Genomic DNA, 57,671 nt, shown 5'->3' on the forward strand with positions numbered 1-57,671 from the left:
GCCCTTCGACAAGCACGAGGGGCGTTTCTACGTGGCCTGGGCCAGCTTCGACAACTTACAGAAGCAGCTCCGACGGGCGAAGAAGGAGTACGACCTGGTGCTCGTCAGCTACCACGGCGGCGGAGAGTACGTGGAGGTCCCCATGCAGTGGACCCGCGACTTCGTGCGCGCGGTGATGAGCACCGGCGTGGACGGCTTCTTCGGTTCCCATCCCCACGTGCCGCACGGCGTGGGTTGGTCCCAAACTCGCCCAGTCTTCTACAGTCTCGGTAACCTGGTGTTCGCGATGCACAGCGACTACCCGTGGACCGGCACGAGCTTCATGGCGCGTGTGACCTATCACCGCGATGGGCGCATCGAAGCCGAGGCGTGCCCCTATCACATCCTGGGCCACGTCCCGATGCCCTTCGAGGGCAAGGTCAAGGAGGCCCGGGAGACCCAATTCCGCAGTCACCTGAAGCTGTTGTCCGCCGCCACCGGCGGTAGCGAGGTGGGTGCGCCGGGGGAGCTCTCGTGCATGCCGGTTTCTCCCAAGAAGCGTCCGGGAGTGGACGGATGAGCCGCTGGCTTTGGTTCTTCGCGCTGGCCTTGCCGGCCTGCCACCAGGCGACGGACGAGGATCTCGCGGCGCAGGACGAAGCCGCCGCGCCGGCCAGCGCGGCGCCCGCGCCCAGCGCGTCGGCGCCCGAAGCGAGCTGTGATCCGGGCTGCAGCTCCATCGAACGTTGCGATGGCGGCAAGTGCGTGCCGGCGTGCCCCGAAGGCGAGGTGTACGTGCCGGCGACGGGACCCAAGGGCTTCACCATGGGGCGCGGAGCGGCCGGCGCCTTCGACCAAGCGCACACCGTGATCCTGACGCAGCCGTTTTGCATGGACGCGACGGAAGTGACGGTGGCCGCCTATCGCGAGTGCATGGACGCCGGCAAGTGCACCGTGCCGCAGCTCCGCGATCTCAACAGCAACTTCCGCGAGGAGTATCACCGCGACAAGCACCCGCTCAACATGGTGAACTTCGAGCAATCCACCGCGTACTGCGAGTACCGCGGCGAGGCGTTGCCCACGGAGGCGCAGTTCGAGTGGGCGTCGGGTCATGGTGACGGCCGCAAGTATCCGTGGGGCGACACCGAGCCCAGCTGTGAGCTCGCGGACTTCACGCCGGGGGGCTCGCCGCATCTCGATCCCGCCGGCGACGTGGGCTGCCACGGAGGCGGCACCAGCGAGGTGAAGGCGCACCCCAAGGGCAAGACGACCTGGCCGGACGGTGACATCTTCGATCTCGGAGGCAACGTGTGGGAGTGGACGGCGGATTGCTACGTGCCGTACCCCTCGGGCACCGTCACGGATCCGAGCCCGCAGAGTCACCCTTCACTGCATGGCGATTGCTACGTGCGCTCGCTGCGCGGCGGCGGGTGGAACCGCAGTTACTACTCGATGCGAGTGAAGAGCCGTGCCGGGTCGAAGAAGACGTACCGCGTGCCCGGCCTCGGCTTCCGCTGCGTCCGGAACCCGAAGTAACCGCGGCGGACCGACATCCAAACGAACCTTTGGCATTTGGGGGTTGGCCCGCCGCGGAAACGTCCGGACAGCGCACGCTCAAAGTCCGGACAAAGCCGCGGAACCGTCGCGTTTTCTCGGCATTTTTCGGCGGCATGCCCATTGCTGTACGGACGGCATGGCACGTCTGTCCGCTTTGGTTCTGTCTCTCTTCGTGGTCGGCTGCAGCGCGGCAACCGGGGACCCCGGCGCGGGCAACGGCGAGCGCCCCGCGCCTGCGGGGGATGCCCTGAGCGGTTGCAAGGGCAAGGCGTCTTCGTCGATTCCCCCGACGGGGACGTACGTGCTGACGACCTTCGGCGGACCCACGGAGCCGCAGCCGCTCGCGTGCGGCGGGGCGAGCCAATCCGGCACTTGGTACTACGCGGCGTCGAAGCAACGCTACGGCTGCGGCGCGCACGTCAAGATCACGGCGAACGGCAAGTGCGTCGTGGCGCAGACGGACGACTACGGCCCCGACGCCTGCGTCGAGAAAGCGGCGGGCACCGCGGTGATGGACGTCTCACCGCTGGTGGCGAAGGAGCTGTTCGGCGTGAGCTCCCTCGGTTGGTCGGACAAGGTGAAGGTGCAGGTCGAGGAAGTGGACGCGTCCACGCCGCTCGGCCCTTGCAGCGCGAACAGCGAGCCGAGCGGGAGCGGCGAGCCGAGCGGGAGCGGCGAGCCGAGCGGGAGCGGCGAGCCGAGCGGGAGCGGCGAGCCGAGCGGGAGCGGCGAGCCGAGCGGCGCTGGAACGCCGGCACCGAGCGCGAGCTGCGCGGGCGTCTGCGGCGCACAGGCGCCGAGCGGATGTTGGTGCGACGACCAATGCGCGGGCTACGGCGACTGCTGCGCGGACATCGACGCGCAGTGTGGGAGCGCTGCGGCGTGCGCCAGCGACGGCGAGTGCAACCCCGGAAGCGACGGCTCGGGGCTCATCTGCGTCAATGGCCAGTGCGTGCCCGGCTGCAACGCGAACTGGCAGTGCCCCGGCAACACCAGCTGCGTCTCGGGGCAGTGTCTCTAGGCGCGGGCGAGCAGCGTATACACGACGACCATCGCCAGCACCGTGACCATCAACAGCACGCTGGCGACAATCTGAATCAAGAACGCCTTCGACATGTTCTCGAGGGCGTCCATCATCAAGCTGACGTCGCTCCCCTGAGTGGTCACCACCTTGGAGAGCGAGGTGCTGGCGCGGGTGAGCAGGATCCCCAGCACGATGTTGAACACGCCGGCGGGCGCGAGAAACGCTGCTACGTTTCCGTTGCTGAGGCCGACCAGGTTCGCGATGGCCGCGAGCACCTCGAAGGCGCCGCTGATTGCGCACAAGATCCCGAAGATGCGAGCTCGGTTCGCCGTGGAACCGATCACGAGGTTCTCGGCGTGGCCGAACTCGTATTCCGGTACTTCGGACTTGTCTGCCATGCCGCAGACGGTCTAGGGCTCCTGGGTCTCTGTCAACCCCGGTGCCCTCGGTGTGAAGACCCGCGAGAAATATCGGCCTTTGGTCGTGCTGGCGCTCCTTTCGCTGGTGGTGACCGGCGTGTGGATCTCGCTGGTCCGCGTGATCCTGCCGGTGCCTGCGCCGAAGGAGGTCACGCCCGTCCGGCTGCTGAGCGAGCCCCTTACTCAGCACCTGTTGTTCGTGGTGGTGGACGGGCTCCGCTACGACATCGCCACCAATCCGGAGCTGATGCCCCGCTTCTCCCGCGCCATGAAGGAAGACGCCAGCGCGGAGCTGTGGGCCGGCCGCGTGAGCATGACCTCCAGCGCGGTGATGAGCTTCGGTACCGGTCAGCGCGGCCGCTTCGAGCAGATCGTTCGTAACATCAACCCGGATCCGCCGCCCTTCAACTCCTGGCTGATGAACGCCAAGAAGGCCGGGCTCACGGTGGAGGCCGCGGGAGATCCCGCGTGGGGTCAGATGTTCGGTCCCGCTTTCGCGCGCCACCTGGATGACCCGCCGGGGGTGGCCATCGACGTGGACTTCAATCCCCACACCTTTCGCGACGTGCGCACGCTGCTTCGGGATCGCCCAAACGTGATGATCGCGCACTTCGTCACGCCGGATCATCAAGGGCACGCCTACGGCATTCTGTCGCAGCGCTATCGCGATCACGTGAAGCGCTACGACAAGCTGCTCTTCGATCTGCTGGGCGAGCTCGGTCGCGACTGGACGGTGGTGGTCACCAGCGATCACGGCGCCGTGGACAGCGGCACTCATGGATCCGACACGCCGATACAGCGGCGCACTCCCGCATTCGCGTATGGACCGGGCATCAAGAAGGGCGGCCGCCCGCCGGGGCCGTTGCCGCAGGTCGATCTCGCGCCCACCTTGGCGACGCTCGTGGGCGCGCCGCTGCCCGCCCACGGTCAGGGCGTGCTGATCTCCGAGTGGATCGATCTTCCGCCCCCCGAGGTGGCGGCTGCCAGCTGCAAGAATGCCGCCGGAGTGGTCGCCTACGGCGAGGTGGCCACCGGCGCCGTGGCGGCGGCCAGCACGCTGCTCGCGCCCTGCGCCGCGGGAGCACCTCCAGCGGACAAGCTCGCTGCGAGTCGCAAGGCCGCGCGCCGGGTGGACGCCGCCGTGACCGGCGCCCACGGCATCACCTCGCCCAAGGCCTGGCTCACGGCCGCACTGGCGGTGTTGCTGCTCACCCTGATGGCGTTCGTGGCGCTGGGTCGTCGCGTGCTGCCCTGGCTCGCCGGCGCCTTCGGCGTGCTCGCGCTGTCCATCGCCCTCGTGTTCGAGGTGGAGCGGCTGCCCGGTGGGCTGCCGAACGCCGCGCGTGTGGTGTGCTTCGTGGTGGGCCTGCTCCCCGCCCTCGGCTTCTTGGTGTCTCCCGCGCGGTTCGCGCAGTGGGTGAACCGCTACCCACGGCTATCCATCCTGTGGGTCGTGGGCTTCACCGTCAGCAGCTACACGCCCAATACGCAACCCATTGCCTACGTCGCCGTGGGCCTCGGCGTGGTGGTGCTCTCGCTCTCGGGTTGGGTGACCGAAGACGCGCTGCCCATCTATCGCTCTCGTCCGAAGGTCTCTTGGCTGCGCTTCGCGGTGGCGCTGCTGGTGTTCCTGCTCTTGTTCCGCGTGGGCACCAAGTCCGAGGGCATCGTCCCGAGCTGGTACGTGAAGCACCCCGCGTTGATGTACGGCGGCGCCATCGCGTCCGTCGCCGCCTGGAGCGTGGGGCGTCTGTTCCGCTCCCCCCGCGAGCACTGGCTCGTCGTGCTCCTCGGTTTGCCCCTGATCGTGGCGTCGCTGTTCCTGCGCCCGCACCTCACGCCCTGGCTCGGGCGCACGGCGGTGCTCGCCTTCGCGCTGGTGGCCGCGTGGGCCTTTCGGCGCCGCGCCTACGGCTTGGGTCTGCACCTGGGCCTGGTGAGCTACGCCTTCGTCTCTCGCATCTGGGAAGTGCCTGCGGTGGTGGGCCTGGTGTACCTGGCGGAAGCGATGGGCACCGCCCTGGCGGAATCGCGGGAACCCGAGGAGCCACCGCTGGCCACGACGGCGATCTTGGTGCTGGTCGCCTTCTCCCTGCTCACGCTGCTCCGCATCGGCATGCAGGGCACCATCGACTTCGGCGGCATGGACTTCGGCGCCGGCGGCTTCGGCGATCCCCACGTTCCCGCTTGGGTGGTGGGCTTCGCGCTGGTCTACAAGTACGTGGGCCCCGCGCTGCTGGTGCTGGTGGCGCTGCTCGCGCCTCTCTCGCGCAAGGTCGCCGACCGCGTGTTGGCTGGCCTCACCCTCGCGTTCATTGGTCGCGGGGCCGCCCTCACGCTCATGCTGTTCATCTGCGGCGCCAGCTTCTGGACCGGCCTTCGGGTGCTCGGCGATTGGCCCTTCGGCATGTTGGGCGCGGGCGTTGCCGCCATCGCCTGGACGCTCGAGCGTTACTCCTCGGCGTCGCGATCCTCTTCCAGCTGATCCAAGATCTCGTTGGCGCGCTCTTCGGAAATCCCGAACCACTCCGCCAGCTGGTTGATGAGCTCGTTCTCTTCTTCTGCCACCTCGTCGTCCGCCAGCGCCACCGCTGCCGCGAGGGCAAAGGCGCCCTCCGCCTCGCTCTTCTCTTCCGCGATCTCGTCGGCGATCTCCCGGAGGCGCTCGTCCCGACCCTGCTCGTCCAGGCGCTTCTGGTAAGTCTCCATCATCACGTTGATGGTGCCGCTACGCAGCAGGTTGTCGGAGAGCCCGCGAATTGCACCGCGCACCGCGTCGCGCTCCGTTTCCTCGATCTTTCCGTCGGCGCTCATCATCAAGAACATCGTTTCCGCCAGCGGATCCACCCGGGTGAAGGCGGCCATCTCCTCCGGGCTGAGCAGGCCCTCCCGCGTCAACGTCTCGTAAGCCGGCGACATCACCATGCTCGGGCGCCGTCCGCTCTGGAGCAGCGCCTCGGACAAGCGGCGGATGGTGGCGGTCTCGATCTTCATGAGGCGAAGTTACTCCTCCATCCGGGGGTGATCCATGGGGCGCACGACGGCGGCCGATCACGAAATATTCTAACGCATCGTCAGCGGGCCCTGTCCCCCCTTCAGATGGACGATGCGCTGAGCTCGAGAACGCGCCTGTACGTGGGCGTCCTGGCGGGCGTTGCCGGTTTTCTCCATCTGCTCCTGGTGTTCGTCGGGCTGCGTGTGGGGCACCTTTCGCTGGCCGAAGCGCTGTTTGGCCCGGGAGCAGTGCGCCGCGGGGCGCTGGTCGTGGGCAGCACGGCGCTGTTTTTGTGGCTTGGCCGTGGGCGGCGTAGCCGAAGTGCGCTGTTGTGGGTGGACGTCGCTGCCATCGCCCTGGTCGCGGGCAGCGCGGTGCTGGACGCCCTGAATCGAGGACCGGCGCAGCGCCCGGAGCTGGCATCGCTGCTCCTGGTGGCGCTGGCCCTGTGCGCCCGCGCGGCGTTGGTGCCCAGCACCGGGGCCCGCACGTTCGTCGTTGGCCTGGTGGGGCTCTTGCCGCTTCTGCTGATCTCGCGGTCGCTCTACCACGGCTTTGCTCGCACCATGTCCACGGTTGCGGTGGTTGGCTTCGGTCTGGCCTTGCTGGCCGTCACGGCAACCACCAGCCACGTGATCTATCGTCTGCGTCGCCGCGTGCTGGGCGCTCGAGAGCTGGGCGCCTATCGCCTGGGCGCAAAGCTGGGCGAGGGCGGCATGGGCACGGTGTACGAGGCGTATCATGCGCTGCTGAGCCGTCGCACCGCCCTCAAGCTCGTCCGCGCTTCGGAGCACGACGAGCAACAGCTGCGTCGGGAAGCAGAGCTCACCAGCCAACTCTCGCACCCCAACACCGTCGCTCTGTACGACTACGGTCAGACCAGCGACGGCATCTTCTACTACGTGATGGAGCTGGTGGATGGCGTCACGCTGCGAGAGCTCGTGGATCAGCATGGCCCGCTCCCCGCGGGGCGTGTGCTCTCGCTGCTCACGCAGGTCAGCGCATCCCTGGCTCAGGCTCACTCGCGCGGGCTGGTTCACCGCGACATCAAGCCCACCAACGTGATGGTGTGCCGCGTGGAAGGCTATCCGGACTGCGTGAAGGTGCTCGACTTCGGCTTGGCGCTGCAAGTGCATGGCACCGCGGACGCCGCGCGCGCTGCAGGAACTCCGGAGTACATGGCACCCGAGGCGTCCTACCATCCCGAACGCGTGGGTCCTGCTACGGACGTCTACGCCGTCGGCGTGCTCGGCTACTTCTTGCTCACGAGCAACGTGCCGTTCACGGCGAGCACGCTTCAAGAGCTGGCGTGGGCGCATTTTTCTCAGCCGCCGTTGCCTCCATCGCTGACCTCGGCTCACTCGGTCCCCCGCGATCTAGAAGCCGTGTTGCTCCGCTGCCTGGCGAAGGATCCAAAGGACCGCTACGCGAACGGCGGCGAGCTGCACGAAGCGCTCTCGCAGTGCAGCGCCTCGGAGTGGTCTCGGGAAGCTGCCGAGACGTGGTGGAGCAGCCAGCCGCCGGTGCCCGAGAAGTCGTCCACACGCGACGTGGCCGTCACCGTGCCGGAGGGTCTCGTCACTCAGCAGATCCCGAGCTCACGTCTCGCTCGAGCTCACGAGAACCCCTCGCGCGAGCCGGTCATCGCCCGCATCTGACTCATGTTGGTGAGACGCGGAACCTCGCTGTGCATCAACTACTACTTGCAGGGTTTCGCCCTGTCGAACTGACGGCGCTCACGGATCGCAGTACGTGTGCTGCGGAACGGCGCACGTCGTGCAGTTCTGATCGTTCAGGTCACACGCGTCGCACTGCCAGATCGCGTCTGGGGCAAAGTCGTGGGAGATGCTTCCGGCGCACTTGAACTTGCGCCCGAGATCGGTGCTGGTTCCGCTGACTTCGATCTGATTGCCGGGCGACGTGTGCACCGTCACCGCCGCGTTCCACGGCTTGGAGCCGGCGCCCTGGGTGATCTGCGTCTGGTAGTCGCACGCGGTGGGGTCGGCGCCCAGGCAGATCGAAAAAGGCGCGCTGTCGATCTTCTGACACGTGAAGGGATTCATCGTGAGGCTCATGGAGCGCAGCACCAAGGTGCAGTTGACACCGCTCGGTACGCAGCAGCTCGTCTCGAAGTTGCCGCCCGCGCACGTCATGCTGTTCGGGGCGAAGGTGGTTCCGTCGGCGCAGCGCGGCCCGTTGTCCGTGGCGGTGTGACACGTTCCTCCCTGCGACGTGCATTGCGGCGTGTCGGGACAGAATCCGGGAGACGCCGGCGGATCCTTCAGGAACTCGTTCGCGTAGCACTCGTTCCGGGCGTTCATGCCGGACTGGGTGCACACCGGATCCAGAGTGTCGGGGCATTGGGGCGTGTCGTTCACGATCGCGCATTTCGAGTCCACGCACTCGGCGTGCCCGGGCATCGACGGGCACGCGATGATGATCTGGCCGTCCAGGGTGTCCTTGCAGTCCATCGCGGTCCACTGGTCCGCCAGGGACTGGAGCTCGCCCGCAGCACTCGGATCGAACACCGCGGCGGAGTTGCACAGACCATCGGTGTTCAGCGGTACCAGGGGTGGGTCGATCCGCGCGCAGGTGCTGCCGGGCCCGCAGCTCGTCCGGGCGTCGATCCAGCTCTTCATCGCTGCCTTGAGCGCCTCGCAGCTCTGACCCCCAGCCCCTCCGCTGCCGGCCGCGCCCGCCGAGCCGCCGGTTCCCGCCGAGCCGCCGGATCCCGGATCGTCGGCGTTCGTGCTGCCACAGCCTGCGAGCAAGACCCCCAACGCGAACAGCACGGAGCGACTGGTCATGCTCACAGCATGAGTCCCAGCATCGGCTGCCTCAACCCGGTTTTGCACGTTTGTGCCGCCGGATATGCGCAGGCGTGTGCATAATTGGCAGAGTGGATCACGACCTCCTGGCTAGGGAGCTGCTGGGCGCGGTGTGCGGCAGGCGTTCGCGTCGACTGCTGGCCAAGAAGCTCGGTTACCGGACCAACGTTCTCAACCGCTGGGAGAGCGGAGAACGCGCTCCGTCCATCTCGGAGCTCTTCCGCCTGGCCAAGCTCGTGGGCATCGATCTGATCGCCGTGTGCGCGGCTTTCGATACCTCCGCCTTCTCCGCGGGAGAGCAGCGTCTGCGGCAGGGCGACGTGAGCGAGTTCTTGCGAGTCCTGGCAGGAACGCAGTCGATCACGACGCTCGCCGAAGGAGCGGGACTCAGTCGCTTCGTGGTTTCACGCATTCTCGCGGGCATCACCGAGCCGAAGGTGGGCGTCTTCCTGAAGCTCCTGGACGTCGCCACCGGCCGCGCGCTGGACTGGATCGCCGGCTTCGTCGATCCGCCCAAGTTGCCCTCGGCACAGGAGGAGTGGGCGCGACTCACGGCCTATCGCCGCCTCGCCTACGATCACCCTGCGAGCGAAGCCGTCCTGGCACTTTTGGAGCTACGAGAACAAGCGGGGCTGTCCGCACATCGCCCTGGTTGGATCGCCTCGCGCCTGAGCATCACTCTCAACGAAGAAGAGGAGACGCTGCAAGCCTTGTCCACGGCGGGGCTCATCGTGTGGAAGCGCAACCGCTGGCGCGTGAACGACGACCAGCGCTTCGTCGATACGCGATCGGATCCCGCGGCCTTTGCCCGACTCAAGCAGTTCTGGGCACAGAAGGCCGCGGAGCAGCTGGAGGCGCGGGGCGGAAACCTGTGTGCCTACGTGGTGTTCTCCGCCACCCAGGCGGACGTGGAGGCGATCTCGAACATCAACCTGGAAGCGTTCCGAGACGTTCGGCGAGTGGTTCGGGACTCCAAGCCCGCCCAGCGCGCCGTGCTGCTCACCGTGCAGCTCACGGCGCTGGACGGAAAGCCGGTGCTGTGACGAGCAGCGTAGCCTGCTCAGTCCGAAGCCATTTGAAATCTGGCAGTCGATACCAGCGTGTCGCCGAGCTTGATCTCGACACGGTACTTCCCCTCGGGCCAGCCGGCAGTCGGCTTGCTGAGCTGGGTATGCACCACGTAGTTCTTCACGCCGAAATCCGGCAGATCCGCCACCTTCTTCTCCAGGGTGGCGATGACCGTGTTCGGTTTGGCAGCTTTGCCAACGTCTTCTGCGATCCACAGCATCTTGAACACGTCGCCGTTCTTCGGAATGGTCGCCGTCTTGTAAGAGACATGCACCACGGGAGCATCGAGTGGGAACTGCTCCGTGGCGCCGACGCAAGCGTCGTCTTTGATCTCCTTGCAGACGAACGTGCCCAACTTCTCGGCTGCGATGTCCGGCGAGCTGGTTGGCGCGGCTGCCGCAGGCTGCGCGCTCGCCGACGCCGGCGCGCCAGTGGGTTTGTCGCCCCCCTTGCACGCCAGCAGTGCGAGGAGCACGAGGGCCACGGAGAGGGGTGCTGCGTGTGCCGGAGATTTCGCCATGTCGCCCACAGTACCCGTGCAAGCAGCTCCCACCAACGAAATCTCGAGGCGGCTCAGCGTCGCCCGGCGGGCGCGTACACCAAGGTGCCCGCGCCGAGCCGGACCTTGTGCCCGCGCCACACGACGTGGCGCTTGAGCGGCGCGCGGAGCCACACCGTGAGCAAGACCAGCTCGCGCACGGGGGACAGGAGCGCCGCGACCCAGGCGCGACGCCAGCCGCGAAGTGCCACCCAGCCGCCCACGTCCCGCAGGGCGAGCAGCAGCACGCACCAGGTGAGGGCCGCGGGACCCATCACTGCCCAGGCGGCGGGCAGCATCGCCAGCGGGCTGGTGACGATTTCCGATAGCTGCGCCCAGGGACGGAGCCGCGAGCGCAGCATGGCCCAGCGGAGCTGGCGACGGATGAACGCCGCCACGCTCATGTTGCGCGTCACGTTCTCGAGCACCGTGGGTGCGATGCGGACCTCCAGACCCGCGTGCTGGAACATCTTGCCGATCACGAAGTCTTCGGCGAGCACGTTCTTCACCCGCTCGAAGCCGCCCAGGCCCTCGAACTGAGCACGCGACAGCAACATGCTCTTGCCCACTACCAACGCGTCGCCGAGCAGAGTGGGCAGCGACGCGCCGGACGCGCAAAAGCCGTTGAGCTGGACGTTTTCGAGCGCCGAGCCCAGGCCGTCTTCCCCCGTACCCGCGAACAGGTTCGTCACCAGACCGGTGCGCTCGTCTGCGAGGCGGGTGGCGACCATCTCCGAGACGTAGTGAGCGGGCGCGCGTACGTTGCTGTCGCTCACCAGCAGCATATCGTTGGAGGCGTGCGGCAGCATGCCCAAGATGTTGTCCACCTTGGGGTTGATGGCGTCCGCGCCCGTGTGCACCACCAGTCGCGCCGGCACCTCCGGATGCCGGGCGATCAACGCCTCCACCAGCGCCACCGCGGGGTCGTCGGGATTCTGCACTCCAAAGAGAAGCTCGTAGCTCGGGTAGTCCTGATTGAAGAACGTCTCCAGGTTTTCTTCCAGGCCAGGATCGGCGCCACACAGCGGCTTGAGCACGGTCACGGGCGGCAGCTCGCTCGGCTTCGGTGCTCGCGTGGTGCGCGAGGTGGCGCGGATGACGGCAACGATGCCCAACACGATCCAGGCGGAGCACAGGCCCATCAGCACGAACGCGAAACCGGTCATGACGTCGTCTCCTCGAGCTGGGGTTTGAAGATCTTCGACCACAAGGGCAGGCAGACCGCGTAGTAGACGACCGCCGTGGTCACGAGCCGTACCGCCAGGTACGGCAACTGCGTGTGCGAAACGATGAAGTCGAAGAGCATCAAGTTGGCGACGAAGCCCAACGCTTCCACGCCCAGGAACTGAGTGCCTTGTCGGAGCCACGCGTTCGAGCGATCTCCGAACGCGAACAGCTTGTTGCCGAAGAACTGAACGGCGATCCCGAGGCTGAGCGCTGGGATGCTCGCAGCGCGCACGGGAACACCCAGTCCGCTCACCAACAGAGCGAGCACGCCGAGGTCGACGAGGGTGGCGACGATGCCGACCCCCGCGCTGCGCAGCAGCACCAGTAGGCCCTGGAGAAAGGTGGGTTTGACCATCACCCCCTCGCGTAGCCAGCTCCATGCCACGATCTGAGCCCAGTAATTTCAGTCAGTTAGGCCCCGGTGCATCCTGCAGGTGGCGCGAACGCCGCTTCCCAATTGGTTGAACCAGTTCGCAGTCGGGAAATGTGGGGAACAACGCGCAGGCTCCGTAAGGGCGTGGCGTGTCGTGGCTCGGTAACGTGACGAGGCATGTCGGTCGAAACAACCGTGAAGCGTCTCGCTCTTCACCATCGGTACGGACGACAGCTTGCCGTACAAGGGCGCAGATCAGCATCGCGTCGAGAGCTCGAAGCACGTTCGCTTCATGCGCTGCGCCATTCTCGGGGACGTTGCGCGCAGCACGGCTGCCCTCGACGTCGCGCCCAAGTCGGGCGTCTACACCCTCGTGAATCAGGGAGGCGGAACCACCTTCGGCAACGCGAACGAATCGGACGACATCGAATGGCGGCAGTGCGTCTTCATGGGTTCGAGCAAAGCCGTGTTTGGCCACCGAGCGGGGCGATCGGACGACATTCGCATCGATGGCTGCGTGTCTGCCCAGAACTTCGGTGACTTCATCCAGTTCGTCGGGGAGGGACAGACCGACAACTGGACCATCAAGGACACCTACGCGATGGCCAAGGGGCGGGCGTCGGCGGCCGACCACCGTGACTTCATTCAGTTCGAGAAGGTCCTGACCCCCCACTCCCACGCCAACTGGTCGATCGAAGGAAACTGGATTCAATCGCGGGACGCCTGGGGCGACGATCGCTACCTCGCCAAGCAGGGGCTTTGGGGCAACGCCAACCTGGGCGCCATGAAGGACACCGCCGTCGACAACCTGTTCGCCATACCGGGCAAGGCGATGCAAGGTCACTGGAAGGACGTCACCTTCGAGTTCAACACCATCATTCCACCGATCGACAGCTTGGGGGCCGACTCGAACGACCAGAACGGCGTCCGTCCGAACACCTGGGATCCGGCCTTCATCGTTCCGGCGAATGACGACGCCACGCTGGCCGCGGACGAGAACATCATCGTTTCCCACGCCAACGGCTTCGACAACGGCTTTGCGGGGCCGAACGGCCTCGTCATCTGGCAGAACGGCTTCTGGCAGTTCTCCCACGCCAACAAGGGGCCGCCGGACTGGTCACTGTTGGGCAAGTACCTGGAGAACTACGCCGGCGCTCCGACAAAACCCGTGAGCGTGGACTACACCAACAGCGGCACCGCAGCGAACAACGGCAAGTACCAACTTTCGCCCCGCGAGTCCTCGGATGCCGTCGGAGTGCCCGACGTAGGTGTCGAGCAGTTCAAGCCCAAGGCAGGTACACGGATGCATTGGGCCGACCCCGACCCCACCGGCTGTTACAAGCTCTTCGAGCGCGTGTTCGACACCACGAACCACGACAACCCCACGGACTGGGGTTGGCCAACGGCCGTCGCCTTCCACATCTACTACGATCCCAACAACGCCGCGGGCGGGGCATCGGGTAATTACGACAGCTTCGATGCGAACGGCGACTGATCAATCCTCGCGAAACAGTCGTGAGAGCGTCACGTGGAGCTGGCTCTGGATCAACCGCATGACGCTTTCCAAGTCGGAGCGGGGGAGCTGCAATTCTGCCAGCAGAAGTCGTCGTGTCTCCGAGAGCAGCTGCTCTCGCGCTCGACTGACGCGGCGCGCGGCCGTGGCTCGATGTATCCCCCGGCTTGCCGCGATCGCGTCGATGTTGGCGCGCTTGGAGTAGTAGGCCGAAAGCACGTTGCGTTCCTCTGGGCTCAGGCTCGTGGCGGCACGTTCGAAGGCGGCCCGAAACTGCTCCCGGTAGAGCTCCTTCAGGTACGCGAGCTCGGGGCTGTCCACCCGATCCTGGAGCGGCGCCGCCGGCTCCACGTCTGCGGTCAGCTGCTCGCGTCCTCGGGCGCGCTTCAAGTTCAACCACGTGCGCGTCGCCATCACGCTGAGCCAACCCTCGAGCTCTCCGCCGCCCACGTAGCCTGCGAGCTTGGAGTCTTGCGGATCGAACAGCTTGCCTTCCAGGGCGAACGAGAGCTCGTCGGCGTCCGGGCCGTCCCCGCGCGCCACGACTCGCGCAACGATGGGCCGTAAGCGCTCCGAAAGCTCCGTCAACGCGGATGTGTCCCCGCGCAGCGCCAGAAACGCCAGCGCCAGGTCCGGCCACGCCAAGCCGCGCACGTGCGTCAACGGCTCGACGTCCAGGGGCCATCGCGCGGCGACGTGATCCGCAAAGGCGCCTCCGTGCTCGGCGATTCCGGGATGCCGCGCCGAAAGCTCGCTCCACGCCAGCGCCAGGGCGCGTTCGAGCTCCGCGTCGTGCCCTTTCGACAGACGGGTGGACAAGGTCGTCACGAAGCTCACGCGACGTAGTTTCGCCAAATGCCGGCGCGCGTCGACCTCGAAGCACTTCATGGGTATCGTTCGGGCGTCTCGCCGTGAAACCCGCCCTCTCGTGTCCCGACGAAAACGCCTTGGGCGCCTTCGTTCAGGGAGGTGGTAGTCCCGAGGCGCGCGCAGAAATCGAAGCGCACCTGGAGCGCTGCGACGAGTGCGGCAGCGTGGTCGAGCTGTTGGGAGAGGCCTTCGTGAGTCGTGCCCGGCGTGTGCCGGCGGGGCCGGAGAGTAGTCGCAGTGACATGCCCCACACGCTGGGGCGCTACCAGGTCGAGCACGAGATCGGCGCCGGCGGCATGGGCTTGGTGCTGTCCGCTTGGGATCCCGCGCTTCAGCGCCACGTCGCCCTCAAGCTGATGCGTCCGGAGCTCGCCGGGGAAGCGCGCGATCGCTTGCTCGCGGAGGCGCGTGCCGTCGCGTCGATGAAGCACCCGAACGTGATCCCGGTCTTCGACGTGGGCGAGGCTTCCGGTCGCGCGTTCATCGCCATGGAGCTGGTGGAGGGCGTGACCCTCGATCGATGGCGAAAGCTGGCCCGGCCCGGCTTGGAGCGGATCCTCGAGGTGTTCGTGGAAGCGGGTCGCGGCCTCGCAGCAGCCCACGCCCGTGGCCTCGTTCATCGCGACGTGAAGCCGCAGAACATCCTGGTGGCGACGGACGACCGGGTGCTGGTTACCGATTTCGGACTGGCGGTGTCCAGTCACGACGCGGATCAGGAGGCCGCCGGGACCCCGGCGTACATGGCGCCGGAGCAACGTACGGGGTTGGCTACGGCGAGCTCGGATCAGTACGCCTATGCGTTGTGCTTGGCGGAAGCGGTGTACGGAACGCTGCCCCATGGCCATCTGCCGCTCGCCCCGAACGTTCCCGATTGGCTCGTCGCAGTGTTGCGTCGCGCGCTGGACCCGGATCCGGCCGAGCGCTACCCCGATCTGCCCGCGCTGCTCGAGGAGCTCGAAGGTGGCGGAGGCGTCAACGCCAGCGCCCACGTCACCACCAACGCCATCTTGCTTGCGGGCTGGACCTTGTTGCACGCGTTCTGGTTCGTGGTGCTCTTGTGGGCTGCGCTGCTGGTCTATCGAGATCCCACGATCTTCGATTCTCCTGCACAGCCTGACGACAGCGCCTACGACGTGGGCCGAGAAGACACCGAAGACATCGAGTCCGAGCCCCTCACCGTGAGCGACGGAATCGTGGTCGCGCTCGCGCTGTACGGAGCCGCGTGGGTGTGCCTCGGGCTCCTGTGGGCACCGTTGAACGCTTTCGGGCTTTGGCGGCGAAAGGCCTGGGCCCGCGTCTCCACGCTTTCCTACGCGGGGTTCACCGGCGCCACGGTTCTGGGGTTGCCGTACTCCGCCTACGCCATCTACAGCCTCACTCGCCCCAAGGTGGTAGAGCTCCTTGCGCACGGGCGAAAGCGAAAGGCGGTGGGACCGGTCACCCGAGGCCAGGTCCACCTGACCGTCAACGTGCTTGCCCTGCTCGGCATGTTCCTGTTGCACCTCGGCCTCCTGTGGTTGAGCGTGGAGCTGGTGAGCTTTGGCGCCGAGGACCACAGCCCCGACACACCGCTGTTGGTCGTGCTGGGGCTGTGGTGGAACGCCATTGGCGCAGCGTGGGTCTTGTTGACCGCGTGGGGTCTCTTCAAGCGCCGCGGCTGGGCGCGCTGGACCGGCCTTTCGTATGCGGTCTTTGCTCTGCTCGGTGGCGTAGGCATTCCTTATGGGCTGTACGCTCTCGTGAGCTTGAGCTTGCCGGACGTGCGCGCCCGCCTGCGCGCCGCCTGAGCTACTTGCCGACGAACCGCGGGTACAGCTTGCCGACGTCGATGGCCTCGGCCGTCTCCGTCTGGGGCGCGCCGTTGCCCATCCCGGTGGCCAGGCCGCCGTAGAGCAACGTGCCGCGTAGCGCGACGGTGATCGTGCGATCGCCGCCTTTGCGAAGCTCCGCGCTCAACTCCACGGCCGCCTTCCAGGCCAGCTGCAGAAGCTCCTTGCGGACGTCCCCGGAGTACGTGTCCAGATTCGGCACACGGACCAGCAACACGATCTCCTTGGGTGTCTCGCGACAATAGGTGAGGAAGTTCCCCTTGGTGGTCGCAGTGTTTTCGTCCTCGCCGCCTTCGAAGTTCTCGTGGTCGTCCTGCTTGATGCGCGCGGCGTACTTCTTGGCGAGGCCGCTCGCCGCGCTGGTATTGCCAAAGCCCACTTCCCCTTCGAACACGTTGATCTTGGAGTTGGCTTCGTTGAACGCCTCCTGCCCCGGCTTGGGGTCTCCCTTGCATCCGACGAGCGCAAGCACGGCCATGAGGGCCGCCAACATCTTGATTGCGAAACGACGCGTGAACATGTGGTTCCTCCCGTTCTTTCGCGAGCTTTTTCGCCCGCACAGGGAAGACCCGGGCCCGTCGCTCCAGTCGCGACATTTTTTCACCCAGCGCGAAGAAAGGCGTGGGACTGACCTGCGGAACGTGGGGTTCTCCTCCTTCGAACGCGCTTCGCGATACCGGGGAGACCGCGGCGGACCGACATTGGAAGACGAAGCTCGCTACTGATTTTGTTGGCTCGGCGCGAGCACGTCGGGGTCCTTGCCGGCGGGGGGCAGCGTGAACACGCCGCCGGGGGCGGGCAGCTCGACCGTCACGAGGGCGTCGCCATTGCCGTCGAGCAGCAGCGTGTGCGCGGCGTCCAGCGAATGCCGGAAGTCGAAGCGGACGCGAGTCGGGCGCTCGGGCGCGGCGAGCACGGTCACCCGGACGTCGGGGGTCTCGACGCTGCCGCCGGCGCGTCGAAGCGGCGGTGCGACGGGGATCATCTTCGCTACCAGGGCGTCGAACAGGTTGCCCTCCAGCGCGGAGATCTCGAGCGTGCGCTCGTCGAGGCGGCGCACCAGGATCGGCTCACGGGTGGCGCTGAGGGCGCGCCAAGATTTCGGCAAGTGACCGTCGCGCACCGCGAGCATGTAGGGCGCGTAGTACATGGCGACGAGGTCGTTGGTGCGGAGCACGATCACGTGCTCCACGGACGCGAGCTTGCCAGAGAAATCCGTGTCGAACAGGAAGTGCCGGCCGACCGCTTGGGACGCGGCCCAGGCGCGGGCGATTCGGTACGTGGCGTAGGGCGCCCACACGAACTGGACGAGGCCCAGGCCAATGCCGCCGATGGCCGCGGCGAAGCGCAAGAACCCCGGACGGCGAAGGCGGGACCAAGCACCCGAGAGCGCGATGCCGATGGCGAGGGAAGCGCCCGCCATGGGCACCACCAGCAGGCGCACGGAGGGATCCACCGCACAGAACGGTGCGATCGACAGCGCGGTACCGACCACGACGGGCATCGCCAGGGCGCGCTCCGGACCTCCGCGCCCGAGGGCCACCAGCACCGCGGCCACGATGCCGGCGACGATCCACAGCTGCACGATCACGACGGCACCGCCCAGGCGACCCAGGGTGACGGTGCCTTCGCTGGGCACCAGCACGAACGCCTGCACGAACAACGCGGGGAGCTGGATGGCGAGATTCGAAAGGAAATGCAGCGGCTGCAGCAGCGGGTCGATGTACATGCCATTGCCCCGGACGCCGATGCCCGCGACCGCACGCAGGGCGAAGGTCACGGCGACGAGACCGCCGAGCCCGGCGAGGGCTTTGATGCGCCGGGGGCTCGGGACCAACAGCAGTCCTGCGCCGAGGGCGCAGTAGCCGAGGGCGTACTCGCCGGCCAGGAGCGCGAGGCTCATCAGTGACAGAGCGAGAGCAGCGTCCTTGCCGCGTCCGCTCTTCGTGTAGCCCACCAGGGCCCACAGAGCGAAGGCGCCGAACGCGGCGCTGACGTGGGCGGTGCGGTTCGCGATCCAACAGAGTGGAATGGCATGGGCCGGCGCAGCCGCATACACCAACGTGGTGATGCTCGCGGCGACGCGGCCAGTGACACGAAACGCGAGGGCGCCGATCCCGAGCACACCGAGCGCCCACCACAGCCAGCCATGGACGTGCTGGCCCAGCGGCGAGAGTCCCAATGCGTGATCCACCCACAACAGCAGGCTGGAAAATGGCCGCGCGTGCACCGCTACGGTGCTGTCCGCCACCCACCAGGGGAACAGGCCGCGATCGCGAAGTACCGCCACCTCCGCGGGGTTCTCCACGGCGTTGTAGGCGCCCAGCGGGCTCCGCGAGATGGGCAAGCGATGGGTGAGGGTCGCCTGCTGCACGTAGTCGTCGCCGGACAGCCCGGCGCCAAAGGCGGCCCGATCGAGGAGCGTGCCCGCCGCGAGGGCGATGCACAGGATCAGGAGCCGAAAACGCCAGGCAGAGCTCAACGCCTGCGGACTTAGCTCGCGACCGTGCGCCAGGGCAAGAGACGCCGCGCCACGCGGCGGCGGGACTCGTTCAGGAACACGTCGAGCTTGGAGTTTTCCACGCCGGTGAGCCCGTTGCTGGCGGAGGCCAACAGCCGCTCGGGATGGTGGCGCCAGAGGGCACCGTAGAACGACCCGACGATCTTGTACTTGTACAGCGTGAGGGTGCGAGCCGACACGTTCTCGCAATAGTTGTGCTTCTCGCGCATGAGCTTGTCGTGCACGAAGATGGGCGTCATCAAGAAGTCGTCGTCGAAACGAATGCGCCCCGTGCTCATCAGGTAGCTCGCGAGCTCCGTGGATGGGATCGGGAAGAAGTAGGCACACGACACGTCCGACAGGCCGAGGGCCCCCATGGTCTTGGCCAGCGTCACGGTCTGTTCCAGATCTTCCACCGTGTCCTTCGGGAAGCCGATGACGAGGAACAAGCCCAGGTTCAAACCGCCGCGGATGGCGCACTCCGAGGCGCGCATCAACGCTTCCGTCTTGAGGCGCTTCTTGATCAGGTTACGGGTGCGCTCGCTGCCGCTCTCGGGCGCGAAGTACAGCGCCTTGCACCCGGCGCGGTACAAGTGAGACACGACCTCGTCGTCGATCACCTCGCAGCGCGTGCCCGCCGCCAGCTGCCAGCGCACGTCGAGCTTGCGGCGCAGGAGCTCCTTGCAGAAGGCGATGATCCAGTCGCGCTTGATGATCGACGTGAGATCCTGAAACGGAAAGTGGTTGGCGCCATAGCGCTGCACGTAGCTCTCGATCTCGTCCACTACGTCCACCGGGTTTCGCGGAACCCAGCGCGTGGTCCACATCTGCGGGCTGGAGCAGAACGTGCACTGATACGGACAACCGCGGGTCGCGAGCACCGGCACCGTCTTTCCGTAGCGGTTGCCCGTGACGTAGTGGCGCTCGTCGTAGGCTTCGAGGTCGAACAGGTCCCAAGCGGGCCAGGGAATGTCGTCGATGGCCTTGGTCCGCGGCGCGCGCGGGTTCCGCACGCAATTGGCCTCGGCGTCGCGATAGCAGATGCCGGGGATGTCTCGCGGGCTCTCGCCGGCTGCCAGCGCGCCAAACAGCCGCACGGCCGTCTCTTCGCCTTCGCCCACCACCACGAAGTCGATGGGCGCCTCGCGCATGGAGTGCTCCGGCGCGGCGCTGAAGTGCTCGCCGCCGCCGACGATGGGCAGGTCCGGCCGCGCGCGCTTGATGGCCTGCACCAAGCCTCGCACCGTGGGCCAGCCGAAGCTCCACATGTTGCCAATGCCGATGGCCTTGGTGTCCGCCGAGATGCGCGCGACGATCTGCTCGTTACCGAGGCCCAGCCGCGCCAGCGGCCCCTGCCGAACGGTCTGATCCGGCGCCTCGCCGATGGCGTCGATCACGCTCACGTCGTGCCCCGCCTTGCGCAGCGCCGCGGCGACGTAGGCGAGCCCCAGCGGCGGAGCCGGCCGGAGCGCCGTGAGCGCCCCGGGGTTCAGCAGCATGGGAGCGTTGACGAGCTGGATCTTCACGCGAGATGGAGCGTGACACGCCCCACCCCGGCGCGACAACATACCGCGTGCTGCTTCGAGCTCTGCTGGCGGCCGCGAGCGGTGCCGTTTTGGGCGGCCTGTGGGGCTTCGTGGTGTCCGTGTTGGTGCTGTGGATGCGACGCGCGCGGAACGCGCGCCTCGAGCACCCCATCCGCGACTGCGTTCGCCCGCCGTTTCACGTTCCCGGAGCCCTCGGCGGCCTGGTGCTCACGGTGGGCCCCAGCTTGGCGTGGCCTCTGCCGCTTGCCATCGCCCTCGGCGCCGGCTTCACGCCGACGCTGTTGCTGTTGCTCTCTGCCCTCACCATCGTGGGGCAGCTGCGGAGACGGTGATCAATTCGGGCAGGTGTAGCCGCAGATCGAGGTCACCTCGCTCACGCAGGTGCTGTCCCAAGAGGTGCTGCAACAGAAGCTGTCGGCCGCGCACACGCAGCTCTGGATCGTGGCGTTGCTGCAGCCGGTCGTGCTGGCCACGGTGCAGCAGGTGCCCACGCTGGTGGTGCCACCGCTGCCCCCGCTGCCACCAATGCCGCCGGTGCCACCAATGCCGCCGGTGCCACCAATGCCGCCGGTGCCACCGAAACCACCCGTCGCGCCGGTGCCACCGAAACCACCCGTCGCGCCCGTGCCACCGAAACCACCCGTCGCACCGGTGCCACCGAAACCACCCGTCGCGCCCGTGCCACCGAAGCCACCGGAGCCCGAGCTACCCCCGAATCCCCCGGAGCCACCGCTGCCGCCGCTGGCACCGAAGCCCGCCGCGCCGCCGAAGCCGCTCCCGCCCGAAGCTCCACCCAAGCCGCCGTCGAAGCCCGCGCTGTTACCGAAGCCGCCGCTGTTGCCGAAGCCGCCACTGTTACCGAAGCCACCCCCGCCGCCGGTTCCTGATGACACACACACCTGATCCTGATTGCAGACCATGCCCGACGGGCAGGTGCCGCCATCCGCGCAGCTCGCCGCTCCGCCACCTCCGCCACTGCTGCTGCAGCCCGCGGCGAGAGCCAGGGCGCTCGCGGCGCCAGCGATGGTCAGAAGTCGGATCGAAAGACGGATCGAAGACATTGAAGCTCCCCTTCTCGGGTGTTGGCTGCATCGGGCAGCAGGGCGGGCGGACGGATAGCAGGCAAAAACCCCTCGCGCCACAGCTTCACGCCGGGGGGCTGCCCTGGGCACCGGCGTCCTACGCCTCCGGGATGTGAGATCTCCCCCTGGTTTTCCGGCTTCTTTTGTTGGTCCGCCGCGGAAACCGCGCGGTCAGCCGCCGCAGAAGTCCGTACACGTCGTGTTGGGCGGCAGTGAGATGCAGATCGGCTGCCCCGAACAGATGCAGCACGCCGCTGCCGAGCCACACGTCACGCTGCCACACAGCTGTCCGCCGCCGCCCGAGCCGCCGCTGCCGCCCGAGCCGCCGCTACCGCCCGAGCCGCCGCTACCGCCCGTACCGCCCGTGCCGCAGGTCGTGCCGCACTGGCTCACCTCGCCGACACATTGGCTGTCCCACGCGGTGGCGCAGCAGTACGAGTCCAGCGCGCAGACGCAGCTCTGGATGCTCGCGTTGCTGCAACCGGGGGACGCCGAAGCCGTGCAGCAGGTGCCCGCGCCGGCCGAGCCGCCGCTGCCGCCCGTGCCACCCGTGCCACCGGTTGCGCCGGTGCCGCCGAAGCCGCCCGTGGTACCGCCGCCGGTTGCGCCGGTGCCGCCGAAGCCGCCCGTGGTGCCACCCGTGCCGCCGGTCGCGCCGGTGCCGCCAAAGCCGCCGGTGGTACCGCCGCCGGTTGCGCCAGTGCCGCCAAAGCCGCCACCAGGCGGCGCGCCGCCACTTCCGGATGTACCACCGCCGATCCCTGCGGTTGCGCCCGTGCCGGTCGAGCCGCCCGAGGGCGCCCCGCCGAAGTTGCCGAACCCGCCGCTGCTCGTGGACGCGCCACCGCCGCCGGTGCCCGCCGACACGCACATGGAGTTTTGGTCGCAGACGGTGCCTTGCGGACAGGTGCCACCATCGGCGCAGCTGGTGCCGCCACCGCCGCCTCCCGAGCTGCTGCAGCCGAAGAGCAGAGTGGATGCGACGAGAGCGGATGTGCGAAGCAGGCGGATGTAAGTCATGGCCTCACCGGGTGCGGGGTGCAGGCGCCTTCGCAAGTGCCGTGCCGGCGCCGAATCCCCGCAAAATGTGGGTCATGGACTAGCAGCGGCGTGGCTTCCGCGCCACGCCGCGACGAGAGATTGTGGCACGCGCCGGACAGGCCCAGCGAGGTTCCCCGCCGAACGCGCTTCGCGATGCCCCGAGGCCCGCGCGCCGGACCAACAAGCCCTGGCACCAGGCTCAACGCTGTTGGGTCAGGTCACAGCCATAGAAGTGGAACCCCGATCCCTGCGCGTTCCCTTGCCTGAAGCTCAGGCTCGACATCGAAAGCCGCACTGGAGATTCCAGGTCGCTGACATTCAGCCCGAGGAGGCGCGCCTTGGCGGCGACGGTAGTGATGTTCGCCTGGACGTTCGGCGTTGGCGGAATGATGGTCAGCTTCTTGAGCTTTGCTGCAGAGCTGGACGATAGCTTCACGCCCATTGCCGCCTTGCTGATGCCGACTGGCTTTTGCTTGGGCTTGGGCTTGCCCATCGCCGCCACGGCGACCAGGAGCCCTGCAGTCAACGTCACACCGATTCCGACTTTGGCCCGAAGCATGCTGTACCTCCCAAAGCCGGCGGATCCCGCTCGGCCAAAGGCGCCTCCATGGTGAATTCCGTCTGTTTCCCGGCAAACCCGGGATTTGACTGCGGAATTGTGGTCGCAGCATCCAGCCGGTCCGTATCATGGGCGTTTGCGTGGTTAGCACTTCCCGCGAAACGATTCCGCGGCGCGTCGAGGGTATCGACATCGCGTCGTTGCCCCTTTCCCCCACGGACGCGTTCGTGCTGTCGCAGCTCGACGGCACCATGACGCTGGACGAGATCGTGATCGTCACCGGCATGAGCTTGGTCGACGTCCGAGCGACGCTGCGACGATTGAAGGAGCTGGGGGCCGTTCACTCGGCGCGCGACCCGCGGACGGACGACGACATCGCGATACCCAAGGAAGAGCGCGTGTTCGCGGGCTCGGCTCCGCCGCCTGTCGAGGACGTGGATCTCGACGCCGAACAGCGCGAGCGCATCTCGTCGATGTTCGAGCGGCTCGGGGCGTCGTCCCACTATCAGCTGTTGGGCGTGGAGCCGGATGCAGAAAAGAAGGAGATCAAGAACGCGTACTACGCGCTGATCCCCCTCTACCACCCCGACAAGTTCTTCGGCCGCAATCTGGGCAGCTACAAGAAGAAGCTCGAAAGGATCTTCGAGCGCCTCGCAGAAGCGGAGAAGGTGCTGACGCGGAAGTCGTCCCGAGAGGAGTACGACGAGTATCTCGGCGTGCGGCGCGAGACGCGCGCGTTCGATGCCGTGCTCACGTCCATTCCGCCGCCGCGGCCCTCGACCCCGCCCCTCCCGCCGGTCCCGAAGCTCGCCCCGGAAGAGAGCGCGCGCGAGCGGAGCCGCGCCTTGGCGCGCCGCTTGACCGGACCCCGGCGCGTGCCCTCGGAAGTGACGGAGCCGGAAGTGTCACGAGAAGAGCGCCGCGAGCGCGCAGGCCAGTCGATGCGGCAGTTCCTGGCGGCGAAGCGATCGCCCCGCATCGACCGCTTCGTCCGAGCCGGAACCGAAGCGCTGGCATCGGGGAACTGGGTATCCGCGGTGAACGCCCTGCGCATCGCCACGAATCTGGCCCCTGACGACACTGCGATCCGCGAGCTCTACGAGCAAGCGGACGTGAAGGCCACGGAGCACTTGGCCGACGGCTACGAGTCCAGCGCGAAGTACGAAGAGAAGTACGGCCACTGGGACGAGGCCGCGAAGTCGTGGCTGAAGGTCGCAGCGGGTCGACCTGACGACGCGTCGCCGCTGCGACGGGCCGCGGAATGCTACCTGCACACGTCCGACCCGCGGGAGGGCATCAAACCGGCGCGGGAGGCCGTGATGCTCGCCCCCGGCTCCGCGGAGTGTCACACCACCTTGGCGCGCGCCTACGAAGCATCGGAGCTGTTGAAGAGCGCCATTGGCGAGGTCGAGCGCGCGATCGAGCTGAAGCCCGAGTCGACGGAGCTTCGCGACTGGCTGAAACGCCTACAGAAAATGTAGCTGCGCCGGCAGGACGCGAGGTCGCTGCCGGCGCAATGGGTCGCAATCAGGACAGGGCGATCAGCGGGGCGATGACCAGAGCCACGACGCTCATCAGCTTGACCAGAATGTTGAGCGACGGGCCGGCGGTGTCCTTGAACGGGTCGCCCACCGTGTCGCCCACCACGGCGGCCTTGTGCGCCTCGGAGCCCTTGGGGTGGATGCTGCCGTCGCGCATCTTGAAGCCTTCACCCTCGAAGGACTTCTTGGCGTTGTCCCAGGCGCCGCCGGCGTTGCTCATGAACAGCGCGAGCAGCACGCCGCTGACGGTGACGCCGGCGAGCACGCCGCCCAGCGCCTCCGGGCCGAAGGCGAAGCCCACGACCACCGGAGTGACCACCGCCAGCGCTCCCGGCAGCATCATCCGCTTGATGGCCGCGCGGGTGGAGATGTCCACGCAGCGCGCGGTGTCCGGCTTGGCCTTGCCCTCGAGCAGGCCATCGATCTCGCGGAACTGACGGCGGACCTCTTCGATCATGTCCATCGCTGCCTCGCCCACGGCGCTCATGGCCATGCTGGAGAACAGGAACGGCAGCATGCCGCCGATGAACACGCCGCTCATCACCATGGGCTTCGAGAGATCGATACCGGTGATGTTGGCCTGCTGGGAGAAGGCTGCGAACAGCGCCAACGCCGTCATGGCGGCGGAGCCGATGGCGAAGCCCTTGCCGATGGCCGCGGTGGTGTTGCCCACGGCGTCGAGCTTGTCCGTGCGAGTGCGGACCTCCGCTTTCTGATGGCTCATCTCCGCGATGCCGCCGGCGTTGTCCGCGATGGGGCCGTAGGCGTCCACCGCGAGCTGGATTCCGGTGGTGCTGAGCATGCCGAGGGCGGCGATGGCCACGCCGTAGAGGCCGGCGAAGTGCGCCGCGCCGACCACGCCGGCCGCGATGCAGATGATGGGCACGGCCGTGGACTGCATGCCGAGACCCAAGCCGGCGATGATGTTGGTGGCGTGACCGGTCTTGCTCTGCTCCGCGACGCCGTCCACCGGCGGCTTCTCCATCGAGCAGTAGTAGCTGGTGATGAGGCCGACGGCGACGCCGGTGGCCAGACCGATGACGGTGGCGATGCCCACGTCCAGCCAGCCCACGTGCTGCCCCGCGAGCTCCGTGCCGCCCTCGGGCCACAGCACCTTGGCCAGGTAGAAAGTGGCACCCGCCATCACGCCGGCGGCGCCGAAGGAACCCGTGTCCAGCGCGAGCTGCGGGTTGCCGCCCTCTTTCACGCGCACCACGAAGGTGCCCAGGATGGAGCAGATGATGCCGCCCGCTGCGATGATCAGCGGCAGCACGATGGGGCCGACGTTGCCTTGTTGCACCGCCGTGGCGCCGTAGCCGAGCACCATGGCGCCGATGATGGCGCCCACGTAGGACTCGAACAGGTCCGCGCCCATGCCGGCCACGTCACCGACGTTGTCACCGACGTTGTCCGCGATCACGGCGGGGTTCCGCGGGTCGTCCTCCGGCAGCCCGCTCTCCACCTTGCCCACCAGGTCCGCGCCGACGTCGGCGGCCTTGGTGTAGATGCCGCCGCCCACGCGGGCGAACAGCGCGATGCTGCTGGCGCCCATGGAGAAGCCCGTGAGCACGTTGATGGTGGTGGCGACGCCGGCCTGACCCGGGAACACGGCCATGGTGTAGGTGATGTACAGACCGCCGAGGCCGACCAGCGCCAGGCCCACCACGCTCATGCCCATCACCGTGCCGCCACTGAAGGCCACGTCGAGGGCCTTCTCGAGGCTGCCGCGAGCCGCTGCGGTGGTGCGGACGTTGGCCGCGGTGGCCACGCGCATGCCGAAGTAGCCGGCGAGGCCCGAGGCGAGAGCGCCCACCACGAAGGACACCGCGATGAGCGGGCTGTGGCCGGGCTTGTCGCCCATGTTGGCGAGCGCCAAGAGGCCCGCGACGACGACGACGAAACCCGCGAGCACCTTGTACTCACGGGCCAAGAACGCCATCGCGCCTTCGCGGATCAGGGCCGCGATGTCTTTCATCTCGGTGGTGCCGGCGTCTTGCTTGTTGACCCAGCTCGTCTTCCAGAACGCGAAGATGAGCGCGGCCGCGCCAGCGATGGGGGCGGAGTAGATCAGATCCAAGGCTTTGCTCCTGGCTCAGGCGAAACAGCTCCGACGCCGGGCGCCGACACCGCGAGATCGCCGGCGACGCCACTTGCCGCGCTGCAGCACGACGGAGCGGCCTCCCTATAGACCAAGAATCGTTTCAGAGGAAGCCAGATCGCCCGGAATTTCAGCCAAACAGGGGGCCCGTGATGGCCACGAACACGGTCAAGTCCGGCATCCGACCGAAATACACCGGGTAACCCCCGAGATGGTCCGCCGCCAGCATCGCCAGCGCGTCCGCCAGGATGGCGTCGCAGTCGAAGCCCGGCGTGCACAGTACGCCTTGGCCAGGCCACGCCTCTGCCCGCTCCGCGAGCTTTCGCGTGCCGCTCACCAGCGCCGGCACCTGGCCATAGCTCTTGTCGGCCCAGGACCAGCGGAAGCTCTCGTAGGGTTTGGACCAGGAGCCCACGATCTCCATGCGCGCTCCGATCTGGTTGCCGTCGGCCTCCTCCAGCTCGAGCTCACTCTGCTCCAGGTGCAGTGACCAACCCACGTGGTTCTCCAGCCACGGAACCAGCTCTCGCTGCCGCGCTTCCCACTTGGGCTGCCCTTCGTGCAGTGCTTGCAGCAGCTCGTCCCCGAAGAGCAGATCCCCCGGGTCCATCTCCAGGTGCGCGATCACCTGCTTCTTCTCGCCGTAGTCGAAGAGATCCAGACAAATGGGCCCATCTCCGCGGCGCTCCACCTCTGCGCCGCCCAGCTCCCACTCCACGCCATCGGCCGAAAGCGCCAGCCGCAGCAGCTCGAACGACTGCGCCAGCTGCTTCTGCGCCGCCCGTGGATCCACCGGCACGCTCCACTCGGGCCGCGCGTTGGAAAACTGCGTGATGCTCGAGCTCACCTCCAGCTCTCCGTTGTGCATGCCCAGGCCGATCTCCGAACGGATCCACTGCGTGGGCAGGGCGAGCATCAAACGATCGGCCACGGCGTAGCCGGCATCCATCACACTGGGAGCTTCAGTTTGCATTTCCATGTTGGTCCGGCGCGAACCCCGTCGCGTTCCCTCTCGTCCCCACCCGCGGGGCAGCCATAGCACGGCTTGTCACGCGGTCCGAGACGCGACGGCACGGGGGCGCGCTGGGCGGCCGCGCCGGGGTTCGCGCCGCAGCGACAACAAGCGTCACCTGACGGTAGCGATCGTCCAGCTGGCGCGTCACCGCGTGGAGGCGGCGACGCGGGAAACGCCGTGGTTTGTCGCTTGGCACCAGGCTTGCGATGGGTCCGGAGACCGCGCCGCGGTTGGCGCACTTCACCCGAGGACGAGAGCAACATCATGACCACGACGTTTCACAAGACCTTGATCGGCGCGCTGATGCTCGGCGCGCTTGCCGTGGGCCAGCCCGACGCGCGAGCGGCCGGATCCTGTCCATCTGGAGCGACCTCCACGCTGGAGGATTTTCCGCCCTACAAGTACGAGCTACGCCCCGCGCACAACGCGCAGCTGGACGCCATCGCCAGCTCCATCGCGGCCACCCTGAAGACGAAGTCCGTCAAGCGGGTGCGCATCGTGGGGCACGCGGCGCTGTACGGGAAGAGCGACTTCGCGAAGACCGCGCGCTACCGAGCGTCGGTGGTCGAGTCCGAGATCCAGGCGCGGCTGGCCGCGCGAGGCGTGAGCTACAGCTCGATTCGCTTCGAGAGCTCCGGTCGCTCCACGGACTGCCCGGTGGCGACGAACTCCACCCAGGCCGGCCGGGCGAAGAACCGTCGGGTGGAGGTGTGGATCGACACCGGCCCGAAGCCGAAGCCCAAGCCGACGCCCAGCGCCAAGAAGCTCACGACCCGCGATGCGCTCATGAGTCTGCGCGACAGCACCAGCAACCCGACCACGAAGTGCCTTGCCCAGAAGGTGCTGAACGGCAGCGCGGATCACGACTTCCTGCCCATCGACGGCTTGAACGCGTTCATGAGCATGCCCATCCAGAAAGTGGGTATCCACGGCTATACGGGCTTCGAGCGGGACCTGAAGGACTGGTCCAACAAGCAAGTGCAGAGGATCCGCTCCGTGCCCACGAACCAGAGCGATCAGCAGCGTTTCAACAGCGCATTCTTGGGTGCGCAGTCCGACTTGCTGAAGGGCGTCCGCGCGCTGAAGGAGCTCGACTGCTACGACAAGCGCACGCCCGCGGTGCGAAAGTACATCCTCGACCAGACCAAGCGGAGCAAGTCCGTCTACAGCTGCTCCGTGGTCAAGGACTTGGTGAACACCATGATCAAGGACGTCCGCGGCATCCACGGCTGCCACGGTTGAGCCCGACGCTGCCGGGAGTCGTCCGACGCGACGCCTCCCGGCTCGGCCGTCCATCGGCTACACTTCGAGGCCATGAAGCGTTGGGGGCTCTTTGGGTGCGTGATGGGGTGTTGGCTCGCGGCGTGTCAGCCGCAGAAGCCCGCGGACGCGCCGGGTATCGCGCCGAGCCAACAACAAAAGCCCAAGGAAGAGTCGGGGCAGGAGACGGTGGGGGAGGCGGAGGAGCCGCCGTTCAAGGAAGACGCGGTGCAGGCGCTGGGAGCGCTCGCGACGTTTTGGGCGCTCGGACTTCAAGGCAGCTCCAAGAACGCACCGACGAGCTGGCACGTGCACGCGGCCTCCGGCACCTGCATGCCGAAGGAGAGCGGCGGATTTCGAGTGGCGAACGAGCGCGTGTACGGACCCGGGGACGAGAGCGTGACCTTGTGGGACGAGAAGCAGAAAACCGAGGTCACCATGTACACCTATCCGGCGACCCGCGCGCTGGATGCGGAGTTCGACGACGTGCTGGCATCGATGGCTCAGACGTGCACGGAAGGGCCGATGGTCAGTGCGGTGCAGGGCGACACCCACTTCGGTGCTTGTGTGCGTCGCTTGGAGGGAGATCTCCTGCTCATCGAGCAAGCCGTGTTGTTTCAGCGGGCCAAGTGGCTGCACAAGGCGCGCATCACGTTTGCTGCACCCGCGCTCGGAGACTCGCAGGACGCTGCCATGAGCCTCTTGAGCCAAGCGTTCGCTCCCTGCAATCCGTGACGGGCGTCACTTGTCGCCTCCCGTCAGCGTGAAACCTTGGCGCTGGGAGGTGAAGCATGCGCGTCACGCTCGTCGGTCGTCGTCTGGAGCACAACGAGAACCTGGGGCTCTGCTACCTCCGGGCAGCCCTGGAGCAAGCGGGAGTGCGCGTCGCGGTGCTGTACCTGAACGACGCCATGGATCTGGCGCGGGCCGCGCAGCAGGTGCTCGTCCAACGGCCCGAGGTGCTCGGCTTGGCGCTGGCCGACGGCGGCTCTGCCACGCTGCCGCTCGCGCTCGGTGAGGCCGTCACGCGCGCGGGGTATCGTGGGCACATCACCGCGGGCGGACAGTTCGCCACGCTGGCGCGGCACTGGTTGCTCGAGCGTTACCCATGGCTCGACAGCGTGGTGCGCTTCGCCGGAGAGCGTCCCATCGTGGAGATCGCAGAGCGCGTTCAGCGCGGCGTGGACGTGCTCGGTGTTGCGGGAGTGACGACGCGAGATGGAGACGGCACGCCGGCGGACGTGATCGACCCGCGTCCGCTGGACTTGTTCCCAGCGCACGACGAGCTGCCCGAGGTGCTCGGCTATCCCGCGGCGCACATCACGGCGTCGCGGGGTTGCTGGGGACGCTGTCAGTACTGCGGGCCCGCGGCCCTTTCCACCCAGGAGCGGCGTGAGGGCACCCGCGCCGGTGTGCCGTCCGCAGCGCTCACTGCTCACGGCGTGGGCGGGCTCAAGCGACGCGAGATCACGCGGGTGGCCGACGAGATGGCGGCGCTGTGGCACGAGCGCGGCGTTCGCTACTTCTACTTCGTCGACGAGCACCTCTTGCCCTACGCGGAGGGCGAAGCGCTCGAATACCTGGCAACTTGGAAGCGTGCCCTGGCGGAGCGAGAGGTCGGCGCTCTCGGCATTGGCGCCATGATGCGCGCGGATCGGATGACCCCGGCGATCGTGCGCGGCTTCGCTGATTTGGGGCTGATGCGCGCGTTCGTGGGCCTGGAGATCGCCACGGACGAAGAGGGCCGTCACTTCGGCCGACGGGCGCCAGGGCCGCGGGAGCTCGAGCTGTTCTCCGTGTTCGCGGAACAGGGCGTGGCCACCGTGGGCAACCTGATGCTGCTGCACCCGTACTCGACACCCGAGAGCATCACGGCAGGTATCGACATGCTCGAACGAATGCCCTCCGGGGTGTTCGAGGCCACGCGCATGATGGTCTACCACGGCACTCGTTTGATGAAGACGATGGCCGAGGAAGGTCGCCTACTGGGCAATCCGCTGCGCTACGGCTACACCTTTGCCGATCCGGCGATGGAGCGCTTCGCCGAGATCTTCACCCGCCTGCGCGGTGAGCTGTTCTGGGACTACAGCCTCGCCTACCGCACCCACGACGCGTTCATGGCCTTCGGTCTCGCGCGTCGTGTCGCGGCGGAGCGCGTGGAGCGCTCCGTGGAGCGGCGTCTCGAGCGTGCACGCGCTGACGTGAATGCCCTGTACGTGGCGGCCTACCGGCGCGCGTTGGCGCTCGCCCTCGGTGGCGGCGGCTTTGCCGAGGCCGGCCCGTTGATCGCAGAGCTGTTGCCGCGTTCGCGGCACATCGTGCGGCAGCTCGACGCAGTGGAACAGGAGCTTTTGACACCCGCGCGGCGCGGGGCGCGGCTGTTCGCGCCGATGCGCTCGGCGGCGGCCAGCGCCATCACCTTTGCCGTCGCCTGTGGCGGCGAGACGATGGCGAGCGCACCGGCACCGAAGGACGCGAGCACTGACGCGACGGGCGGCACGGGCGGCACGGGCGGCACGGGCGGCAGCGGCGGCACGGCGACGTGCACGGACGCCGACATCGAGCCGGCGCGCCAGCAAGTCCGAGATCTGCTGGCGGACAAGCTGTCGTGCTTCTCCGGCGCCGTGACGTTCACACCCAGCGGCCACGAACCGAGCTTCTCGCTCAACGCGTACACCGGCCTGATGAGCTTGCACGCCTGCGACACCCCGGCGGCTCAGGCCGCGACTGCGAAGATGAACGCCGCCGCCAACGCCGCCCTCGCGGGCAACGTTCCCGCATGCATTTTGGGCGGAGGTGTGGGGCCCGTGAGCGTGGACGTGCAAGGCGGCGCCACCAGCGAGGCCGAGCAGATGGCGACCGCCATCAACCAGGCTTGCTCGTCGCTGATCAGCATCAACTCGCAGTTCACCATCGTGCTGGATGCCGCGGGCAAGGTTTCGAAGGTGACGTCGGACGCGGCCACGGCCCCGCTGGCGGCGTGCGTGCAGAAGGCGCTGACGGGACTCACGTTCCCGTGCTTGGCCAGCTTCGAGGTGTGCCCGGAGTACGTGATCGCGGAGTAGTCAGTCGTCGTGGCGGGGCGGCGGTAGGGTCACGTCCTCTCCGCCGAGCCAGCCCTTCTTGCGGAAGTAGAACAACAGCGCTGCCGCCATCAGCAGCATCAACCCCAAGGCGAAGGGGTAGCCGTAGTCCCACTCCAGCTCCGGCATGTTCCAGCGCGAGCGGTGCGGATCGAAGTTCATGCCGTAGATGCTGGAAACGAAGGTGAGCGGAATGAAGATGGTGGCGATCACCGTCAGCACTTTCATCACCTCGTTCATGCGATTGCTCACGCTGGAGAGGTAGATGTCCATCAAGCCGCTGGCGATTTCCCGGTGCGTTTCCAGCACGTCCAGCACTTGAATCACGTGATCGTAGCAGTCGCGCAAGTACACTCGAGTGTCGTCGCTCACCAACGGGGTGTCGTCGCGATACAAGGTGGAGAGGGCCTCGCGCAGCGGCCACACGGCGCGCCGCAGGGTGAGCAGCTCGTGGCGAGCGTGCTGAAGGCGCGCCGGCAAATCCGAGCGCGGTTCGTGGATGGCCTCTTCTTCCAACAGCTCGAGGCGATCGCTCACGCCTTCGAGAACCGGGAAGTAGTGATCCACCACCGCGTCGAGGACCGCGTAGGCGAGGTAATCGCACTGGGCCTTGCGCACCTTGCCCAGCGCCTTGCGAATGCGATCGCGCACCGGATCGAAGCAATCCCCCGCTTCTTCTTGCAGCGTGACCACGAAGCGGGCGCCCAAGAACACGCTGAGCTGCTCCGTGACGATCTCGTCGCCCGGTTGCACCTGCCGCGCCACCACGTACAGGTAGTCCTCGTATTCTTCGAGCTTGGCTCGCTGGTGGACGTTGAGCACGTCTTCCAACGAGAGGGGGTGCAGGCCCAGTACTTCGCCTACGGAGCCGATGACGTCGGCGTCTCCCAGACCGTCCACGTTGATCCAGGTGACCGGATACTTCTCCAGGAACGGTCGTATCTCGCTCGCGTCCTGCAGCGACCGCTCTTCCAGCCGGTCCGCGTCGAAGGCCATGACGGAGATGCTCGGCTTGGGGGCGTTCGGATCCGCCGACAGCGTGCCCGGCGCGGAACCCGGGGCCGTGCGTCGATGCGGTACCGCGTCTTTCTGCTTCTTGCGCTTACCGCGTCGGGCCATCGATCCTCGCGTACCTCGGGGCTTCGGTCGCGTCACCAGCCACCAAGCCGTGCGTCGCCACTTTGCGCCGTAAATTGACGGGAGGAGCTCGGGGGTTCAGCTGCTGGTCACAACTCGCCGGTCACGACTGCTTTGCCGGTCTCGGCGTCGAAGGGCACGGACGCGTGCTCGTGAACGAACTTCCAGCCGTCGTCGAATTTGCGCAGGCAGCTGGTTGCGCGTACCCACATGCCGACCTCGGTGCCGTCGACCAGAGTGCCGCTGATTCGAACCAGGAAGTGGCAGAAGGCGAGCTCGGAGCTTGCGGTGACCTCCAGATCGCGGATCTCGTGGCCGATGTCGCCTCGGTATGCGGAAAGCCACTCGTGCTTTCGAGCGAGCGTCTCGGCGCTACGATGTACGAACGGGGCGACAGCATCGAACACGACGACGTCCGTGTGGTTCGCGGCGGTCAGGGTGGCGGCATCCTTGCAGGCAATCGCCCGGGTGCGTAGCTCGAATAGCTCTCGGATTTCCGCTTCGGCCTTGGGGTCGTTCGTTGTGTGCATGGTGACCTTTCGCGAAGGGGCGCGGCGGGGGGTGAGGTCGCGCGGAAAATCGGTTGATATGCGAACTAATTGGGCGGCGCGTGAGGGGGCATGAAGGCGGCTGCGCCAACAGCACGCGACGGAGCTGGGATTGATGAGCGCCGAGCTCTGGCGGCACATCCATCGTTTGTTTCTTGTTGGTCCGGCGCGGAAGCTCCGCGGAGTGTCGTTTCCGCGGCGGGCCGACATCCAGAAGAGGCTGCAAGTGCGCTGACGCGCAGTCCCAACGCCCACGCTCCATCGCGGGAAGCACACGGAGGCCTCAGCCTTCGCGGGCTGCTAACCTGGCGTCCGCATGCTTCCCTTTCGCGTGCTCGAACGCGACACCGGCTCCCGCGCCCGGCGCGGCGCCATCGAGACGCCGCACGGCCGCATCGAGACCCCGGCGTTCATGGCGGTGGGGACCCGTGCCACGGTGACGGGGCTCACGCCTGCCGACTTGCAGGAGGTCGGCGCTCAGGTGGTGCTCGGCAACACCTACCACCTCATGCTGCGCCCCGGTCCCGAGCTGTTTCGGCGCGTTGGGGGCATCCACGGTTTCATGGGGTGGCCGGGGCCGGTGCTCACCGACTCCGGCGGCTACCAGATCTTCAGCATGGCCGAGGAGCGCAGCGTCCACGAGCGCGGCGCGCGCTTTCGCAGCTACGTCGATCGACGGGTGCATTTGCTGTCACCGGAGCGTTCGATTGAGGTCCAGACCGCCCTCGGGTCGGACATCATGATGGTGCTGGACGTGTGCGTCGACGGCACCTCCGACGAAGCGACCTCCCGCGCCGCCATGGAGCGGACGCACCGCTGGGCGCTGCGCAGCCTCGCCGCTCGCAGCAACCCCGACCAGGCCCTGTTCGCGATCGTGCAAGGCGGGGTGCATCCGTCGCTCCGGCGGCAGTCCGCGGCGTTCTTGCGTGAGCATCCGTTCGACGGCTTCGCCCTCGGCGGATTGGCCGTGGGCGATCGTCGCGCGGACCGCGAGGAGATCACGCAGCTGGCCAGTGAGCTCTTGCCCGACGACAGGCCGCGCTACCTGATGGGCGTCGGAACGCCCCCCGAGCTGTTGAACGCCATCCTCGCGGGCATCGACCTGTTCGACTGCATCCTCCCGACGCATTTGGCATGGCAGGGGACGGCGTTCACCTCGCGCGGCAGGGTGAAGCTGACTCGAGCAGAGCACGGGAGCTCCGACGCGCCGCTCGACCCCGATTGCGCCTGCAGCACGTGCACGACCTTCGGGCGCTCGTACCTGCATCACCTGTTCGCCTGCGGCGAGCCCCTCGGGCCGCGCCTGTTGTCGATGCACAACTTGCACCACTATCTCTCGCTCATGACGGAGGCGCGGAGCGTCATCGAGGAAGGACGCTACGCCCCTTGGGCACGCGAGAAGATCGAAGCGATGGACCGCCACGAGCACAGCGGGCGTCGCATCGGTCAGGCGACCATGATGCCGACATGACACCGCTGCGTGTCGCGTTTGTACAATACGTGCGTGCGCGCTTCGCGTAGAACGAGCAAGGACATGGCGAAGCTCCCCGATGACTTGCCCATTCGGTCCTTCCCGAGCGCGACGGCGTTCGGCCGCTGGCTCGCGCGGGAGCACCGCAAGAGCCCGGGCATGTGGTTGAAGATCCCGAAGAAAGACCGCGGAAAGGCGGGTCCCACCTATCGCGAGGCGCTGGAAGAAGCGCTGCGCTTTGGTTGGATCGACAGCCAGAAAGCAAAGCTCGACGACGACTTCTACCTGCAGCGTTTCACTCCTCGGGGTCCGCAGAGCCGGTGGTCGAAGATCAACCGCAAGAACGTCGAAGCGCTCATCGCCGCCGGTCGCATGATGCCCGCCGGCATGAAGGAAGTGGACGCCGCCAAGCGGGACGGCCGCTGGAAGAAGGCCTACGCCTCCCAGAGCTCCGCGAAAGTTCCGGCGGATCTGAAGGCCGCCCTGGATGCCAACCCCAAGGCGCGCGCCTTCTTCGCCGAGCTGAACGCCCAGAACCGCTTTTCGATCCTCTATCGCATCCAGGACGCGAAGCGTCCCGAGACCCGCGCGCGGCGCATCGCAAAGTTCGTCGAGATGTGTGCTCGCGGCGAAACGCTCAATTGACGGCTACGCGCTCGTCGCGGCGAGCGCTTTCTTTGGATCCGCCAAGGGCTCCCAGCTCATCATTGCGATCGCGTCGTCCACGTACTCTTCGGCGCGCATGCCCACCAGCACACAGGTGACGCCCGGCGTGCTGGCGAGCGTCCACAGCGCCTTTTGCGACAGCGGGGCGTCGCGCCGCTCTTCCGGCACGTGCTTGGACAGGGCGTCGTGGATGCGCTTCACCCGGGCGCGGCTGCGCTCCGCCGCGCGCTCACGCACGGCCAGCAACAAACCTTCCAGCGCTTCGCCATAGCGACCGCGGAAGTCGCGCCACGCGTCGGCGTTCTGGCTCTTGCCCAGGGCGCCGTCCAGCGCGGAAAGTACCTGGTTCACGCGCGGCAGCACGACGTCGTGCTCGAGCTCGTTCCATTGCGGCAGCGTCTGCGCCCGCGCCGGGATGCGCCCGAGCTGCTCCGCCCAAGAGAGGAGCGACTCTGCCGGCGGGCCGCCCTGCCCGGTGCTCAAGGACGGCGCGAAGTTTCGGCGGAACTCCGCCTCCAAGCTGCTCAGGCGCGAGAGCGACGCTTCGTAGGGCGGCACGCCGGCATAGCGCGGCGGATCCGCGAGGCGCACCAGGCCCTCTTCCGTGATCGCGTTCAGCGGTCGATTCACGAGCACCGCGATGTTCTTCTGCGCGGCCAGCTCGAGCACGGTGTGGCTTTCGTTGTTCTTCAGCAGCGCGGCGTTCGCTTCCAGCAGGTTCATTGGCAGCTGCACCACGCGGAAGCCTTGTCCGGCGACCTCGAGCATGCGAGCCAGGGACGTCGCCTCGCGATCGTCCGCGCCTGCCGTCAAGCTGTTGCTGCTCACGCCGTAGGCGCGGATGCGTCCGCGGCGGATCTCCTCCTCGAAGTGCGCGAAGGCCGCGCCGAGGCGACGGTAGAACTCCGTGCGCAAGTCTTCCAACGGTCCTTCGCCGCGCTTCACCGCGGCCGTGAAGAAGTACTCCGGGTTGTGCACCAAGCACACGTCCAGCTGCTCGAGACCCAGGCGATCCAGCGAGCGGGTGAGCTGATCTTCCAGCCAGCTCGGGTGCATGCAGTGCCAGATGCGGGTGCCGACCTTCACCATCTCCGGGAACGGGTCACCGTCGCTCTCGCGCTGCTCCGCCAGAGACAGGTTCTTGCCCTGCACGTAGCCGATCTTGCTCACCACCACGACTTCTTCGCGGCTCAGCTCGCCGCGGGACACGAGATCGTGGATCACCTCGCCGATCACGCGCTCGCTGCGGCCGTCGGTGTAGTTGGTGGAGGTGTCGAGCAGGTTCACGCCGGACCGGAGCGCGTGGGCGATGGCTGCGCGGTGCGCCGGATCGCCGTCGTCCACCCGATAGCCGCCGAAGCCGAGAGGGCTCACGGACAGCCCCGCCAGCTCGCCGCCCTTGACGTTCCGCGTGCCCTCCGCCGTGGCGTGCCCCGCGAGGCGCCGCGCCCCCACGCTCGCCTTGCGCTCCACGCCTTGCCGGAAATCCGAAAGCGCGGCCGCCACGCCTGCGGGTTCCGTCACCGGAGCTTGGCAGGTGAAGTTCTGGCACACGTACAGCGCCGGGCGGCCTTCCACCTGGCCCTTGTCCGCCGTGAGCGGCCGCTCCGAGAGCGGCTCCCCAGGGTCCACGTGACCGATCACGCGGTGCGGGATGAAGTGCTTTGCCACCTCGCGCTTCAGCGCTTCGAGAGCGGCGTCGCCGCGCTGCCCCGCGAACACCAGCTCCACCGGCGGCTCCAACAAGAGCTCCGCCACGTCCAGGAGCGTGGAAAAGGATCGCGGTGAGCGCTCCACGAGCTTGCCGTAAGCCCGCACCGCCTGCGCCGCGCGCTCCGTGAGCTCGCTCTTGTCGAGCTGACGCCCGAGGCGCGCGAGCACCCGCGCCGCAATGGAGTTCGCGTTCGGCAGCGCGCCGTCGTGCCCTTCGCGCATGCGCGCCACCAGCGGCTCGTGAGCGTGGGCCGTGGAGAAGAACGCCCCCGCCTCGGCGTCGCCAAAGTCCTCGAGCATGCGCCCGGCGAGGCGCTCGGCGTGCTCCAAGAACTCGAGCGAGCCGCCGGCCTCGTACAGATCCAACAAGCCGTCGCACAGGTAGGCGTAGTCCTCCAGCACTGCGTCTAGGTGCGCACGCCCTCCCCGCGCCGTGCGAAACAGCCCGCCGTCCGGCCGCCGCAGATTGCCGAGCACGTCCCGCGCCGCGCGCTCCGCGGAATCCAGGTATTCCGCATCGCCCAGCACCCGATAGCCCTCCGCCATGGCGCCGATCATCAAGCCGTTCCAGCTGGTGAGGATTTTGTCGTCGAGCAGCGGCGGCACGCGCGAGAGCCGCGCCTCGTACACCTTCTGTCGCGAGCGCTCGAGGGACGCGCGAAGCTCGTCCGTCTCCAAGCCCAGCTGCGAGGCGATGTCCGCCAGCGGCCGCGGCGTGTTGGGGATGCTCGTTCCCTCCCAGTTCCCCGACGCGCGGATGTCGTAGTACAGGCAGAAGCGGTCGGCCTCTTCGGCGCCCAAGATCTCCGCGATCTCGTCCGGCTGCCACACGAAGAACTTCCCCTCCTCGCCCTCGCTGTCCGCGTCCGTCGCCGAGTAGTAACCGCCCGTCGGCGATTGCATCTCGCGCACCACGTAGTCCAGCGTTTCCCGCGCCACGCGCTCGTACTCCGCGCTGCCCGTCACCTGCAGCGCTTCCAGGTACACGCGGGCGAGCTGCGCGTTGTCGTACAGCATCTTCTCGAAGTGCGGCACGAGCCAACGCTCGTCCGTGGAGTAGCGCGCGAAGCCGCCCCCCACGTGATCGTACATGCCGCCGTTCTTCATGCCGTCCAGCGTCTTTTGCGCCATGCGGAGCGCTTCTGCGTCGTCCGTCTTGGCGTGGTGCGTGAGCAAGAGATGCAGCGCCGCGCTGGGCGGGAATTTCGGCGCCGCGCCGAAGCCCCCGAAGCGCGGGTCGAACGCAGCCGCCAGCTGCCGCACGGCATCTTTCACCGCGCCTTCCCCCACGCTGCCCGGCGCCGTGAGCGCCGCCTGCTCCTGCACGTGCCGGGTGAGCTCCTCGGCCTGTTCCAGGAGCTTGTCGCGCTCGTTGTCCCACATGTCCCCGAGCAGCGTCAGCAGCTTCGGAAACCCGGGTCGCCCGTAGCGATCGTCCGGCGGAAAGTACGTGCCCGCGAAGAAAGGCCGCTGGTCCGGCGTCAGGAACACGGTCATGGGCCAACCGCCGCTGCCGGACAGCGCCACCGTGGCGGACATGTAGATCTCGTCCAGATCCGGACGCTCTTCCCGGTCCACCTTCACGCACACGAAGCGCTCGTTCATCTGCGCCGCGATCGCCTCGTTCTCGAAGGACTCGCGCTCCATCACGTGGCACCAGTGGCAGGCCGCGTAGCCAATGCTGAGCAGGATCGGTTTGTCCTCTTGCTTGGCGCGCCCCAGCGCCTCGGGGCCCCAGGGATACCAGTCCACGGGGTTCTTCGCGTGCTGCAGCAGATACGGGCTGGTCTCTCCCGCGAGGCGGTTCTCGTGCGCGCTCATGGACCGTGAGGTAGAGCGCCTGGCCCACCCCGGCAAGCCGCCCAGCTAACGAAAACTGCCGTTTTTTGCCTCGAGCATGTCGCTTCGCCGCGGAACCACCCGGTCCGGACCCGCGTGTCGACTCTGTTCCGCGGCGGCCCGACAACCCCCAAGAACGTGCCACCCGTTCGGCGACCAGCTCGGCGAAAGAGTCGCTACGGCGGCTCCGCCAGCGCGCGCCTTTCGATTGAACCCGCGACCGTGGCATCCCGCTGCCGCAGACGGTAAGCTCGACTCGTGTCGACGGTCGATGACGCACAGCTGGATGATCTGACGCCGGAGCAGCGAGCGTGGATTGTTGCTGACGAAGAGCGCTGGCAACGCGCGCACAGCATCGCAGCACGACACGCCGGCGTGGATGTCGGTGGCATCTACCACGTGTTGCGCAACCTAGAGAAGACTCCCAGCGAGCGCCTACGGGCGGCGTTACGGCATGGCAGACTTTTCCGCGTTCACGCCCGGTGAGCGCGCCGTTCTGGATGCGCTGAAGCGAAACAACGTCCGATTCATGGTCGTCGGCTTGAGCGCGGCTGTGCTTCAGGGCGCCAACGCCGCGACGCGGGACATAGACGTTTGGTTCGAGGACGTGAGCGATCCGCGCATCGGACGTGCAATTCGCGAAGCAAACGGGATCTGGGTCAGCGGCAGCTTTGGGATGCGCCCACCGCAAATCGGAGGTGACGAGGTCGGTGACCGTCTGGACGTCGTGACGCACATGCATGGACTCGGGACGTTCGCATCCGAACTCGAGCACTCCACCCTCATCACCGTCGACGAGCTACCCCTTCGAGTCCTGAATCTCGATCGAATCCTCGCGAGTAAGCGTGCCGCAGGTCGCCCGAAGGATCTGGCAGCCATACCCGCACTGGAAGAGGCGTTGGCGGCGCTAGACACGGAGTGACGACGACGGAACAGGGGTCTTTGCCGAGCGTGGTCGCCAAGCGCGCAAGGACGGTGCTTCGGGCCCAGGGAAGTGATAGCGCTCACGACATGAAACAGGGGGCGGCGAAGAAGCGACTGGCCGTCGCAATGATTGCGCTTGTTCTTGTCGTCGTTGCCGCGTGCTCCGACGGTAGCGGCACTGCGGCCACCGGAGACGACTGCCACTACGCGATCGGTGCTGCGGACCAAAGCGGCAATCAAACTTGCAGCGTCACCTGCATCCCTTATTCCGTCGAGTGCGCTCGTACTGCAGGCGGTCCGGCCGAGTGCACGTGCAGCAAGGGCCCAAAGACAGGGACGACGTTCTCCCAGGTCGACTGCGACGTGAGCACGACCGTAGAGCACTGCAAGTAGACCTCCAGGTCGACCCCCCGCGGTCGCCAACCCACGGTTGGGCACAGCCGCAGGTCATTGGCGGGGTCCCGGATTGAGCTGGCTTCCCTTGGGCTCGATGGCGTTGGCCACCGGCCACCGGGCCTGGAGCGCGCCCTCAAGCATTGGCGCGCCGTGCCGGTAGTGGGGGGAAGACGTCGGGAGGAATGTACATGCGCGCACGAATTGGGTTCATCACCGCTCTGTCCACTGGCTTGATCCTGTCTTGTTCGGCAGCGGAGCCGGACGCTCCGGAAGGTACGGGGCAAAGCGAGCAGGCCATCGTCGGTAGCTGCACGGTGGATACCTTCGGGCTGCCGTGTGACCCGGATGGACCTTTGGGCGTGAAGCTCGAGTGCGAGGGTGTGTGCACCATCAGTGGGGCGACCGCGGAGCCGGCCTGCGTGGCGCTGTCTGCTGCAGGCGTGACGGCCATGAACGGCGCGGCGTGCGGGACGCTGGGTGGCGTGGGCGATGGAGCGTGCGCGCACCGCTGCTATCAGGGCGCGTGCATCAATCTGGTGGCACCCGCCGGGGCGGCGTGTCGGCCGGGCTTCGGCAACAACACCTGCGATGGCGCGTGTGACGGCGCGGGCAAGTGCTCGCCGGTGGGCGGCAGTGCCTGCAACTACGGTCAAGACAGCTGCAAGTTCCTGGCCTGCGATCCGGTGAAGGTCACTTCTTGTGCGACGCGCTCCCTGCCGGCGGGCACGGGATGCGACGACGGCAACGAGTGCACCATCACCGACACCTGCTCTGCCGCCGGCGCCTGCCTGCCGGGTAAGGCGAAGGTGTGCAACGACAACAATCCGTGCACGGACGACGTGTGCAACCCTGCGGATGGCGCCTGCATCGGCAATCCGAACACGGCGTCGTGCAGCGACGGCAACGCTTGCACCAGCGGCGACGTCTGCGGCGGTGGCGTGTGCCACCCGGGGGGCGCCATCAGCTGTGACGACAACAACCTGTGCACTGCGGACAGCTGCAACGCCGTCACCGGCTGCGCCCACACGGCGATCAACTGTAACGACAACAACGCGTGCACGGCAGACGCGTGCAACGGCGCCAACGGGCAGTGCACGCACACGGCGATCAACTGCAACGACAACAACCTGTGCACCACGGACAGCTGTTCCGCCGCGACGGGCTGCGCTCACGCTGCCGTGAGCTGCGACGATAACGATCCGTGCACCGCCGACAGCTGCGCTCCTACGACGGGCTGCGCCCACGCGCCGATCAGCGGCTGCGGCACTGGCGGAACTGGCGGAACTGGCGGCACGGGAGCGACCGGCGGAACTGGCGGCACTGGCGGAACTGGCGGCACGGGAGCGACTGGCGGAACTGGCGGCACTGGCGGAACTGGCGGCACTGGCGGCACTGGCGGAACTGGCGGCACGGGCGGCACGGGCGGCACGGGAGCGACCGGCGGCACTGGCGGCGCGGCGGGCAGCGGAACGGGCGGAACGGGAGCGACCGGCGGCACGGGCGGCGCGGCGGGCAGCGGAACTGGCGGCGCGGCGGGCAGCGGAACTGGCGGCGCGGCGGGCAGCGGAACTGGCGGCGCGGCGGGCAGCGGCACGGGCGGCGCGGCCGGCAGCGGCACGGGCGGTGCGGCAGGCAGCGGCACGGGCGGTGCGGCAGGCGGCGGAACTGGCGGCGCGGCAGGCAGCGGAACTGGCGGCGCGGCCGGAGCCGGCGCGGCGAGCAGCGGTGGCGTCGGCGGCAGCATCGACGTCGATGCCGGCGACGACGCGGGCGTCGCGAGCTTCACGCCCAAGGACAGCAGCAGCGGCTGCGGCTGTCGCGTTCCCGAACGCGCGCCGTCGAGCCCCGCGGGGCTGCTCGTCGCGCTGCTGGCAGCCGTGGGCGTGATGCGACGACGCCGCGACTGACGCCACGGCCACGAGGTTCCGCGCCGGACCGACAAAAAACGCGGTCCGGCACGGTGCGGCAAACCTGTGTAGGATAGCCGCGCAATGCGGAGCGACGAGGAGCTGATGGCCGCCTACATGGCGGGCGACACCTCCGCGTTTCACGAGCTCTTTCGTCGCTATGCGCCCATCTTGCAGCGGGTCTTGGCGCGCGGACTGAACGGAAGGGAGGAGTCCGACGACCTGGTGCAGCAGACGTTCTTGCACCTGCACCGCGCGCGGAACGACTTCAAGCCGGGGGCGCGCGTGCGGCCCTGGCTGTTCACCATCGCCCTGAACCTGAAGCGGGAGCACTTCCGCCGCGTCAAGCGGCGCCCGGAGGCTCCGCTGGAGCTGGACGGTCGCCTCGATCCTTCGGTGGGTCCCCAGGGCCACGCTCGCTCCGACGCGGCGAGCACCTTGAAGGCCGCGCTGCAGCAGATCCCGCCGGACCAGGCGGAGGTCATCGCGCTGCACTGGCTCGACGGCCTCAGCTTCCCCGAAGTGGCGGAGGTGGTGGGCGCCACCCTGAGCGCCGTAAAGGTGCGGGCTCACAGGGGGTATGCGGCCATGCGGGCGTATCTCGATCGTGACGTCGGTAACCCCGGCTCCAAGTCCGGCATAGAACCATGACGGAAGTGTTCGACTGCAAAGATCTTCGCGACGCGCTCATGAAGGGCGCCTCCCTGGACGATCCCCGTCTGAGGGCCCACGTGCGTGAGTGCGAGGGATGCGCGGAGCTCATGGCGGAGGACGCTTCCTTGGGCCACGCCCTGGCGGCGGTGCCCGCCATGCCGGAAATGGATCTCTCCGGCATGTTGGCAGGGCTGGACGACGCCCTGGGCCGCGAGGAGTCCAAGCTCGCGTGGTTGCGCAATCGCTCCACCACCGCGCGGATTGCGGCCGTGGTGGGTGTAGGTGTGCTGCTCGTGCTGGTGGGTGGCGCCGCGAAGATCCGGCCGGACATCTCGGCCTACCCGCTGCCACGCTTGATCTTGACGGTGGTGGTGTACCTCTCGTTGGTGGGGCTCGCAGCGGTGATCGCCTTTCGCCCGCTGTACCAAAAGCCCGTGCCCCGCGGGGTGCTGTACGCCTTGATCGGCGTGGCGGCGCTGTTGCCCTTCGTGGTGGCGTCGATGCCTCAAGCTCACGCCCACATCGCCGGCACTCCCCTGGGCAATGGCGCGGACTTCATTCCCCGTGCGTTCGCCTGTTTCCGCTATGGCGTGGCGCTATCGCTGCCGGTGCTGGTGCTCGCCGCGCTGGCGGATCGCGGCGCCTTCCGCATTGGCGTGTGGCCGGTGCTATTGGGCGCGGCGGCGGGTTTGATCGGAACCGTGGCGCTCGAGCTCCACTGTCCCATCACCGAGCCGATCCACCTGCTCCTCGGCCACGCCTCCATCGCGATGTTCGTGGGGATCCTGGCTCTGGCGGTGCGCGTCGTTCGGAAGCAGAAGGCCTGAGCACGAGCACGTGCTCCCGGCGCGGCTTGTCGCGAAACGCCCTCTGACTCGGTCCGTGGAAATGCGGCCGCGGCTGGGCGCCGGCGGCGACCACGGAGAGGCCCGCGGCCGGGGCGAGCTGCGACACGATTTCGTCCGCCCACACGGCGCGGCCCGCCAGCGTGGAGTCCGCGATCACCAGAGCGATGGCGCCCTTGGGGGCGAGGCTCTTGGACAGCGCCCGGAGCACGTCGCCGAAGTCCTTTCGCCACTGGTCGAGGGCGTGCTCGAAGGAGAGCTTGCCTAGTGCGCGGCGGGAGCCGATTTCGGCGCGGTCCATCTGCTTGGCGTCCAGGCGCAGCCAACGGAGGCGCATCTCGTGATGCGCCAGGTAGTCGTACACTCCGGGGTACGGCGGCGAGCTGACCACGAGGTCGAACTTGCCCACCCCTCGTAGGCGCCGAGCGTCTCCCGGCATGGCCTTGGCAGGGGGCGCGTCCGGAGGCAGCAGGGCCTCGTACTCCGACGCGCGCTTCACCAGCTCTTCGGTCTTCTTGCGGAACAGCTTGATGGTGTAGCCCGCCGCCAAACGCCGCGACTGACGCTGCTCGCTGCTGTCTCCGCTCTTGCGGCTCACCTTGGTGAGCAACGCCGAGAGCACCAAGCCCAGCATCCGCCGCGCCACGGTATCGCCGAGCTGGTCGATGCCGTCCGCCAGACCGTCGAGCTCGAGCAGCACGTGGATGTCGAACAGCTCGCGATCTCGCGGCGGATAGCGCCGCGTGGGCCCGGCCTTCTTCAGGCGTCGATCTTCGGCGTGTTCGGTCACGTGGGCCGCCGCTTCCAACAGGCGCGCGCCAGCGCCCTCTGGCAGACCCAGCGTCTTCAGCCAGGCGAGCTCGATGGCCAGGGGGTTCGAGTCCACGCCGCGTGCCGCGCGCCCCAGCCGCCGCGCTTCCACCAGCACGGTCCCGCTGCCGCAGAAGGGATCGAGCACCACGTCCCCGGGCTTGCTGAGGCCTTCGATGAGTCGGGCCGCCGTGACGGGATGGAGGCGCGCCGGGTAGCTGTGAAAGCCGTGGACGTGCGCCATGGTCGCGCTCTCGTCGGCGCTCACGCCGAGGGCGTGCTCGATGACGCTGCGGGCCTGCTCGTCGCTGCCCGTGAGCGTGATGCGGCCGCCCACGTGACTGAGCGCGCGCCGCTCCCGGCGTGGGGTCGAAGTCTTGTTCTGCATCTCAATCGAGGCGACGAAGCGACGCCCATGGAAACGGTTTCCAGAAGGGCGTTACCACGTCGGCTCCGGGGCGCAGCGTAAACCAGGGGCTGCCGTTCGCCGAGCGGAGGACGTGCACGCTCTGGGCGGGCATGAAGCTCTGCGCCAAGAGCGCCAGCATCTGGTCGCCCTTTTTCGCGAGATCCACCACCAACACCGTGTGTCCCGGGTTGCCGGGGAGAATGAAGAAGTCCCCAGGGCGAACGGCATCCACGGCCTTGGCCTGCTTCTCCAGACTCACGGTGTTGGCCCAGGCGAACACCGAGTCGAGGTACTTGCGGTACGCCGCGTGATCCGTGGCGGCCTTGCCGCTGGGCTCCCAGCTCAGCTTCGCGCCGTGGGGGACCAGCCGTTCGCCTCGGGCGTAGCGGGCGAAGGGCAGCGGCAGTCCGGCGGCGGCGCGGTAGCTGGCGTCCCGCTCACCGCGGGACCATTTCCACTCCGCGTGCAGGCGCATGACCGCGTCCGCGCATTGCTGCAGATCCGCTTGGCCCACGTCGATGTCCACCACGCCGGCGATGCGCCGGTCCGACGCGGGATGCAGCACCGAGCCCGCGTAGGTGCGCACCGGGGTGTCCGGGGGCGAGAGCGGCAAGCCGCGCAGCCAGTAGCCGAAGCTCTCTTGCTTCAGGGCAACGCGGGTGTAGCCCGCTGGCGGCGCGAAGCGCGCCTCCAGCGGTTCGGCGCTCTCGCTTCCGAGCCACGGATACGCCGCGCGGTTCAGCTTGGGTTGGTTCTGCTTCGCCACCGGCGGCGCAGCAGGGGCCGGCGCCACCACGGGCTCCGGCTGGACGGGATGCGCGGGCTCCTCCTTGCACGACGGGAGCAGCAACAAGAAGAGGAGCGCCCGCCGCATTCTCAGCCGAGGCCGCGCAGATCCGTCGCTTCCTTGACCCGCAGCGCGGCGACCACGAAGGCCGCGGAGCGCATGGAGCACTTGTACTCCGCGCGCGTCTTTTCGATGGCGCGATGCGCCGCCACCATGTGCTTCTCCAGCTCCGAGTTCACGGTTTCTTCCGCCCAGCGGAACTTCTGCGTGTTCTGCGTCCACTCGAAGTAGGACACGGTGACGCCGCCGGCATTGGCGTAGATGTCCGGAATGCAGGTGATGCCACGTTCGTTGAAGATCTCGTCCGCCGCCACGGTGGTGGGGCCGTTGGCGGCTTCCAGCACCCACTTCGCCGTCACCTGCCGGGCGTTGTCCTCGGTCAGCACGTGGCCGAGGGCGGCGGGTACCAGTACGTCGCAATCGCTGATCAAGAGGTCGTCGTTCGAGATCGGCTTGGAGCCGGGGGCGTCCACCACGCTGCCGGTCTTGGCCACGTGCTCGAGCACTTTGGGGATGTCGAGCCCGTCCCCGTTCTCGATGCCACCACGCACGTCGCTCACGGCCGTGATGCGCGCGCCCTGCTCGTGGGCCAGCCTGGCGAACCAGCTGCCCACGTTGCCGAAGCCCTGCACCGCGAAGCGCGTGCCTTCGAGCTTCTTGCCCTGGGTGGCCAGCACCTCGCGGATGGCGAACAGGCAGCCCCGTCCGGTCGCGGCGCCACGCCCGTAGCTGCCATGGAGCTCTACCGGTTTGCCGGTGACGACGCCCGGCGAGAAGCCGAAGCGACGGCTGTATTGATCGAAGATCCACGCCATCACTGCCGCGTTGGTGTTCATGTCCGGCGCGGGAATGTCCTGGTCCGGTCCGATGAGCTCACCGATCTGATCGATGAAGCGGCGCGTGAGGCGTTCGAGCTCCCGGCGGCTCAGCTGGTGCGGATCCACCTGGATCCCTCCCTTGGCGCCGCCAAAGGGGATGTTGATGACGGCGGTCTTCCAGGTCATCAAGCTCGCCAGCGAACGGACCTCGTCCAGCTCCACGTCCGGGTGATAGCGAAGACCGCCCTTGTACGGGCCACGGGAGTTGTCGTGCTGAATGCGGTAGCCGATGAAGTTGCCGATGTTGCCATCGTCCATCTCGATGGCGATCTCGACGCGCAGCTCGCGCGAAGGTGTGAGCAGCAGCGTCTTGTACCGTGGGCTCAGCTTCAGGAGATCGAAGCCCTGCTGCAGGTAGTGATTGGTGGTTTCCGCTGCGCCCATGCCCATGGTGGAGCTCCCTCGTGTTCGGATGTTCTCGTTCAGCCTACACTACTCGACCCGCGGTAATGCAACGACGAAGCTGGACCCGGCGTCGACCTCAGAGGTGACCTGCACCTCCCCGCCCAGCTGACGCACGATGGCATACACGCTGGCGAGGCCCAATCCCGTGCCTTCCGGCTTGGTGGAGAAGTAGGGCTCGAACACGCGTGCCAATGTTTCTTCATCCATTCCATGGCCGTCGTCGGTCACTTCCAGCACCACGAAGCCGGCAGGCAGCTCTTCGTCGGGGCGTGGATCGCGTAGGGATACGCGAACGTGCCCGCCGGTAGCCAGCGCGTCCCGCGCGTTGGTGCACAGGTTCAAGAGCACTCGCTCGAGGGCGGTTTCGTCCCCCATTACGTGCGTGGGCATGGTGACGACCGAGAGCTCGCCGCCGACTTCTGCCATCAGCGTTCTGAGCATCGGTTCGAGTCGGGTGACCACGTCGGAGAGGCTCACCTTCACGTGTGGAGCGTCCTCGCTCCGCGAAAGCTCCAACAACTGGCGCGTGAGGTGCGTGCCGAGACCCACCGTCTCCAAGAGCTCCTTGCCATGCTCGGCTGCACGGGCGTCGGTGCTCTTGGTCACGGCTTGGCCCAAGGCGGACACGGTGGAGAGCACGTTGTTGAAGTCGTGGGCGATGGCCCGCGCGAAACGCTCCAGCGCGTCCATCTTCCGGTTCTCGAGCTCGCGTTCCTTCTGGTCCTGATGCCGCGCCTCCGCTTCCAGTCGATCCGCTTGCTCGAACACCAGAGCCACGATGTCCGCCACGGAGCTCGCGAAGTCGATCTCCGTCTGGGTCCACCGGCGCTCCGAGCCCACGTGCTCGTGACACACGACGCCGACCACCGAGCCGTCCCGAATGATGGGTGCGTCCAGCATGGCCGTGATGCCGTGACGCAGGAGGTAGTCGCCAGCCAGCTCGGCCGTGGCCGAGTTGGTCATCGCGTCGTCGGCAACGATGGCGCGGACCGAGCGCAATGCCTGGAAGTACGTGGGGAAGCGGCTGGCAAACAGTCGTTCCCCCGCGGAGTGCTTGCCGCTCGAGAGGGTGAACATCAACGCGCACTCCAAGATGTCTTCGGCGGAGAACAACCAGATCCCCACCCGCTCCACGTTCAAGCTGCGCGCGCTGATCTCCGTGGCGCGCTGCGCGCCCACTTCTCGGGCGGTGTTGCCGGCCAGGCGAAGTCGCGCCAAGCGCAGCCGCGCGCTCTCGTATCCGGCGCGTCGAATGATGGTCACGTGGTGAGCGTAAGACGGACTCGGGGCGCCGTCACCGCATCCGCGCTCGGGCGCCAAAGCGCTGTAAGTCCCAGCGGTTCTCAGCCGCCGATCACGAATCCGACCGTGGGGTCGAGCCGAAGGCCCTTGGGGGAACGCTCCAAGCGCTTGCCGATGCCCAACCTACGCAAGCGGGAGATCATCACGTTGAGGCGGTTGGTCCGTGACGTGGGGCGCATCCGCTCGCCCGGCCACAGCGCTTGGCAAACTGCATCGATGGTGACCCAACCACCCGGATTGCGCTGACGCTCCTCGAACACGAGGCTGAGCAACGTGCGCACCTTGTGCCCGCCGGGCAGCTCGAAACGCGCGTCCTCGGTTTCGATCCAGGAGAAGTCCGGCGCGATCAACACCGTTGGAGTCGTGTGACTCGTCCCGCTGGGAGCCGTCTGCTCGAACAGGCTGAGCGCCTGCCGGTATCCCTCGCAGGTTTCCACCATGGGGCGGCCGTCTGGCCCCGTGCGTGACCGCGCGGCCTCCAACAGCACCTCCGGCGGGGTCGCGTTGGGCCCCCTCAACTGCGCCATTTGACCGCGGCGCAGGTCCACGATGGCCACCGTCGTGGGCTCGCTGCAAAGGCCGCGATCGATCCGCGCTGCGAGCCCCAGGGCTCGGTCGGCCTGGCCATCGAGCTGGCACGCCAAGGCTTGTCCGGAGAGGGCCAAGGTCACGCCGCGCCAGTACTCGATGGCCACGAACCCGTCATGCGCTCGCTCGAACATGCTGGCCGCTTCGCCAAAGTGTCCCTCGGCCATGTTGCAGTTGGCTTCCCACATGTCGGTGAGGGCGACCATCAGCTCGTTCTCCAAGCGCCGATACAGGTCGCGCGCCTGGCGGAGGCACTCGTGCGCCTCGGGGTAGCGTTCCAGGCTGCCCAGCGTGCGTCCCAAGATCATCCGCCGGTAGGCGAACAGGTGCTCGAAGCGCTCATGACTCTGGGCGTCCACGGCCTCAACGGTGCGAATGGCGTCGTCGTAGCGGCCGAGCTCCAGATAGAACATCGCAATGCTGGTCCGCGACACCACCACGCCATAGAGGTTGTCGGCGGCTTCGTACAAGCGCTGCGCCTGAAGCGCCGTGCGCAGCGCGTCGTGCATGTATCCCGCCTGGTTGCGCACCGTGGTCTCCGACCACAACAGGTCCGCCCGAAGCTTGGGGTCCTCCACCTCGTAGGCTTCCAGCTTGGCGTTTCCGCCCAGCTGAACGCGGTTGGCGTTGGCGTGTGCTCGAGCCAAGAGGGCCAGCTCTCCGAGCCCTGCTTCCTCTGCGATTTCCGCCGCATGCTCGAAGCTGTCGACCGCTTCGGCGATGTCCCCTCGCATGTACCGCACGCGCGCGCGCAAGAGCCACACGCGCGCCAGGAGCTCCCCGTCCTCCACTTGCTCCAGCGCCTGCTCCAACAAGCGTTCGATTTCGTCGGTCTGCGCCAAGTAGTCGACGCCTTCGTCGAACAGCTGCAGCTCGAGCCGCAGGGCGCGCTCCCAGGTCGCTTGCGCCATGCAGACGTCCGTCTCGTGCAAGCCGCTGCACCAGGCGGCCTGGGCCGCTTCGCACGAGAGGGATGGTCGACGCTGCATGGGCGAGAAGGGATGGTAGCGTCAGTCTCAGCTCAGCTGCCACTGCACGTCGGTACACTTCTCGGCGAACGCCTCGTCGTGCGTCACCAAGAGCAGTGCTCCCGGATAGCCGGCCAGGGCTGCTTCCAGTCGCTCGATGCTCGGCAGGTCCAAGTGATTCGTGGGTTCGTCCAACGCCAAGAGCCAGGCGTGGCTGCCCAGACCCAAGGCAATGGCGAGCTTGCGCGCTTCCCCGGGGGAAGGAGCCTCGCTCGCCAACAGGCGTCCGGGATCCGAGCCCAGAGCGGCCACCACGGAAAGCACTCGACCACGCTCCCCGGGCGGCAGCGCTCGTAGCTTCGAAAGCCACGCGTGCTCCTGCGCACGGCTCGCATCCTGCGGCAGATACAGCACGCGTTCCGCCGGTAGCGAGGCCTCGCGCAGCAGCGCGCGGAGCAACGTCGTCTTGCCGCTGCCGTTGTTCCCTGCGATGCGAATGCGCGCGCCTCGAGGGACCTCGCGGTGCACGTTGGAGAGCAGCACGCGCCCACCCACCGACAGCGAGTCTGCGTCCAGACGGCACACGAAACGCCGAGGACATCCCTCGTAGCCCACGAACACGGAGGCTCCGAGCTCTCGCTCCACGGTCGAGCCCTCCAAGTCTTCTTTTGTTTGTTCGGCGCGGTACCGCCGCGTCGCCACACTGCGCGAAAGTCGCGCTTCGGCCTTCTGTGCCCGGTACTTTCGCCCTGCCTCGCGGCCATCGGCGTCTTGCGCATTCTTCATCCGCGATCGCGACGAGAGACTGCGCGCCGCCTGCTCTCGCACGCGGCGCGCGGCGTCGAGCTGACGCGCGCGTCTCTTCTGCTCGCTCTTCAGTCGATCGCGTTCCGCCTCGCGGCGTGCGCGGTCCGCTCGCCATTCCGCCCGCGCCGCGGAGTAGCCGCCGCTCCACGTCTCGGCACGGCCCGAAATCAGCCGCACCGTCACGGTGGTCAGGGCGTCGAGCAACTCGCGGTCGTGGGACACCAGCACGCCCACGCCGCGGAAGCGGGTGAGGGCCTGGCGCAGCGCTTCGCGCGCCGATGCGTCCAGGTGATTCGTGGGCTCGTCGAGCAGCAGCACGGCCGGCTCGCTCCACAGCGCAGCGCCAATCTGCCAGCGCTTGCGCTCACCGGGAGACAGCGTGCTCCAGCGCTCGAGCTGCGCCGGCGAGAGGCTCAGCTCACCGAACAGACGCCGCGCGGCGCCATCCTCGGCCCGAGCCAGAGCTCGTACGCGGTCGTCGGCTTCCTCCACGCGCTGCCGGCAAAGCACTACCCGCGCGGACGCGGGCTCGCGCTTCACGCGCCCGGCGTCCGGCGCGAGCACGCCGGCGAGCAGCTCGAGCAGCGTGGTCTTTCCCGCGCCGTTCTCGCCGGTGAGCCCGGTCCAGCCTTCGAAGAAGCTCGAGCTCACGTCTTCGAATACCGGGGCAGCGTTCGAATGCGCGAACGACAGCCCCATGACTTCCACACTTGCCATGCATGCCTCCTGACCAGCGGCAGTTGCCGCCATCTGCGAACGGGGTTCGGGGTCAGGAAGAGCAGGTCATGATGCGCGATGCCCTCGCACCGCAGCCGTAGAGTGCCACGATAGTCGGCGATTGCAAGGGCAGGCGCAGCCGGTCGCCCTACGCGTTGGCAGCTGGCAACGGAGCCTCGGCGGTCACGGCGGTGAGTCGTGGCCAGGGCGTGCCGGACTGGACGGAGACGAACGACGCCATCGTGGGCCACGATCGGGATGGCCTCGTCGACGACCGTGGCTGCTCGACGACCCTGGCTATTGCCTCGTGCCGGCGGGACCAAGTGCGCCCTACTGTAGCGACGGCTACGAGGTCCGCTTCACGGGCTACGACACGCCCAAGGACGGAGCGTGGTTGGCGTTGGCGTGCCGGTGACTCAGAACCACTTCCACGGCCTGACGGTGCGACCCCAGTCGATCTCGTCCGGGTCCAACGTCCAGGTCTCTTTGGCGTAGTCCACCGCGGCCTCCGGGGTGGACGCGATCGCGTCCCCCACGGCCCATCCGGCGGCCGCTATTCCACCCAGAATGCGCGAGCCAGTCTTGTCTTCGACCCAGTGACCGGCGGACATGGCCTGCTCGTGGTCGACATAGTTCTCGTACAGGTTCGTGCCGATCCGAATGCCCACGAGGCCGGAGCCGACCACCGCCGCCGGCGCGCCCAGCACACGACCGTAGCGCAAGAGCGTCGTGGAACGGGCCAGGGCGCCGCCCAGCTCGAGCGCTCCACCCGTGAAGCCGCTGCCGTTGAGCGCTGCGCCGAACCAGTTGCCGTTCTCGATGTCGTCGTGGAAGTCGGACAGCGACTGCCCGAGGCCGCCGATGTTGGTGTAGAGGCCGAAGGCGCGCTTCACCCCGCGATAGGTGGTGCTGTTGCGGAACTTGCCGAGATCACGCTCGCGAGCCACCCCGCCAGCCGGCGTGTCGAGCGGCGCTCCGTCCCGGACTTGTCGCGCCTTGGCCTTCTGCGCCCGCCGACCCGCGCCGGCGGTTGCAGTGCGCAGGGACGCGCGTCGGTAAGTGACGGAGTGCGCCGATCGGACCGCGCGGTTTCCGCGGCGGACCGACAATCTGATCGTTACAAGCGGAAGGGATCCGCGGCAGCTTGGTTGTTGCGCACCTCGACCGCTCCGGCGCGCTTGCCGCCCGGCGCGCTGGGCTTGGGCGCGGACTTCAAACGAGTCTGGGCCTTGCGCAGCACCTCCGCTTGCTTGTCCACGGTGGTGTTGACCTTGGCACGCTCATCTGCGGGTGCGGCCGCGGCGAGCTCGCCCTTGCTCTTCTCGATTTGGTCGAGCTTGCTCTGGAGGCGACGCGACGCGCGATCCAAGTCGCCGTCTTTGATCAGCTGGTTCACCTGGGTGAGGGTGTTGGCGGTGTCGGTGTTGCCGAGGCGCGTGGCCACCAGCGGATCCAGCCGGCTCACCTCGGCGGCGTCCTTCACCAGCGTGAGCCCGAGGTCCCCGCGGGCATGCTCCTGACGACCGTCCGCGGTGGACCAATTGAGGGAAAGCTCGGCCAGCGGACGTTCCCCGGTGGCGCCGCGAGGCAGCTTTACCCGCACCAGCACGGTCTTTTCCTCGTCTTTGGCCAGGGAACCCAGGGGCACGATCAGGCGATCCCCCACCCGGCGCGAAGCGCGATCGATCACCTGCACGGCCTCCACGCCGGGAGCCAGGGCGAGCTCCACCTCGACGTCCTTGGCCACCGTGGATTTGAGCGACGCGAGCTCTTCGTCGAAGGCGCGGGCCACGTCCGAGGCGTTCTCTGCGAAGTGATGCTTGCCGTTGGACTCCAGTGCCAGGGCGGAGAGCACCTGCTCGTTGTAGTCCACGTCCACACCAATGGAGCTGATCGCGCAGTTCATGCCGCGCGCCTGATCCGCCAAGCGCCGGAAGCCGCCCAGATCGCGAATGCCCGCCGTGGCTTCGCCATCCGACAGCAGCAGGATGCGATCCACCATGCCGCTGCGCTGTCGAAGCGCCGCCATGCCGGCGTCGATGCCGCAGGAGATGCAAGTGTCGCCCTGCGCCGTCACCCCCGAGAGCGCGCCATCCGCTCGCGACCGCGACAGTGAATCTATGGTGGTGGGCGGCAGCACCGTGTCGGTTTGCGTGTTGTAGGTGATGACACTGACCACGTCGCCGTCGCGCAGGCGATGGATCATGCCACGTGCCGCTGATAGCGCGTTCTCCAGACGCCGGCCCTTCATGGAGCCGGAGCGATCCAGCACGATGGCGAGATTGAGGGGCGCGGGCGTGGAAGCTGCAACGTCGGAGGCGCGCACGTTGGCGAGCACGAAGGTCTCGCCCGGGCTGTCCGCCAAGAGCTTTGCGTGGCCCACGCGACCTTCGAGGTCGAGGGTTCCGTCTTGCTCGAACTGCGTGAGCGCCGAAGCCGGCGGGTCGTCGACCAGAAGCGGGCTGCTCCCGAGCTCCCCCGTGGGGGCCACCGGCTTGGACCGTGGATTGGTGAGCGACCACACGCTCACGCTCGTCAGCAACATCCCCACCGCCGAAAGCACCGCCACGCTCTTGACCTTCATCCTCGCCTCCGTGAGAGCATTCGTTTTACGCACGAGCCCCCGGATGGATTTGGTCAAGCTGTAAGTGTTGGAAACTGCTTTTATTTTGTTTGTTGGTCCAACGCGGCTCCGGCCCGCAGCGTCGCCGCCGCGGCCCCCGCGTGGCGGGCGCTGACGATCTGGGCGGCGGCTTCGAGGGCCGTGGGGTCGAGCAGCCGGGTGCGCGCGACGAACGCGCCGATGGCGCCCAGGGCGGCGCTGGTGGCGCCGAGCTCCTTGCGCAGCGGCAAGCGTCGCGCGTGCTTTGGGAGCGTCAGGGTGTCGTCGCCGACCACGAGGGCGTCCGGGCGGCTGACGTCGACCTTGGCCAGGCCATCGGAGGAGACCACGAGGATGGCGTCGGGTCGATCCGTGCCGGTGTACAGGATGGGCTCGGGGCTGAGCTTCACCTCGGACACCGAGAAGCCGCTGCCGACGGTCACCGGGTAGTCGTTCTTCTGGATGCAGTGCAAGCCGGAAAGCACCGCCGCCTGCGCCAAGATGGCGGCCGCGCTCTGCACGCGCTCCCCCGCGGTGCCGGCGACGACCACGGCGTAGGGACGATCGAGGGCGTGCGTGAAGGACGTTGCGGGGGTCGGCGCGCCGGGGGTTGCGGACGCGCCGGGGAAGCGCTCGCGGTACAGCGCGTGGTACGGACGGCGATCGTCGCGGCGAATGCGTACCCCGAGCTCGTGACCCTCCGCTTCCGCGCGCTCGCGCAATGCCTTGCCGCTCAGCTTGTTGAGCGGCACGCCGAACCCGGTGCAAAGCTCGAGGATCTCGACCAGGGCGAAACCGTCGTAGGCGATGGCCTCCGCGATCACTTCCGAGAGATCGGCGTCGGTCGCCAATTTTCGCGCGAAGAAGCCCACGTGGCAGCCTTGCAGGAGACGCTCCATGTCGAGCGCCGGGAGCCAGTTGCCGCCACGGGTGGTGGACGTGGAAAAGCCTTCCGGCGTCAGGGCGGAGTGTTGCCCGCCCGTCATGCCGTACAGCATGTTGTTGTGCAAAAGGACGGTGACGTCGACGTTCATCAACGCGGCTTGCGTCAGATGGAGCAGGCCGATGGTGGCGCCGCCGTCGCCAATCATGACGACGTTCTTCAGACGGCCATCGAAGAGGACGCGATCTGCGAGCACCGCGCCGGCGGCGATGGCCGTGCTGCGGCCGTGAATGGTGTGCACGGTGTGTAGCGACGGGAACATCGGATCGACGAGCCCGACGCAGCCGATGTCGCTGGTGAGCGCGACGCGCTCGGGATTGACGTCCAGCGCCGTGAGCGCTTCCGCGAGCTGCTTGACGACCACGCCGTGGCCGCAGCCCCGGCAATAGGGCATCTTGCGGTCGGCCAAGAGCGAGGTCATGACAGCGCCTCCAAGATGGCGTCCGGGCGAATCATGGCGCCCAGGGCGTTCACGCCGCAAAGGGTGACGCCGTCGAGCTCCGCGGCGAGCACGCGGCGATACAGGCCGGACAGGTTCTCTTCCGCGACGACCACTCTTCGAGCGCCGCCCAGGGCGGCGCGGATCTCCTGCGCCGGGATCGGAAACAGCGAGCGCACGCCGACGAAGGTGGCGCGCCGGCCCGCGCGGCGGGCGGACAGCACGGCCTGACGTGCGGCGCGGGCGGTGATGCCGAAGCTCAGCACGGCGACGTCCGCGTCGCCTTCGGCGTCCACGACGAGGTCCGCGATCTCGTGGCGGCGCGCCGTCACTTTCGCCTCCAGGTGGCGCAGCACCTCCAGGGTCTCCGGGTCGTTCTTGCGCAGCAGGCCATCTTTGTTGTGGGCCGAGCCGGTGGTGGTGACCTTCAAGGCTCCGCCCAGGGGCGCGAACGGTGGCACGTCCTCCGGCGCGGTGAAGCTCACCGCGCGGTAACCCTCGGCGTGGGCCGTCGGTCGCTCGGAAACGGCAATCCGCGGCAGCTCGTCGAGGTCCAGCGCCTCGTAGGTCATCGCCACCTCTTTGTCGCTCAGCAGCACCACCGGCGTGCGCAGTCGCTCCGCCCAGTCGAAGGCTCGGAGCGTGAGCTCGTAGCATTCGGCCGCGCTGGACGGCGCCAGCACCGGCACCGTGTAGCCGCCCGAGGTCGCCATCTCGGTGAGCAGCACGTCGCCCTGTGCCCCCTGCGTCGCGCCGCCCGTGCTCGGCCCCAAGCGCTGGACCACCGCGACCACGAGCGGCGTCTCCGTCATCAGCGCGTACTGAAACGCCTCGATCATGAGGGCCCACCCGGGACCGCTGGTGGCGGTCATCGCGCGGGCGCCCCGCTGCGCCGCACCAATGGCGTAACAGATGGCACTGATCTCGTCCGGGGCGCCCACGGCGAGGTCCCCCGACGTCTGCAACCGTTCCGTCATCTCGCGGTAGATCTCGGACGCCGGCGTGATCGGATATCCGCTGAAGAAACGGCAGCCCGCGCGCACCGCCGCTTCCGCGACCATCTGGTTCCCCGAGTACAGGCGCTTCATCGCACCCACTGTCCCACTACCCGGCGGCGTGAAAACCCGGCACGCGCTCCGCCATGACTCCCGTCACGGCGCCGGCCTACAGACTGCCGATCCCGATGATCTTCGGCTGCTGGATCGTCGCGTGCCCCTTGGGCCACAGGATGGACACCGGCGCGGGGGGACCGGGTACCCCGGGCTTCTTGGCGATCCAGATCTTGTAGACGTCTCCGCGGATCAAGGTCGCGCCGAAGCCGCTGGTCGTGTCCAGCTGCTTCGTGACTCGCGTGACCCGCAGCGGATGGGCGTAGGACTTGATGCTGGCGAAGTCTCGCTCGAGAGTGAATCGCTGGACGCTCGGCGCCAAGGCCGTTCCGTCCTCGTTCACGAGCTTCCCGCCTGCGATGCGCAAGAATCGTTTTGCGCATTCCTCCAGGTTCGGGCTCTCACGCAGCACTGCGGCGTACTGCTCCAGCACCAGGCGCACCGGCTTGGGTAGATCGATCACGGCAGCGCTCGGCAGGTCCTCGTGTTCTTGGCGGGGAGCGGTCGCCGTGGCCACTTCCGGCGTGGAAGGCGCCGGAGCTTCGCTGCGGCAGACGAACGTTCCCGTCAGCGCGTCCGCTTGGCGATCGTAGGCGAGGCCCGTGTCGATGATCCGCACGCCAGTGGGCGTGGGCTCTGCGCAGACGACCGCGTAGTCCACCAGCGCGTCGCCCGTCTTCGGGTCGAGGGCCAGCCGGCCCCGCGCGCCCCGGAGGTCGACGTTCTTGCCGGCCTTCAACGCCGCAAAGCCTTTGATCAGGTCGATGGGGCCGACGTCCACGGGCTCTCCCGTGGGCGAAA

The 57,671-nt window shown here is 67.7% G+C and carries 49 protein-coding genes (2 of these 49 only partly in view); 20 read left to right on the plus strand and 29 right to left on the minus strand.

Annotation, left to right across the window (positions count from 1 at the left end; translation table 11 throughout):
- The 3 genes from H6717_35625 to H6717_35635 all read left to right on the plus strand — a co-directional run.
- Positions 1-559: the 3' end of a CapA family protein gene (locus H6717_35625; GenBank protein MCB9582421.1), read on the plus strand. Its footprint begins 605 nt before the window's first position; 559 of the gene's 1,164 nt are visible here — the last part of the coding sequence; its start codon lies beyond the left edge, outside the window; the stop codon is at positions 557-559.
- Complete coding sequence (locus H6717_35630; GenBank protein ID MCB9582422.1) at positions 556-1,515, plus strand: formylglycine-generating enzyme family protein; 960 nt, start codon at positions 556-558, stop codon at positions 1,513-1,515. The genes H6717_35625 and H6717_35630 overlap by 4 nt, the downstream gene beginning before the upstream one ends.
- A 157-nt stretch (positions 1,516-1,672) precedes the next feature.
- The gene (locus H6717_35635; protein MCB9582423.1) at positions 1,673-2,557 is read left to right on the plus strand and encodes a hypothetical protein; all 885 of its coding nucleotides are present in this window, start codon (positions 1,673-1,675) and stop codon (positions 2,555-2,557) included.
- Here H6717_35635 and H6717_35640 read toward each other — a convergent pair.
- The gene (locus tag H6717_35640; GenBank protein ID MCB9582424.1) at positions 2,554-2,958 is read right to left on the minus strand and encodes a hypothetical protein; all 405 of its coding nucleotides are present in this window, start codon (positions 2,956-2,958) and stop codon (positions 2,554-2,556) included. The genes H6717_35635 and H6717_35640 overlap by 4 nt on opposite strands.
- Positions 2,959-3,010: 52 nt before the next feature.
- Here H6717_35640 and H6717_35645 point away from each other — a divergent pair, with 52 nt between their 5' ends.
- Positions 3,011-5,464 (plus strand): alkaline phosphatase family protein, encoded by a 2,454-nt coding sequence (locus H6717_35645; GenBank protein MCB9582425.1) that lies wholly within the window; start codon positions 3,011-3,013, stop codon positions 5,462-5,464.
- On the opposite strand, the gene H6717_35650 is transcribed toward H6717_35645, so the two are convergent.
- The gene (locus tag H6717_35650; GenBank protein MCB9582426.1) at positions 5,431-5,973 is read right to left on the minus strand and encodes a TerB family tellurite resistance protein; all 543 of its coding nucleotides are present in this window, start codon (positions 5,971-5,973) and stop codon (positions 5,431-5,433) included. The genes H6717_35645 and H6717_35650 overlap by 34 nt on opposite strands.
- Before the next feature lie 105 nt (positions 5,974-6,078).
- Here H6717_35650 and H6717_35655 point away from each other — a divergent pair, with 105 nt between their 5' ends.
- Positions 6,079-7,632, plus strand: coding sequence for a serine/threonine protein kinase (locus H6717_35655; GenBank protein MCB9582427.1), 1,554 nt, complete (start codon positions 6,079-6,081; stop codon positions 7,630-7,632).
- A 78-nt stretch (positions 7,633-7,710) separates the two neighbouring features.
- On the opposite strand, the gene H6717_35660 is transcribed toward H6717_35655, so the two are convergent.
- A complete protein-coding gene (locus H6717_35660; protein ID MCB9582428.1) occupies positions 7,711-8,781 on the minus strand; it encodes a hypothetical protein in 1,071 nt (356 codons plus the stop codon).
- A gap of 92 nt (positions 8,782-8,873) precedes the next feature.
- Between H6717_35660 and H6717_35665 the strand changes: the two genes are divergently transcribed.
- Positions 8,874-9,845, plus strand: a complete 972-nt coding sequence (locus tag H6717_35665; GenBank protein ID MCB9582429.1) for a helix-turn-helix domain-containing protein — start codon at positions 8,874-8,876, stop codon at positions 9,843-9,845.
- Positions 9,846-9,862: 17 nt separating this feature from the next.
- Here the strand turns inward: H6717_35665 and H6717_35670 are convergent, their stop codons facing one another.
- From H6717_35670 to H6717_35680, 3 genes are read right to left on the minus strand one after another with little or no spacing between them, the layout of a single operon-like run.
- On the minus strand, positions 9,863-10,390 hold the full coding sequence (locus H6717_35670; GenBank protein MCB9582430.1) for a hypothetical protein: 528 nt from the start codon (positions 10,388-10,390) through the stop codon (positions 9,863-9,865).
- A 53-nt stretch (positions 10,391-10,443) separates the two neighbouring features.
- Complete coding sequence (locus H6717_35675; protein MCB9582431.1) at positions 10,444-11,574, minus strand: glycosyltransferase; 1,131 nt, start codon at positions 11,572-11,574, stop codon at positions 10,444-10,446.
- Positions 11,571-11,990, minus strand: a complete 420-nt coding sequence (locus H6717_35680; GenBank protein MCB9582432.1) for a GtrA family protein — start codon at positions 11,988-11,990, stop codon at positions 11,571-11,573. Before H6717_35680 ends, H6717_35675 begins: the two co-directional genes overlap by 4 nt.
- Positions 11,991-12,243: 253 nt before the next feature.
- Here H6717_35680 and H6717_35685 point away from each other — a divergent pair, with 253 nt between their 5' ends.
- The gene (locus H6717_35685) at positions 12,244-13,503 is read left to right on the plus strand and encodes a hypothetical protein (GenBank protein MCB9582433.1); all 1,260 of its coding nucleotides are present in this window, start codon (positions 12,244-12,246) and stop codon (positions 13,501-13,503) included.
- Here H6717_35685 and H6717_35690 read toward each other — a convergent pair whose 3' ends face one another.
- Positions 13,504-14,358, minus strand: a complete 855-nt coding sequence (locus H6717_35690; protein ID MCB9582434.1) for a transcriptional regulator — start codon at positions 14,356-14,358, stop codon at positions 13,504-13,506.
- 74 nt (positions 14,359-14,432) lie between these two features.
- On the opposite strand from H6717_35690, the gene H6717_35695 reads away from it, so the two are divergent.
- Positions 14,433-16,178: a protein kinase gene (locus H6717_35695; protein ID MCB9582435.1), complete on the plus strand. Its 1,746-nt coding sequence runs from the start codon at positions 14,433-14,435 to the stop codon at positions 16,176-16,178.
- 1 nt (position 16,179) lies between these two features.
- Here H6717_35695 and H6717_35700 read toward each other — a convergent pair whose 3' ends face one another.
- The 3 genes from H6717_35700 to H6717_35710 all read right to left on the minus strand — a co-directional run bounded on the left by H6717_35700 (position 16,180) and on the right by H6717_35710 (position 20,246).
- Complete coding sequence (locus tag H6717_35700) at positions 16,180-16,740, minus strand: hypothetical protein (protein MCB9582436.1); 561 nt, start codon at positions 16,738-16,740, stop codon at positions 16,180-16,182.
- Between the two features lie 198 nt (positions 16,741-16,938).
- Positions 16,939-18,702 carry a hypothetical protein gene (locus H6717_35705; protein ID MCB9582437.1) on the minus strand — a complete coding sequence of 588 codons (1,764 nt, stop codon included), beginning with the start codon at positions 18,700-18,702 and terminating at the stop codon, positions 16,939-16,941.
- An 11-nt stretch (positions 18,703-18,713) separates the two neighbouring features.
- Positions 18,714-20,246, minus strand: a complete 1,533-nt coding sequence (locus H6717_35710) for a B12-binding domain-containing radical SAM protein (protein ID MCB9582438.1) — start codon at positions 20,244-20,246, stop codon at positions 18,714-18,716.
- A gap of 5 nt (positions 20,247-20,251) precedes the next feature.
- Here H6717_35710 and H6717_35715 point away from each other — a divergent pair, with 5 nt between their 5' ends.
- Positions 20,252-20,599 carry a hypothetical protein gene (locus tag H6717_35715; GenBank protein ID MCB9582439.1) on the plus strand — a complete coding sequence of 116 codons (348 nt, stop codon included), beginning with the start codon at positions 20,252-20,254 and terminating at the stop codon, positions 20,597-20,599.
- Here the strand turns inward: H6717_35715 and H6717_35720 are convergent, their stop codons facing one another.
- The 3 genes from H6717_35720 to H6717_35730 all read right to left on the minus strand — a co-directional run bounded on the left by H6717_35720 (position 20,600) and on the right by H6717_35730 (position 22,949).
- Positions 20,600-21,328 (minus strand): hypothetical protein, encoded by a 729-nt coding sequence (locus tag H6717_35720; protein ID MCB9582440.1) that lies wholly within the window; start codon positions 21,326-21,328, stop codon positions 20,600-20,602. It abuts the gene before it with no gap.
- 192 nt (positions 21,329-21,520) lie between these two features.
- The gene (locus tag H6717_35725; GenBank protein ID MCB9582441.1) at positions 21,521-22,369 is read right to left on the minus strand and encodes a hypothetical protein; all 849 of its coding nucleotides are present in this window, start codon (positions 22,367-22,369) and stop codon (positions 21,521-21,523) included.
- A 220-nt stretch (positions 22,370-22,589) separates the two neighbouring features.
- Positions 22,590-22,949, minus strand: a complete 360-nt coding sequence (locus H6717_35730) for a hypothetical protein (GenBank protein ID MCB9582442.1) — start codon at positions 22,947-22,949, stop codon at positions 22,590-22,592.
- A 140-nt stretch (positions 22,950-23,089) separates the two neighbouring features.
- Between H6717_35730 and H6717_35735 the strand changes: the two genes are divergently transcribed.
- The gene (locus tag H6717_35735; protein ID MCB9582443.1) at positions 23,090-24,430 is read left to right on the plus strand and encodes a DnaJ domain-containing protein; all 1,341 of its coding nucleotides are present in this window, start codon (positions 23,090-23,092) and stop codon (positions 24,428-24,430) included.
- 46 nt (positions 24,431-24,476) lie between these two features.
- Here H6717_35735 and H6717_35740 read toward each other — a convergent pair whose 3' ends face one another.
- Both H6717_35740 and H6717_35745 read right to left on the minus strand, forming a co-directional pair.
- Positions 24,477-26,567 carry a sodium-translocating pyrophosphatase gene (locus H6717_35740; GenBank protein MCB9582444.1) on the minus strand — a complete coding sequence of 697 codons (2,091 nt, stop codon included), beginning with the start codon at positions 26,565-26,567 and terminating at the stop codon, positions 24,477-24,479.
- Between the two features lie 151 nt (positions 26,568-26,718).
- Positions 26,719-27,561, minus strand: coding sequence for a hypothetical protein (locus H6717_35745; protein ID MCB9582445.1), 843 nt, complete (start codon positions 27,559-27,561; stop codon positions 26,719-26,721).
- A gap of 306 nt (positions 27,562-27,867) precedes the next feature.
- Between H6717_35745 and H6717_35750 the strand changes: the two genes are divergently transcribed.
- From H6717_35750 to H6717_35760, 3 genes are all read left to right on the plus strand, one after another.
- Positions 27,868-28,845 carry an OmpA family protein gene (locus H6717_35750; GenBank protein ID MCB9582446.1) on the plus strand — a complete coding sequence of 326 codons (978 nt, stop codon included), beginning with the start codon at positions 27,868-27,870 and terminating at the stop codon, positions 28,843-28,845.
- A gap of 72 nt (positions 28,846-28,917) precedes the next feature.
- Positions 28,918-29,598, plus strand: coding sequence for a hypothetical protein (locus tag H6717_35755; protein ID MCB9582447.1), 681 nt, complete (start codon positions 28,918-28,920; stop codon positions 29,596-29,598).
- A gap of 56 nt (positions 29,599-29,654) precedes the next feature.
- Positions 29,655-31,928, plus strand: coding sequence for a hypothetical protein (locus H6717_35760; GenBank protein MCB9582448.1), 2,274 nt, complete (start codon positions 29,655-29,657; stop codon positions 31,926-31,928).
- Here the strand turns inward: H6717_35760 and corA are convergent, their stop codons facing one another.
- On the minus strand, positions 31,929-33,065 hold the full coding sequence (gene corA, locus H6717_35765) for a magnesium/cobalt transporter CorA (GenBank protein ID MCB9582449.1): 1,137 nt from the start codon (positions 33,063-33,065) through the stop codon (positions 31,929-31,931). It abuts the gene before it with no gap.
- A 107-nt stretch (positions 33,066-33,172) separates the two neighbouring features.
- Positions 33,173-33,613 (minus strand): nuclear transport factor 2 family protein, encoded by a 441-nt coding sequence (locus tag H6717_35770; protein MCB9582450.1) that lies wholly within the window; start codon positions 33,611-33,613, stop codon positions 33,173-33,175.
- 334 nt (positions 33,614-33,947) lie between these two features.
- Between H6717_35770 and tgt the strand changes: the two genes are divergently transcribed.
- Both tgt and H6717_35780 read left to right on the plus strand, forming a co-directional pair.
- Positions 33,948-35,102 (plus strand): tRNA guanosine(34) transglycosylase Tgt, encoded by a 1,155-nt coding sequence (gene tgt / locus H6717_35775; protein ID MCB9582451.1) that lies wholly within the window; start codon positions 33,948-33,950, stop codon positions 35,100-35,102.
- 63 nt (positions 35,103-35,165) lie between these two features.
- The gene (locus H6717_35780; protein MCB9582452.1) at positions 35,166-35,747 is read left to right on the plus strand and encodes a YdeI/OmpD-associated family protein; all 582 of its coding nucleotides are present in this window, start codon (positions 35,166-35,168) and stop codon (positions 35,745-35,747) included.
- Between the two features lie 3 nt (positions 35,748-35,750).
- Here H6717_35780 and H6717_35785 read toward each other — a convergent pair whose 3' ends face one another.
- Positions 35,751-39,302: a DUF255 domain-containing protein gene (locus H6717_35785; protein ID MCB9582453.1), complete on the minus strand. Its 3,552-nt coding sequence runs from the start codon at positions 39,300-39,302 to the stop codon at positions 35,751-35,753.
- 472 nt (positions 39,303-39,774) lie between these two features.
- Here H6717_35785 and H6717_35790 point away from each other — a divergent pair, with 472 nt between their 5' ends.
- The 5 genes from H6717_35790 to H6717_35810 all read left to right on the plus strand — a co-directional run bounded on the left by H6717_35790 (position 39,775) and on the right by H6717_35810 (position 44,028).
- Complete coding sequence (locus H6717_35790) at positions 39,775-40,242, plus strand: hypothetical protein (protein ID MCB9582454.1); 468 nt, start codon at positions 39,775-39,777, stop codon at positions 40,240-40,242.
- An 89-nt stretch (positions 40,243-40,331) separates the two neighbouring features.
- Complete coding sequence (locus H6717_35795) at positions 40,332-40,637, plus strand: hypothetical protein (GenBank protein MCB9582455.1); 306 nt, start codon at positions 40,332-40,334, stop codon at positions 40,635-40,637.
- A 191-nt stretch (positions 40,638-40,828) separates the two neighbouring features.
- Positions 40,829-42,547 (plus strand): hypothetical protein, encoded by a 1,719-nt coding sequence (locus H6717_35800; GenBank protein ID MCB9582456.1) that lies wholly within the window; start codon positions 40,829-40,831, stop codon positions 42,545-42,547.
- Between the two features lie 84 nt (positions 42,548-42,631).
- Positions 42,632-43,198 (plus strand): RNA polymerase sigma factor, encoded by a 567-nt coding sequence (locus H6717_35805; GenBank protein MCB9582457.1) that lies wholly within the window; start codon positions 42,632-42,634, stop codon positions 43,196-43,198.
- Positions 43,195-44,028 (plus strand): DUF1109 family protein, encoded by an 834-nt coding sequence (locus tag H6717_35810; GenBank protein ID MCB9582458.1) that lies wholly within the window; start codon positions 43,195-43,197, stop codon positions 44,026-44,028. Before H6717_35805 ends, H6717_35810 begins: the two co-directional genes overlap by 4 nt.
- On the opposite strand, the gene H6717_35815 is transcribed toward H6717_35810, so the two are convergent.
- From H6717_35815 to H6717_35865, 11 genes are all read right to left on the minus strand, one after another.
- Positions 43,928-45,244 (minus strand): hypothetical protein, encoded by a 1,317-nt coding sequence (locus tag H6717_35815; GenBank protein MCB9582459.1) that lies wholly within the window; start codon positions 45,242-45,244, stop codon positions 43,928-43,930. The genes H6717_35810 and H6717_35815 overlap by 101 nt on opposite strands.
- 1 nt (position 45,245) lies before the next feature.
- On the minus strand, positions 45,246-46,139 hold the full coding sequence (locus tag H6717_35820; protein ID MCB9582460.1) for a hypothetical protein: 894 nt from the start codon (positions 46,137-46,139) through the stop codon (positions 45,246-45,248).
- A 2-nt stretch (positions 46,140-46,141) separates the two neighbouring features.
- Positions 46,142-47,374, minus strand: a complete 1,233-nt coding sequence (locus H6717_35825; GenBank protein MCB9582461.1) for a glutamate dehydrogenase — start codon at positions 47,372-47,374, stop codon at positions 46,142-46,144.
- Between the two features lie 48 nt (positions 47,375-47,422).
- Positions 47,423-48,658 carry a GAF domain-containing protein gene (locus H6717_35830; protein MCB9582462.1) on the minus strand — a complete coding sequence of 412 codons (1,236 nt, stop codon included), beginning with the start codon at positions 48,656-48,658 and terminating at the stop codon, positions 47,423-47,425.
- Positions 48,659-48,738: 80 nt separating this feature from the next.
- Entirely contained in the window at positions 48,739-50,274 is a 1,536-nt protein-coding gene (locus tag H6717_35835) for a tetratricopeptide repeat protein (protein ID MCB9582463.1), read from the minus strand.
- A 27-nt stretch (positions 50,275-50,301) separates the two neighbouring features.
- Positions 50,302-51,777, minus strand: a complete 1,476-nt coding sequence (locus tag H6717_35840) for an ABC-F family ATP-binding cassette domain-containing protein (GenBank protein ID MCB9582464.1) — start codon at positions 51,775-51,777, stop codon at positions 50,302-50,304.
- Positions 51,778-52,193: 416 nt separating this feature from the next.
- Entirely contained in the window at positions 52,194-52,724 is a 531-nt protein-coding gene (locus H6717_35845; GenBank protein ID MCB9582465.1) for a hypothetical protein, read from the minus strand.
- 170 nt (positions 52,725-52,894) lie between these two features.
- The gene (locus H6717_35850) at positions 52,895-54,361 is read right to left on the minus strand and encodes a VWA domain-containing protein (protein ID MCB9582466.1); all 1,467 of its coding nucleotides are present in this window, start codon (positions 54,359-54,361) and stop codon (positions 52,895-52,897) included.
- Positions 54,362-54,441: 80 nt separating this feature from the next.
- Positions 54,442-55,743, minus strand: coding sequence for a 2-oxoacid:acceptor oxidoreductase family protein (locus H6717_35855; protein MCB9582467.1), 1,302 nt, complete (start codon positions 55,741-55,743; stop codon positions 54,442-54,444).
- A complete protein-coding gene (locus H6717_35860) occupies positions 55,740-56,849 on the minus strand; it encodes a pyruvate flavodoxin/ferredoxin oxidoreductase (protein MCB9582468.1) in 1,110 nt (369 codons plus the stop codon). Before H6717_35860 ends, H6717_35855 begins: the two co-directional genes overlap by 4 nt.
- A gap of 76 nt (positions 56,850-56,925) precedes the next feature.
- Positions 56,926-57,671 carry the end of a protein kinase gene (locus H6717_35865; protein ID MCB9582469.1) on the minus strand. The gene runs 2,209 nt beyond the window's last position, so 746 of the gene's 2,955 nt are visible here — the last part of the coding sequence; the start codon falls outside the window, past its right edge — the gene reads right to left on this strand; its stop codon occupies positions 56,926-56,928.

It is taken from the genome of Polyangiaceae bacterium (assembly GCA_020633235.1).
Lineage (GTDB): Bacteria > Myxococcota_A > Polyangia > Polyangiales > Polyangiaceae > JACKEA01.

Bases quoted from the DNA above. Each gene is read 5' to 3' on its own strand.
- H6717_35630 (MCB9582422.1), top strand. From the start codon at position 556: ATGAGCCGCTGGCTTTGGTTCTTCGCGCTGGCCTTGCCGGCCTGCCAC.
- H6717_35635 (MCB9582423.1), top strand. From the start codon at position 1,673: ATGGCACGTCTGTCCGCTTTGGTTCTGTCTCTCTTCGTGGTCGGCTGC.
- H6717_35640 (MCB9582424.1), bottom strand. From the start codon at position 2,958: ATGGCAGACAAGTCCGAAGTACCGGAATACGAGTTCGGCCACGCCGAG.
- H6717_35650 (MCB9582426.1), bottom strand. From the start codon at position 5,973: ATGAAGATCGAGACCGCCACCATCCGCCGCTTGTCCGAGGCGCTGCTC.
- H6717_35655 (MCB9582427.1), top strand. From the start codon at position 6,079: ATGGACGATGCGCTGAGCTCGAGAACGCGCCTGTACGTGGGCGTCCTG.
- H6717_35660 (MCB9582428.1), bottom strand. From the start codon at position 8,781: ATGACCAGTCGCTCCGTGCTGTTCGCGTTGGGGGTCTTGCTCGCAGGC.
- H6717_35670 (MCB9582430.1), bottom strand. From the start codon at position 10,390: ATGGCGAAATCTCCGGCACACGCAGCACCCCTCTCCGTGGCCCTCGTG.
- H6717_35675 (MCB9582431.1), bottom strand. From the start codon at position 11,574: ATGACCGGTTTCGCGTTCGTGCTGATGGGCCTGTGCTCCGCCTGGATC.
- H6717_35680 (MCB9582432.1), bottom strand. From the start codon at position 11,990: ATGGTCAAACCCACCTTTCTCCAGGGCCTACTGGTGCTGCTGCGCAGC.
- H6717_35700 (MCB9582436.1), bottom strand. From the start codon at position 16,740: ATGTTCACGCGTCGTTTCGCAATCAAGATGTTGGCGGCCCTCATGGCC.
- H6717_35715 (MCB9582439.1), top strand. From the start codon at position 20,252: ATGGAGCGTGACACGCCCCACCCCGGCGCGACAACATACCGCGTGCTG.
- H6717_35720 (MCB9582440.1), bottom strand. From the start codon at position 21,328: ATGTCTTCGATCCGTCTTTCGATCCGACTTCTGACCATCGCTGGCGCC.
- H6717_35725 (MCB9582441.1), bottom strand. From the start codon at position 22,369: ATGACTTACATCCGCCTGCTTCGCACATCCGCTCTCGTCGCATCCACT.
- H6717_35730 (MCB9582442.1), bottom strand. From the start codon at position 22,949: ATGCTTCGGGCCAAAGTCGGAATCGGTGTGACGTTGACTGCAGGGCTC.
- H6717_35745 (MCB9582445.1), bottom strand. From the start codon at position 27,561: ATGCAAACTGAAGCTCCCAGTGTGATGGATGCCGGCTACGCCGTGGCC.
- H6717_35750 (MCB9582446.1), top strand. From the start codon at position 27,868: ATGACCACGACGTTTCACAAGACCTTGATCGGCGCGCTGATGCTCGGC.
- H6717_35755 (MCB9582447.1), top strand. From the start codon at position 28,918: ATGAAGCGTTGGGGGCTCTTTGGGTGCGTGATGGGGTGTTGGCTCGCG.
- H6717_35760 (MCB9582448.1), top strand. From the start codon at position 29,655: ATGCGCGTCACGCTCGTCGGTCGTCGTCTGGAGCACAACGAGAACCTG.
- corA (MCB9582449.1), bottom strand. From the start codon at position 33,065: ATGGCCCGACGCGGTAAGCGCAAGAAGCAGAAAGACGCGGTACCGCAT.
- H6717_35770 (MCB9582450.1), bottom strand. From the start codon at position 33,613: ATGCACACAACGAACGACCCCAAGGCCGAAGCGGAAATCCGAGAGCTA.
- tgt (MCB9582451.1), top strand. From the start codon at position 33,948: ATGCTTCCCTTTCGCGTGCTCGAACGCGACACCGGCTCCCGCGCCCGG.
- H6717_35780 (MCB9582452.1), top strand. From the start codon at position 35,166: ATGGCGAAGCTCCCCGATGACTTGCCCATTCGGTCCTTCCCGAGCGCG.
- H6717_35785 (MCB9582453.1), bottom strand. From the start codon at position 39,302: ATGAGCGCGCACGAGAACCGCCTCGCGGGAGAGACCAGCCCGTATCTG.
- H6717_35790 (MCB9582454.1), top strand. From the start codon at position 39,775: ATGGCAGACTTTTCCGCGTTCACGCCCGGTGAGCGCGCCGTTCTGGAT.
- H6717_35795 (MCB9582455.1), top strand. From the start codon at position 40,332: ATGAAACAGGGGGCGGCGAAGAAGCGACTGGCCGTCGCAATGATTGCG.
- H6717_35800 (MCB9582456.1), top strand. From the start codon at position 40,829: ATGCGCGCACGAATTGGGTTCATCACCGCTCTGTCCACTGGCTTGATC.
- H6717_35805 (MCB9582457.1), top strand. From the start codon at position 42,632: ATGCGGAGCGACGAGGAGCTGATGGCCGCCTACATGGCGGGCGACACC.
- H6717_35810 (MCB9582458.1), top strand. From the start codon at position 43,195: ATGACGGAAGTGTTCGACTGCAAAGATCTTCGCGACGCGCTCATGAAG.
- H6717_35815 (MCB9582459.1), bottom strand. From the start codon at position 45,244: ATGCAGAACAAGACTTCGACCCCACGCCGGGAGCGGCGCGCGCTCAGT.
- H6717_35820 (MCB9582460.1), bottom strand. From the start codon at position 46,139: ATGCGGCGGGCGCTCCTCTTCTTGTTGCTGCTCCCGTCGTGCAAGGAG.
- H6717_35825 (MCB9582461.1), bottom strand. From the start codon at position 47,374: ATGGGCGCAGCGGAAACCACCAATCACTACCTGCAGCAGGGCTTCGAT.
- H6717_35835 (MCB9582463.1), bottom strand. From the start codon at position 50,274: ATGCAGCGTCGACCATCCCTCTCGTGCGAAGCGGCCCAGGCCGCCTGG.
- H6717_35840 (MCB9582464.1), bottom strand. From the start codon at position 51,777: ATGGCAAGTGTGGAAGTCATGGGGCTGTCGTTCGCGCATTCGAACGCT.
- H6717_35850 (MCB9582466.1), bottom strand. From the start codon at position 54,361: ATGAAGGTCAAGAGCGTGGCGGTGCTTTCGGCGGTGGGGATGTTGCTG.
- H6717_35855 (MCB9582467.1), bottom strand. From the start codon at position 55,743: ATGACCTCGCTCTTGGCCGACCGCAAGATGCCCTATTGCCGGGGCTGC.
- H6717_35860 (MCB9582468.1), bottom strand. From the start codon at position 56,849: ATGAAGCGCCTGTACTCGGGGAACCAGATGGTCGCGGAAGCGGCGGTG.